Annotated in this window: 50 protein-coding genes and 6 pseudogenes (1 of these 56 running past the window's edge); 32 read left to right on the top strand and 24 right to left on the bottom strand. The window is 58.6% G+C overall.

Annotated features, from left to right (window positions below; all coding sequences use genetic code 11):
* The 4 genes and pseudogenes from AC0L2P_RS24340 to AC0L2P_RS24325 form a co-directional block, all read left to right on the top strand.
* A pseudogene (locus AC0L2P_RS24340) lies at window positions 1-224 on the top strand (MgtC/SapB family protein) (it extends 312 nt beyond the left edge of the window).
* 492 nt (window positions 225-716) lie between these two features.
* Window positions 717-944, top strand: coding sequence for a hypothetical protein (locus tag AC0L2P_RS24335; RefSeq protein ID WP_473504732.1), 228 nt, complete (start codon window positions 717-719; stop codon window positions 942-944).
* Between the two features lie 426 nt (window positions 945-1,370).
* A complete protein-coding gene (locus AC0L2P_RS24330) occupies window positions 1,371-1,769 on the top strand; it encodes a hypothetical protein (RefSeq protein WP_473504730.1) in 399 nt (132 codons plus the stop codon).
* A gap of 280 nt (window positions 1,770-2,049) precedes the next feature.
* Entirely contained in the window at window positions 2,050-2,346 is a 297-nt protein-coding gene (locus AC0L2P_RS24325) for a PRC-barrel domain containing protein (RefSeq protein ID WP_352479193.1), read from the top strand.
* Window positions 2,347-2,372: 26 nt separating this feature from the next.
* Here AC0L2P_RS24325 and AC0L2P_RS24320 read toward each other — a convergent pair whose 3' ends face one another.
* Entirely contained in the window at window positions 2,373-2,594 is a 222-nt protein-coding gene (locus AC0L2P_RS24320; protein ID WP_473504728.1) for a hypothetical protein, read from the bottom strand.
* Between AC0L2P_RS24320 and AC0L2P_RS24315 the strand changes: the two are divergent.
* A pseudogene (locus AC0L2P_RS24315) lies at window positions 2,581-3,546 on the top strand (YihY/virulence factor BrkB family protein). The gene AC0L2P_RS24320 and the pseudogene AC0L2P_RS24315 sit on opposite strands and share 14 nt — an antisense overlap.
* 271 nt (window positions 3,547-3,817) lie before the next feature.
* On the opposite strand, the gene AC0L2P_RS24310 reads toward AC0L2P_RS24315, so the two are convergent.
* The 6 genes from AC0L2P_RS24310 to AC0L2P_RS24285 form a co-directional block, all read right to left on the bottom strand.
* A complete protein-coding gene (locus AC0L2P_RS24310) occupies window positions 3,818-4,642 on the bottom strand; it encodes a 5'-3' exonuclease (protein WP_473504726.1) in 825 nt (274 codons plus the stop codon).
* Window positions 4,643-5,537: 895 nt separating this feature from the next.
* Complete coding sequence (locus AC0L2P_RS24305) at window positions 5,538-5,795, bottom strand: helicase HerA-like domain-containing protein (protein ID WP_473504833.1); 258 nt, start codon at window positions 5,793-5,795, stop codon at window positions 5,538-5,540.
* Window positions 5,796-5,846: 51 nt separating this feature from the next.
* Window positions 5,847-6,101, bottom strand: a complete 255-nt coding sequence (locus AC0L2P_RS24300; RefSeq protein ID WP_473504724.1) for a hypothetical protein — start codon at window positions 6,099-6,101, stop codon at window positions 5,847-5,849.
* A 265-nt stretch (window positions 6,102-6,366) separates the two neighbouring features.
* The gene (locus AC0L2P_RS24295) at window positions 6,367-6,639 is read right to left on the bottom strand and encodes a hypothetical protein (RefSeq protein ID WP_473504722.1); all 273 of its coding nucleotides are present in this window, start codon (window positions 6,637-6,639) and stop codon (window positions 6,367-6,369) included.
* A 277-nt stretch (window positions 6,640-6,916) separates the two neighbouring features.
* Complete coding sequence (locus AC0L2P_RS24290; protein ID WP_473504720.1) at window positions 6,917-7,183, bottom strand: hypothetical protein; 267 nt, start codon at window positions 7,181-7,183, stop codon at window positions 6,917-6,919.
* A 141-nt stretch (window positions 7,184-7,324) separates the two neighbouring features.
* Complete coding sequence (locus tag AC0L2P_RS24285) at window positions 7,325-7,918, bottom strand: tetratricopeptide repeat protein (protein WP_473504718.1); 594 nt, start codon at window positions 7,916-7,918, stop codon at window positions 7,325-7,327.
* 753 nt (window positions 7,919-8,671) lie between these two features.
* On the opposite strand from AC0L2P_RS24285, the pseudogene AC0L2P_RS24280 reads away from it, so the two are divergent.
* From AC0L2P_RS24280 to phnK, 3 genes and pseudogenes are all read left to right on the top strand, one after another.
* Window positions 8,672-9,205 (top strand): annotated as a pseudogene (locus AC0L2P_RS24280) (TlpA disulfide reductase family protein); the annotation flags it as partial.
* Between the two features lie 242 nt (window positions 9,206-9,447).
* Entirely contained in the window at window positions 9,448-9,819 is a 372-nt protein-coding gene (locus tag AC0L2P_RS24275; protein ID WP_473504831.1) for an alpha-D-ribose 1-methylphosphonate 5-phosphate C-P-lyase PhnJ, read from the top strand.
* Between the two features lie 147 nt (window positions 9,820-9,966).
* Window positions 9,967-10,107: pseudogene (gene phnK / locus AC0L2P_RS24270) on the top strand (phosphonate C-P lyase system protein PhnK); the annotation flags it as partial.
* A gap of 72 nt (window positions 10,108-10,179) precedes the next feature.
* Here phnK and aepY read toward each other — a convergent pair.
* From aepY to phnF, 8 genes are all read right to left on the bottom strand, one after another.
* Complete coding sequence (aepY, locus tag AC0L2P_RS24265; RefSeq protein ID WP_473504716.1) at window positions 10,180-11,331, bottom strand: phosphonopyruvate decarboxylase; 1,152 nt, start codon at window positions 11,329-11,331, stop codon at window positions 10,180-10,182.
* Window positions 11,332-11,400: 69 nt separating this feature from the next.
* Window positions 11,401-12,243, bottom strand: a complete 843-nt coding sequence (locus tag AC0L2P_RS24260) for an EamA family transporter (protein ID WP_473504714.1) — start codon at window positions 12,241-12,243, stop codon at window positions 11,401-11,403.
* Between the two features lie 4 nt (window positions 12,244-12,247).
* The gene (locus AC0L2P_RS24255) at window positions 12,248-12,754 is read right to left on the bottom strand and encodes a ParB N-terminal domain-containing protein (RefSeq protein WP_473504712.1); all 507 of its coding nucleotides are present in this window, start codon (window positions 12,752-12,754) and stop codon (window positions 12,248-12,250) included.
* Window positions 12,754-14,898, bottom strand: a complete 2,145-nt coding sequence (locus AC0L2P_RS24250; RefSeq protein ID WP_473504710.1) for an NADP-dependent isocitrate dehydrogenase — start codon at window positions 14,896-14,898, stop codon at window positions 12,754-12,756. Before AC0L2P_RS24250 ends, AC0L2P_RS24255 begins: the two co-directional genes overlap by 1 nt.
* A 20-nt stretch (window positions 14,899-14,918) precedes the next feature.
* Window positions 14,919-16,310 carry a DUF6002 family protein gene (locus tag AC0L2P_RS24245; RefSeq protein ID WP_473504708.1) on the bottom strand — a complete coding sequence of 464 codons (1,392 nt, stop codon included), beginning with the start codon at window positions 16,308-16,310 and terminating at the stop codon, window positions 14,919-14,921.
* Between the two features lie 309 nt (window positions 16,311-16,619).
* The gene (gene aepX / locus AC0L2P_RS24240) at window positions 16,620-17,540 is read right to left on the bottom strand and encodes a phosphoenolpyruvate mutase (RefSeq protein WP_473504829.1); all 921 of its coding nucleotides are present in this window, start codon (window positions 17,538-17,540) and stop codon (window positions 16,620-16,622) included.
* Window positions 17,541-18,204: 664 nt separating this feature from the next.
* Window positions 18,205-18,714 (bottom strand): Tn3 family transposase, encoded by a 510-nt coding sequence (locus AC0L2P_RS24235; protein WP_473504827.1) that lies wholly within the window; start codon window positions 18,712-18,714, stop codon window positions 18,205-18,207.
* A 319-nt stretch (window positions 18,715-19,033) separates the two neighbouring features.
* Window positions 19,034-19,786 carry a phosphonate metabolism transcriptional regulator PhnF gene (gene phnF, locus AC0L2P_RS24230; protein WP_473504706.1) on the bottom strand — a complete coding sequence of 251 codons (753 nt, stop codon included), beginning with the start codon at window positions 19,784-19,786 and terminating at the stop codon, window positions 19,034-19,036.
* A gap of 309 nt (window positions 19,787-20,095) precedes the next feature.
* Here phnF and AC0L2P_RS24225 point away from each other — a divergent pair, with 309 nt between their 5' ends.
* The 12 genes from AC0L2P_RS24225 to AC0L2P_RS24170 all read left to right on the top strand — a co-directional run bounded on the left by AC0L2P_RS24225 (window position 20,096) and on the right by AC0L2P_RS24170 (window position 31,208).
* Entirely contained in the window at window positions 20,096-21,655 is a 1,560-nt protein-coding gene (locus AC0L2P_RS24225) for an ABC transporter substrate-binding protein (protein ID WP_473504705.1), read from the top strand.
* A gap of 1 nt (window position 21,656) precedes the next feature.
* Complete coding sequence (locus tag AC0L2P_RS24220; RefSeq protein WP_473504703.1) at window positions 21,657-23,312, top strand: ATP-binding cassette domain-containing protein; 1,656 nt, start codon at window positions 21,657-21,659, stop codon at window positions 23,310-23,312.
* Window positions 23,309-24,265, top strand: a complete 957-nt coding sequence (locus AC0L2P_RS24215) for an ABC transporter permease (protein WP_473504701.1) — start codon at window positions 23,309-23,311, stop codon at window positions 24,263-24,265. The genes AC0L2P_RS24220 and AC0L2P_RS24215 overlap by 4 nt, the downstream gene beginning before the upstream one ends.
* A gap of 78 nt (window positions 24,266-24,343) precedes the next feature.
* Window positions 24,344-25,099 carry an ABC transporter permease gene (locus tag AC0L2P_RS24210; RefSeq protein WP_473504699.1) on the top strand — a complete coding sequence of 252 codons (756 nt, stop codon included), beginning with the start codon at window positions 24,344-24,346 and terminating at the stop codon, window positions 25,097-25,099.
* An 89-nt stretch (window positions 25,100-25,188) separates the two neighbouring features.
* Entirely contained in the window at window positions 25,189-26,094 is a 906-nt protein-coding gene (locus AC0L2P_RS24205) for a TIM barrel protein (protein WP_473504697.1), read from the top strand.
* 178 nt (window positions 26,095-26,272) lie between these two features.
* Window positions 26,273-26,464, top strand: a complete 192-nt coding sequence (locus AC0L2P_RS24200) for a DUF1045 domain-containing protein (RefSeq protein ID WP_473504695.1) — start codon at window positions 26,273-26,275, stop codon at window positions 26,462-26,464.
* A 174-nt stretch (window positions 26,465-26,638) separates the two neighbouring features.
* Window positions 26,639-27,097: a phosphonate C-P lyase system protein PhnG gene (gene phnG / locus AC0L2P_RS24195; RefSeq protein ID WP_473504693.1), complete on the top strand. Its 459-nt coding sequence runs from the start codon at window positions 26,639-26,641 to the stop codon at window positions 27,095-27,097.
* On the top strand, window positions 27,097-27,642 hold the full coding sequence (phnH, locus tag AC0L2P_RS24190; protein WP_473504691.1) for a phosphonate C-P lyase system protein PhnH: 546 nt from the start codon (window positions 27,097-27,099) through the stop codon (window positions 27,640-27,642). Before phnG ends, phnH begins: the two co-directional genes overlap by 1 nt.
* Window positions 27,642-28,733, top strand: a complete 1,092-nt coding sequence (locus tag AC0L2P_RS24185) for a carbon-phosphorus lyase complex subunit PhnI (protein ID WP_473504689.1) — start codon at window positions 27,642-27,644, stop codon at window positions 28,731-28,733. Before phnH ends, AC0L2P_RS24185 begins: the two co-directional genes overlap by 1 nt.
* Entirely contained in the window at window positions 28,730-29,641 is a 912-nt protein-coding gene (locus AC0L2P_RS24180; protein WP_473504687.1) for an alpha-D-ribose 1-methylphosphonate 5-phosphate C-P-lyase PhnJ, read from the top strand. Before AC0L2P_RS24185 ends, AC0L2P_RS24180 begins: the two co-directional genes overlap by 4 nt.
* 56 nt (window positions 29,642-29,697) lie before the next feature.
* The gene (locus AC0L2P_RS24175; RefSeq protein WP_473504685.1) at window positions 29,698-30,468 is read left to right on the top strand and encodes an ATP-binding cassette domain-containing protein; all 771 of its coding nucleotides are present in this window, start codon (window positions 29,698-29,700) and stop codon (window positions 30,466-30,468) included.
* Between the two features lie 11 nt (window positions 30,469-30,479).
* Window positions 30,480-31,208: a phosphonate C-P lyase system protein PhnL gene (locus AC0L2P_RS24170; RefSeq protein ID WP_473504683.1), complete on the top strand. Its 729-nt coding sequence runs from the start codon at window positions 30,480-30,482 to the stop codon at window positions 31,206-31,208.
* Here the strand turns inward: AC0L2P_RS24170 and AC0L2P_RS24165 are convergent.
* Entirely contained in the window at window positions 31,179-32,057 is an 879-nt protein-coding gene (locus tag AC0L2P_RS24165) for an adenylate/guanylate cyclase domain-containing protein (protein ID WP_473504681.1), read from the bottom strand. The genes AC0L2P_RS24170 and AC0L2P_RS24165 overlap by 30 nt on opposite strands.
* 420 nt (window positions 32,058-32,477) lie before the next feature.
* On the opposite strand from AC0L2P_RS24165, the gene AC0L2P_RS24160 reads away from it, so the two are divergent.
* The 5 genes and pseudogenes from AC0L2P_RS24160 to AC0L2P_RS24140 all read left to right on the top strand — a co-directional run.
* The gene (locus tag AC0L2P_RS24160; protein WP_473504679.1) at window positions 32,478-33,680 is read left to right on the top strand and encodes an ABC-three component system protein; all 1,203 of its coding nucleotides are present in this window, start codon (window positions 32,478-32,480) and stop codon (window positions 33,678-33,680) included.
* Window positions 33,681-33,682: 2 nt separating this feature from the next.
* Window positions 33,683-34,162, top strand: coding sequence for a three component ABC system middle component (locus AC0L2P_RS24155; protein WP_473504678.1), 480 nt, complete (start codon window positions 33,683-33,685; stop codon window positions 34,160-34,162).
* Window positions 34,159-36,096, top strand: coding sequence for a DUF3732 domain-containing protein (locus tag AC0L2P_RS24150; protein ID WP_473504676.1), 1,938 nt, complete (start codon window positions 34,159-34,161; stop codon window positions 36,094-36,096). Before AC0L2P_RS24155 ends, AC0L2P_RS24150 begins: the two co-directional genes overlap by 4 nt.
* A 637-nt stretch (window positions 36,097-36,733) precedes the next feature.
* Window positions 36,734-36,934: pseudogene (locus AC0L2P_RS24145) on the top strand (IS66 family transposase zinc-finger binding domain-containing protein); the annotation flags it as partial.
* Between the two features lie 24 nt (window positions 36,935-36,958).
* Window positions 36,959-37,333 (top strand): annotated as a pseudogene (locus AC0L2P_RS24140) (IS66 family transposase); the annotation flags it as partial.
* A gap of 34 nt (window positions 37,334-37,367) precedes the next feature.
* Here the strand turns inward: AC0L2P_RS24140 and AC0L2P_RS24135 are convergent.
* The 6 genes from AC0L2P_RS24135 to AC0L2P_RS24110 all read right to left on the bottom strand — a co-directional run bounded on the left by AC0L2P_RS24135 (window position 37,368) and on the right by AC0L2P_RS24110 (window position 42,228).
* Window positions 37,368-37,787 (bottom strand): NUDIX domain-containing protein, encoded by a 420-nt coding sequence (locus AC0L2P_RS24135; protein WP_473504675.1) that lies wholly within the window; start codon window positions 37,785-37,787, stop codon window positions 37,368-37,370.
* Between the two features lie 202 nt (window positions 37,788-37,989).
* A complete protein-coding gene (locus tag AC0L2P_RS24130) occupies window positions 37,990-38,154 on the bottom strand; it encodes a hypothetical protein (RefSeq protein ID WP_473504673.1) in 165 nt (54 codons plus the stop codon).
* Window positions 38,155-38,244: 90 nt separating this feature from the next.
* Complete coding sequence (locus AC0L2P_RS24125) at window positions 38,245-39,219, bottom strand: argonaute/piwi family protein (RefSeq protein WP_473504671.1); 975 nt, start codon at window positions 39,217-39,219, stop codon at window positions 38,245-38,247.
* 272 nt (window positions 39,220-39,491) lie between these two features.
* Window positions 39,492-39,890 (bottom strand): hypothetical protein, encoded by a 399-nt coding sequence (locus AC0L2P_RS24120; RefSeq protein ID WP_473504669.1) that lies wholly within the window; start codon window positions 39,888-39,890, stop codon window positions 39,492-39,494.
* A gap of 257 nt (window positions 39,891-40,147) precedes the next feature.
* Complete coding sequence (locus tag AC0L2P_RS24115) at window positions 40,148-40,867, bottom strand: hypothetical protein (RefSeq protein ID WP_473504668.1); 720 nt, start codon at window positions 40,865-40,867, stop codon at window positions 40,148-40,150.
* Window positions 40,864-42,228: an NAD(P)-binding protein gene (locus AC0L2P_RS24110; protein WP_473504666.1), complete on the bottom strand. Its 1,365-nt coding sequence runs from the start codon at window positions 42,226-42,228 to the stop codon at window positions 40,864-40,866. Before AC0L2P_RS24110 ends, AC0L2P_RS24115 begins: the two co-directional genes overlap by 4 nt.
* Before the next feature lie 376 nt (window positions 42,229-42,604).
* On the opposite strand from AC0L2P_RS24110, the gene AC0L2P_RS24105 reads away from it, so the two are divergent.
* The 7 genes from AC0L2P_RS24105 to AC0L2P_RS24075 all read left to right on the top strand — a co-directional run bounded on the left by AC0L2P_RS24105 (window position 42,605) and on the right by AC0L2P_RS24075 (window position 56,543).
* A complete protein-coding gene (locus tag AC0L2P_RS24105) occupies window positions 42,605-43,813 on the top strand; it encodes a Druantia anti-phage system protein DruA (RefSeq protein ID WP_473504664.1) in 1,209 nt (402 codons plus the stop codon).
* 31 nt (window positions 43,814-43,844) lie between these two features.
* Window positions 43,845-46,589 (top strand): hypothetical protein, encoded by a 2,745-nt coding sequence (locus AC0L2P_RS24100; RefSeq protein ID WP_473504662.1) that lies wholly within the window; start codon window positions 43,845-43,847, stop codon window positions 46,587-46,589.
* The gene (locus AC0L2P_RS24095; RefSeq protein WP_473504660.1) at window positions 46,589-47,659 is read left to right on the top strand and encodes a hypothetical protein; all 1,071 of its coding nucleotides are present in this window, start codon (window positions 46,589-46,591) and stop codon (window positions 47,657-47,659) included. Before AC0L2P_RS24100 ends, AC0L2P_RS24095 begins: the two co-directional genes overlap by 1 nt.
* Window positions 47,656-53,244, top strand: a complete 5,589-nt coding sequence (locus tag AC0L2P_RS24090; protein WP_473504658.1) for a DEAD/DEAH box helicase — start codon at window positions 47,656-47,658, stop codon at window positions 53,242-53,244. The genes AC0L2P_RS24095 and AC0L2P_RS24090 overlap by 4 nt, the downstream gene beginning before the upstream one ends.
* 156 nt (window positions 53,245-53,400) lie before the next feature.
* Entirely contained in the window at window positions 53,401-54,552 is a 1,152-nt protein-coding gene (locus tag AC0L2P_RS24085; RefSeq protein ID WP_473504656.1) for a hypothetical protein, read from the top strand.
* A 266-nt stretch (window positions 54,553-54,818) separates the two neighbouring features.
* A complete protein-coding gene (locus AC0L2P_RS24080) occupies window positions 54,819-55,373 on the top strand; it encodes a recombinase family protein (RefSeq protein WP_473504654.1) in 555 nt (184 codons plus the stop codon).
* 600 nt (window positions 55,374-55,973) lie between these two features.
* Entirely contained in the window at window positions 55,974-56,543 is a 570-nt protein-coding gene (locus AC0L2P_RS24075) for a hypothetical protein (RefSeq protein ID WP_473504652.1), read from the top strand.
* 145 nt (window positions 56,544-56,688) lie between these two features.
* Here AC0L2P_RS24075 and AC0L2P_RS24070 read toward each other — a convergent pair whose 3' ends face one another.
* Window positions 56,689-56,922 (bottom strand): hypothetical protein, encoded by a 234-nt coding sequence (locus tag AC0L2P_RS24070; protein WP_473504650.1) that lies wholly within the window; start codon window positions 56,920-56,922, stop codon window positions 56,689-56,691.
* 2 nt (window positions 56,923-56,924) lie between these two features.
* Window positions 56,925-57,671, bottom strand: a 747-nt coding sequence (tnpC, locus tag AC0L2P_RS24065; protein ID WP_473504649.1) for an IS66 family transposase, incomplete at its 5' end; no start/stop codon positions are given.

Genomic DNA, 57,671 nt, shown 5'->3' with positions numbered 1-57,671 from the left:
GCGAGATCCACGGGCTGACGACCGGTGCGGGCATGTGGCTGTCTGGCGCAATTGGCGTGGCGTGCGGGCTTGGTCTGTGGCAGGTGGCGGCGCTCGGCACGCTTTTGGTGCTCGTCGCTGCAGGCCTTCTTTATAGTTTTGCAGCCAAGTCCGGCGTTGGCGAAAACACCCTGCAACGAAAGCCAATGTCGGGAGAGGATGTGTCCAAGCGGCGCAAAAGCTGAGGACAAAGGCGGATACATAGGTAGCCGCGCCGCCCAAGCTCAGAGCTAATAGTGCAGGTGCCGTGCAAGATGCATTGACCTCGGGGCGCAACGCCGATCCCATTGGGAACCAGCACAACGGCTCCAAAGCTACCCAAAAGGTTGGGTCCGGCCGACGAAACACGCGGCGCTCGGCACATCCGCTCTCGGGCAGCACGCGCAATGGGCGGGCTGGTAAGCCACGTCCCAGCTGTTCTCCCACGGGATGACGGCGTGATACCGCCAAAAGCGATAAGGTAAGGCATCGGAGTTGATGCCGTTGTGGCGGGCGCGAATGCCACCCTCCACAATGGGGGATGGAACAAGTTTATGTTCCGTTCTCACGAGTCAAGTTGTGGATTGTTCGATCCGTACCGAGCGAAATGCATTGTCATTTTTAAATGACTCCTTGGGCCGGCGGAGTCATTGTCCGCTGTCGTTCCATTCACCTGTCGCCAGCTGAGGAGGCCCCAGATGATTGATCGCATGAACATTGACCCAGCCCTTTACCCGACCGACTTGGAAGCCCTGAAATCCGTTTTCATCCAGATATGTGGGGAAGTGCATGTCGAGCCCGGCTCACCGGCAGCTGAGAAACTCGCAGCCGATCTTGTCCGGCTTTTCCAGAATGGCATGACCGATGAGACGATGCTGCTCATCGCGGCTCGGGCGCGTTTTCAGGCGGTCAAGCATGCAGGCTGACCTACTTCGGTGGTTGCACTTGGTGGAGGGCAAACCACGGCCACCGGCCCCCATCGGATCAGCCTTCGCGCCTTGGCCGATGTTGTCGAGGTTCGGCACCATGACCTGCAGCCCGGCGGTGTATTGAGCACAGTTAAACGCAGAGAAAATCGCCAACCAGGAGGCGCACCGGGTGCAGAGCCTGTCTAATCGTAGGAGGTGACCGCCACGGGAGCGAAGGCCGTGCCTGTCCTCTGAACCATGGTACTGAACGATTGGGCCTGTCAGCAATGCGTGAGCGCACAGTCTCGCGATGCTTCACCGGCTTCCGTCCGGCTGGGGGCCTATTGCGCAATATGCCGGCAGAATCCACAGACAGCTTCGCCCGTCGCACTTGCGAAATCCCCTTATCCTGAGCAATGCTCCACCCTAGGCAGGGGCTGGGGAATGACACTACAAGCAGTCGCATTGGTGGTGACATTGGTCGCCGCAACGCTCAACAATGATTTGCCTCCAAACGCCGTTGAAGGTGTGTGGATAAACGCTGACACCATGATCGCCGAAAGCCGGAAGATGAAAGCAAAGGGGATGATGCCGGCGTCTCTTGACTGCCGAATCGATAGCCTCTCCGGAACCGCAGCGGTTTACTCGATGAAAATCGTCTGGGTGCCAAACGAAGCCGGCATTCTATGGCGCTTCGGAGTAGGCACGGCCGAAGAAAACGCCAAGGCAGAAGAAGGAAATCGGGCATCAGGTATTCGCGAAGTGTGGTCGAAACAATTGATTGACAAGGCTTCGGACTGGCACGCCTCGTGTGTGCTTTGGGAAGGTCCGAGTCGTAGATGACGATGCCCGGATGACTTATGCAGGGCGTAGCTATTCGGATCACTTCGGGGCTTACGCGAGGCGTTGAACAGGTCCAGTGAGGCCGGTCCGCGTCAGCGGTCGGAAGTTTAGACGAGCGTAAAGGTCGGACCCAACGCCAGCTCGTCTAGGGGATCGGCGACAGCAAAGCGCCTGCCATATCCCCGCTCGGTGCCCTCGGCGAACGACACTCGTGAATGATGGTTCGGAACGGTTGGCCCCGTCGGAGGTTACCTCAGTCCAACGGAGAGGAGACTCCAAAATGGACCACACCAATCACGTACGGCTTTCGAGTTCTGAATTGCGCGCTGACGTTGTTGAGGGAGCGACTATCTACGGTCGCGACGATGAGGAAATCAGTTCAGTCGACCACATCCATGGAACGGGTGAGCATGCGCAAGTCGTCTTCGATGTTGGTGGTTTCCTCGGCATAGGCTCAAAGCGCGTGGCCTTATATGCAACACAGCTCGATTTTATGCGGGACGAAGACGGCACCGTGCATGCCATCACACAAATGACCACCGAGCAGCTGAAGGCCCTGCCAGAGCATTTTGACTAAAATCAGGCTTCGGCGATTCTCGACCGTCAGATATTGTCAAGCGTGAAGGTCGATCCGAGTGCGAGCTCGTTGAGAGCGTCGACGAAGGCATCAACCTGTTCGTCAAATTGTCCATTCGGCAACGAACAGACTTTCTGCAGCTGGCGGATGATTATTTGCGAGCGCAGGTCTGCACCTGCATCTATTCGCGCGCCTAAACGTTTGCCGTCGAGGAAGATGCGACGGACTGCTGTTATGTCGAAGAACAAAGCCGAGGATTCCGACAAAAACCAAGTGCAACTGGAGCGGCGGGCTGGACAGGAGGGCCGCGGACGCGATGCCGAACGGCCATCGCAGATTTCCGGCCGCGGCTGGAGGGACGTGCTGTGGCGGGTGTCGGCTGAGGTAATGGAGGACCGTGTCACGCTGATTGCGGCCGGAGCCACGTTCTATCTGCTTCTTGCCCTGTTTCCAGCGCTTGCCGCCTTCGTGTCCATCTACGGCTTCGTCGCCGATCCTCACACCATCGCCGAGCACATTTCATTCCTTGGCGGCATACTGCCTTCGGGTGGTTTGGAGCTTATCAGATCGCAACTTAACTCATTGGCTGCTCAGAGCACCGGCGCGCTCAGCTTTGGCTTTATCTTCGGTCTTGCCGTCGCACTGTGGAGCGCCAACAGCGGCATCAAAACGCTGTTCGAAGCGATGAACATCGCCTACGAGGAGACTGAAAAGCGCGGCTTATCGTACCCGCAATGCTTGCGCTGCTGAACCTGGGCGGCTGGACCGAAAGCCTTGTGCGGATCTTGCGGTGGCCGGTTTTGCTGATCATGGTCGGAATCGGAATTACGCTGATCTATCGCTACGGCCCTAGCCGCGAAAAGGCGAAGTGGCGATGGGCCACATGGGGGGCCTTCCTCTCGGCTGTAGTATGGATCGCGGTCTCGGTGGGTTTCTCCTTTTATCTTGAAAACTTCGCGAACTACAACGCGACCTACGGAGCCCTGGGGGCGGTCATCGGCTTGATGATGTGGACCTGGATTTCCATGATTATCCTGATTATAGGTGCGGAGCTAAATGCTGGAGCATCAGACGGTCAAGGACACCACCACAGGTGCGCAGCAGCCGATGGGTGCGCGAGGTGCCACGGTCGCGGACACGCTGGGGAGATCGGCCGATGCCGCCGACAAGCAGTCACGTTTGGACGAGCGCAAACCGTAGCACCTTACTGTACATCTGCCGCAACCTCGCTTGCGCCAATAACGTGTTAGGGGCACGACCCGGACACGTCCATCCTTGTATCTAGGTCGTAGATCTGAAGCCAGAATGCGATGGAACGCCGGATGCTGCGTGAGCGCCTGTCACCCGCCGGAACATTTGGCTGTGTGTTCTTCAAGACTTCAAGACTGTTGCCGCGCGTACGGTACCCCTGTGCGATTGGGGAATCGGCACTGGCCTTCCAAAGTCCGCTTCCAGACCTCGCTTCCCGAAGTCAGTTGCGGCCAGCCTTGAGCGCACGTGCGAGGAGCCGGGTGTCATTTAGCTGGACCACGCACGTCTCGAACGCTTTGGTCGGGCCGCGCCAGCGCAGCTCTTCGACATTCTCAAACAGCCGAGCGTCCGTACGCAGCGTCGCGAGTTTTTTGAACAAAAGCGCGAGCTCTCTACGCTTGCCGAGGGCTTCAAGCGGAAAGCTTTCAAGAGGGCCATACCGGCCAAGCAGCCGGGCGGCCGAGACCAGGCCGATGCCTTCGAGACCCGGATAGCCATCCGCGGCATCACCGACGAGCGCCAGGAAATCTGGAATCAGGGCCGGCTCAACTCCGAACTTCTCGCGTACGCCGGCGGCATCGCGAATCTTCTGCGTCCTGCGGTCTACCTGGACCACATGGTCACCACGCACACACTGTGCGAGATCCTTATCCGGCGTCCAGATGCACACCTTCTGGACGCGCTCATCGGCAGCCGCGCCGTGTGCCGCGGAGGCCAGCGCGTCGTCGGCTTCCAGCTCGATCATCGGCCAGACTGCCAGTCCCATCGCCACCAGGGTTTCCTCGAGGGAATGAAACTGCGCGAGCAATGCCGGCTCGATGCCATCCCCGGTCTTGTAGCCGGGCCAGAGCTGATTTCTGAACGATTCGATTACATGATCGGTAGCCACCCCAATGTGTGTGGCGCCATTCTCGATCATCTCCAGCACTGTGTTCAGCACGCCAACGACTGCGCCAAACGGCTTGTCTTGCCCGTTGTTGAACCGGCGTTGGCCATAGAAGTGGCGAAACAGCTCGTATGTGCCGTCTACTAGATGAACGATCATCTCAATCCTCGAGGAAGCTCTCGGCCGTCCCCCTACGCCGACCGCACGCCATGTCTCCGCCGCAGCAGCCGTCGAGCTTGATCTCGTGAATCCAGTGTTCGCCCTCGGGTGGCTTCGCAACCAGCTAGGACTCCATCGGCGGATGAACTCGAGGCGGCCCTTGCTACTCACTGGCTTACGCACGGGATCGAGTCTAGGCCCGATCGCACTGGCGCTGGTAAATTAGCAATCATGCATGAACGGGCGTATAATCCGCTCCAGCTGGGGGCGAACGCTCTCAGCCGGTACGCCGAGCGGCCAAATCGTCCGCCAAATGCCGTGGCGCTATCAGGTGATGTGGGTAACGACGTGAGACGGGATAAGCACAATCCGCCAACTATGAAGGGCAAAATCCAAGGGTCGCCGGACAACGACGAACCGGGGCACTTGGAGTTCTGCCCAATTTGCGGCCAGACATTCGACAAGCGAAACCTTGTCGAAGTGCTGCATCATCACCTTCCCGAGCATGAGCCGTTCGCAACGGATAGGTGACGGAGGTCGAAGCCGCTCGATTTTCCGCGAGTTGGATAAAAAGTCCCGCCGCACATGCCAGGACGGCGGGACCCGATCAAGTGCACCAGGCCGGGGGGATGCGGGGGCGGTGCACGCGGACCGTCAGGGACTTTAGGCGCGTCAATTGCGATGCGTCCACCAACCGACGGTTGGAGCGAAATTCGGCCGACAAGGTCACATCCGGGTTCACTATCGCGGCCACCAGACGATACCGGAAGTGGTTGCGGATGTGGTCGTTGAAGTAGCGGCCTTTGACGAAGGCGGTTTTTAACGCGGCGAAGGTCTTCGGCGGGACGCATGTTGGGATCGCGGAGGCAGAGCCGCAATTCTGCGATGATCTCCGTTAGTAGCGCGTCTTTGTCATGGCCTTCATGTCGAGCAGATCGCACCTACCGCTGGATATGGTCTTCGCTTCGAGACCATCGTCACCACCGACGCGGGCGATCCCCTCGCCTCCATCATCCGCCGCATGAACGCGCGTCCTGCGGATGGAGAGCAGCCACAGCAGGAACGTCGCGGAAAGCTTCGGCGCCTCGAGCAATTGGTCGGCGTGCAGCAGATTGATCGTGCCCCTGCCCCGGTCTCCAAAGCCATCACGTATTTCCGGCAGAGACAGAGGCGAAAATAGAAGGAGCGCCTGAGCTGGCGGCCGTCACCGTAGGGATACTGAGATCCAGCTGCCGACATGCTCAAAGCCGCCAGCGACAAGCATCCCCACATGAAGCGGCTCTTTGTCAGGTTTGGCCGTCATCGTATTGGAGGGGCGCCCGTTGCGACCTTTCTGGCCAAGGTTTGAACCTTGAAGCCCACCGTAGGCATGTTGATAACGGATGCCGAGGGCGCGAGCGATCTCGGCCGTGGTCATGCCGGATTTAGGCAATTCGCGAATCTTTTCGGATTTGCTCATGCCGCCAAAGATACCAGTGGCCGCTGATTTGGTCGATGATGCTGCGGGATCCTATCGGTCTCTGCGGCATACCAGAGGTCACCGACAAATACGAAGCATACGCAACAGGGCCTACGTCATGCTGATGGACGAAGGCGCCACCGCGAGCGAGATCGCGGGCTATCTATTCACCGTGGCCACCTATACATGGGACTAACCGACTGCGGGCGGCTAGCCGAGAGAAGCGATCAGGTCGCCAAGCTACTCTTCAGTCTCCGACCTGAGTTCAGTACCCACTGATGCAGCAATTCGAGGCTGCCGGAGTGCAGCGCGGCCCCGAAGCAGACCGTGAAACGATCGCACTCGCGAATTGACGCTGCCCGGCGGTTGGCGAAGTTTGCTCACAAGGGCCGTACTTGTTCAACCGATGCTGATCCAGATGTGCGAGCAGCGCATCGATTTGCCGCCCATCCAGCGCCTCGAAGGCTGTGCATATATCGATCCCGCACGTCTCCAGGATTTCGCGGGCGCGCTTCGCATTTTCAATCCGTTCATGCATCAGGGTAGTCTCCGATTATGGCGGCAGTCGCTTTGGTCAGCATAATCGCTACCGCAGAGATTGCCAGACCGAAAAGCCAATCCGGGCGGCCTTGGCCGGATGGCTACGCTGAGCCGCACGAAGTTAGGATACTTCCGATATGAGGCGAGCAGCCTGGCGCTTTGGGCCGGAACCGGGATGGCCACTTTCAGGGATGGACGCTTTCGCAGGCCTCGCTCCGGTGCCGCTCCGTCCGCCACCTCGTGGCGTGTGGTATGACACCGCCGCCGAAATACGACTAGTCCGGCAGGCCCGCCAGACGCCAGCCATCAACAAACGGCTGCGCAGTGCTCATACTCCTAAAGGGTGAGTTCGCCGCCAAATCAGCGGACCTCCAATTTGGATTGCCCGCAAGAAATAGGCGGGCTTCCTCCTGTGCCTCAAGAACTCGGCCGGCGAGGGCAAGCGCGGCAAGCAGGTGCTCCCTCGAACCCGTCCCGTAGGTTCCTTCCCGGCTCAAGGTCACAACAGCGTCATCGCACTGACCGAAGGAAATCTGCGCCATTCCCATGATCCAGAAATACCAACCGGGTGGACGAGGATTTAAACGGAGCGCCTTGGGACAAGCTAATCAGCGCCGCTTACTGCTTGGCTAAATAGATTTGAAGCTCACCAATCCATGCAACCGCATCTGCATTATTGGGATTTAGCCGAACGGCAGCATCAAATTGGAATCTTGCTTCATCCTATTGCGCTCGTAAATCTGAACGCAGCCCAGGATCCTGCGAACGTGGGAATCGCCGGGATCGATTTCCCAGGCTCGTTGCGCATGCATCAGAGCCTTTGCGCGACCGGGTATCTGTGGTTCTCCCCAGATAACCCAGCCAAATAGCAGTGAGACGGCAAGATTGCTGTGCGCTTCGCTGTAGTTTGGATCGAGTTGAACAGCACGCTCCAAATCAGCACACGCCTCACTGTTGTCTGATCTGGAAACGTTGCATTTGCCTCGCGACCTAACACAAAGATCATAGGCTTCGAGATTTGACGGTTGGGAACGGGCAGCGATATTCTCTTCACCAAGCTTGCCAGAAATCGCTTCAACAACGCGTCGCGTGACCTCGTCCTGAACGTCGAAGATGTCGGCGATATCGCGGTCGAACCGCTCAGCCCAGATGTGATTGCCGCCTTGCGATCCATTGATAAGCTGCACATTGACAGGAACGAAAGAGCAGAGCTTCGCATAGACGCGCGGAATGTCTACGGCCGCCGGTTCCGTGGTCAGTGGGTCGGGATGGCGCACTCAGAAGCCGAGCTTGAGGTCGTTGTTCCAGCGGTGCAACAAACTGTTGTAACAATGCGCGAAAAGCTAAACGATTTCCGCCCATTAGACGTTAGCTCGAAAGACGCGTGGTCCGCCAAACCATATGTGTGGGCCTGTTCCACCGGCTAGAACCAGAGGATCTAAAAGATCCAGTATCTAAGGGCTACCAGCGCCTATTTCTCCAGCGTGCCATAATTAGGCGACCAAGAGACGGTGATCGGAATGGAGGAAGGCTGCCAATCGGCCAGTGCTCGTCCGGTGTATAACCTCCGGTGAGATGATGCCGCTCGAGTTCTCGGGTCGAGCTTGCGACGTCTCGGTTTAGGGCAACGATGCATGGGGACGATGTCATGCAGCGTGTGGCACGCGCTCTCATGGCCCCGGCACTTCGGGACCGTGCGGATGGCCACGCTTTTTGTGGCGGCGCAAAGCGCTTGATCCGTGTCCAAAACCCGACAGCGGCACAAAACACGTCAAGTGCATGACAACCGGCCATCTTGGGAATGCGGAGGTTTTTCCGGATATTCACGCGCTTACGCGACGCTGACCGCGCTGGCACGGCCTTTGCTGATTGAGCCGCGGCAACACTGAGTGAGGTGACTGCACACAGACGCGCAAAACGAGCGATGACCTCTTCCGTTGAACCCGTGTGTCCCCTCTCTAACGGATCTAACGGAAAACAAGCTCGCTCATGAAGTCCCGCATCCTTTGGCAATAGCTTTGGAGATCAGCATGGTATTGCAGATGGAGTCCCCGGCTCCTTCGATTCAAGTGGAAACTTGGCTGCGCGGCGAGGCCCTCACGAGCTTTCAGCCCGGCAAAGTTTACATCGTCGAATTTTGGGCAACGTGGTGCGAACCATGTGTGAACGCGATGCACCATCTGATGCAGCTGCAGGAAAAATACCAGGACAGCGGAGTTGAGGTCGTCGGGGTCGCGGCGAATGAACACGCTCCAACGGCCGTTGAGGCCCGAACCAAGTTGGACGCGTGGTTGACCGAAAAGTGCTCGAATCTGAGCTATCGGATCGGCTTCGATCACACAGGCGCAATGAACAAGCTTTGGATGGAGCCCAGCCTTTCTGTCGTGATTCCGACCTCGTTCGTGGTCGACCGAGACGGCCACATTGCCTTTATCGGTTATCCGATGCACCTCGATGAGGTTTTGCCGAAAGTGCTTAACGGCAGTTGGCGCACCAGCGATCAAGCAAAATCCGTCGATCCCGAGCGCATCGCCACAAACCAACCCATAGCGCGCGAACAAGCCTAAGATAGCCGGTCGCAAAGCGACCGCCGTAAGTTCCTGTTATCCGGCGGTCGCCCGGTATTGTCATGAGGGCGGCAACAAGGATCGCGCGATCGAGCTGACGAATTGGCAGTGAAGTCGCTGGACGGCCGGAGCCTATGGCGGACGGACTGAAACCTTAGGCCTTGGCTAACTGCAAGGCTGAGAAGGTCGTTGCGGCGCTCTCTGTAGACCCGACCCAGGCCACGGAATATCCTACACTGGTGAACGGCCCTTTCGCCGATACCGCGCTGGGATGTGCCGAAGCTCCAATGGCGCGACACCTGGCCCCTTTGTCGGCCGAGCGAGAGAAGCGGCCTTATGCCGTTCCACCCTTCAAAGGGTGCAACCGCTCGCCTTTTCGATGTCCGTACAGCGTCGAGGATCACGCCCGCCACACCTGCTTCCGTTCGGACCTGAAAGGGTCCTTCATGAACGAGATCCCTCAGGCCGACGGCAGCTCGCGCTTTGAAGTTTCCGATGCGGCCTCGGAACAAAGGCCGTCCCGCGCGCCGCCGGCGAAGACATTCGCATCGGAGCAACTTGGTACCACGAAGGGGAGAAGCGATGAACGTGACCGACAGTCCCCCGATTAAACGCGAGCTCGACAAGCCTCGCCTTAGACGCACCGAGCCAGTCGTGGCGACGCCCGGCGTATCCCATACCTTCGGGCCGACCAGGGCCTTGATTGGTGTCGATTTCTACGTCTATCTAGGTGAGGTTCTCGGCACGTCGGGGAGTCCGGGTCCGGCAAGTCCACGCTGCTCAAAGTGATGAATTTGGAAGATACTCCGAACGAGGGCAGCTATCGCCTCGCGATAACTGGAGCAGGCGACAACGTCTTCGAGCTCACTCTTGTCTCGCAGAGTCTCGCTAACGCGTGAGGGTGATCGCTTGCAGTCGACAGACGCGCATTCGCAAGGCAAATCGCCTTCGACAGACGATCACTGGTGCAATTAAGGAACCGTGTCCCGGTGATCCCGAACCCCCACGGTTGCAAGGAAGTCGTTCTTGTAATCCGACAGCGGGCGATCGGGCCTTGGCAGTTTTCCGAAGCTCTGGAGACCGCACCGGATCTCGAAAAACGCGGGGACGGTGTGACTAGCGACTTCCTCCAGCGCGGATTTGAGGTATCGTTCGTTCGTGACCCTTTGACACCATGCGTATCCCATTCCCTCCGCGATCTTCGCCAGATCGGCAGAAGCCGAGCAAGTGGGAAAGCCACCGACCGAATTATGGCAACCATTGTTTAGCACGATGTGTTTGAAGCGTCCGCCCTGACCAGGGATGACCGCATTGCTGATACCGTGCATCAGAAATGCTCCGTCGCCATCAATGCAGTACACGTCGCGGCTCCCGTCCGCTCCCGAAGCGCCTGCTGCAAAGCTTGAGGCGAAACCCATGCCGCCGACGCATGGAATGTGGGTAAATCTCCGCTCTCCGCCACGCTCGCTTTCGAACAGCATGACCTCGCGAGCGGTGTAGCCCGTGCTGCTGAAGACGACGCTTCCTTCGCGGATCGATTCCAGTATGGCAGTAACCGCTACCACGCGATCAACGCTTTCCTCGAACTTCGGGATAGAAAGGGCGGTCTCGGCTGCAGTCTCACGCGGAGCGACAAACGCACTGCGCCGTACAAGCAGCGCGGCGTGCCGCCTTTTTTTATGGCTCTCCAGGATGTATCGGCGAACTCGATCTTGTGCCGTTCTGGCGTCCACAATCAGAGGATCTATCCCCAACAGGTCGAGCATGGATTCGGTAATTCTGCCCATGGCCATGTGTTGTGCCTCGTCTTTTGTTCCAGGCTCACCCCGCCATCCCACGATCAAGGTGAGCGGAATATCGTAGACGATTGGCGAGAACATCGACACGAGCGGGTTGAGCGCATTCGGAAGCCCGGAATTCTGCATATAAACTCCGGACGGCTGCTTTGACGCCATCGACCTACCTGCGGCCATCGCCACCGCGCTGCCTTCACACGCGGCAATCTGGTGCACGATGTTGGGGTGGTCGTTCAGCTCAACGATGAATGGTTTGAGGGCGGAATCCGGCACGCCAGAAATGTAATCAATGCCGACCGCTGATAATGCATCCAATAATACCGCCATGTTGAACTCCAAAAACAGAGAAACCGTAACCGCTCGCGGTCCCCTCCGATTACCGTTTGCAGGTCTCGTTTAAGCCCAGACCCGAAGAAGCACGACGCCAACTAGCGTCACTGCAAGAGCCACCCGGCGGGTCCGGTTGAAATGTTCGCCGAGCACCAGAGCGCCGAACAATGCAGCGAACACCATGCTGGTCTCGCGTATCGCTGCGACGAGCGCGATGGGCGCTGCCGTCGAAGCCCAGATCACGATCACATACGCCGACGTAGCGACAGCGCCGGCGACGGCGCCCGTTTTCCAAACTGTTATCATTTCCGTTCCAAGCGCGCGTCCACGTTCACCGATCGCGAGCAAAAGTGTCGGAAGGCCGCCAACAAGCATCAGCCAAACGATGTAGGTCCACGCAGTATCCGAACTCCGAGCGCCAATCCCGTCCATAAGCGTGTAACCGGCGGTACAAATCCCAGTCCCGACGGCAGATTTAAGCGCGTGTCTTTCTATTGCTTTGGCTTTCATCGTCAGCGATAAACTCATTGTTCCCAGCGCGATAAGTCCGACCGAGATCGCCGCAGGAATTGATATCGTTTCACCGATAAGTGTCATCGAACCGAGCGCCACGAGAAGAGGTGATGTTCCCCGGGCAATCGGATAGACGTAGCTGAGTTCACCGAACCGGTATGATCGAATCAAAAACCAGTAATAGCCAGTGTGGATCGCCGTCGACGCGAGCAGATATGGCCACGCTGCGGACGGAAGGACACCTACTAAAGCAACGGCCGCAAGTGCGAATATGATCTGAGCCGTCTTAATCACCGAGACGACCGCCAGCTTATTCCCATTGACTTTCACCAAGGCGTTCCACGTCGCGTGAAATATTGCAGCGCTTAATACGAGGCAGAAAACACCGAGCGACATCTCTTCAGACCTCCCGCCGTCTTTCATCAGTGTAATAGAGGAGACCTTTGTTCAGGCCGGTCAATGCTGTGCGAATTAGTCCAATCTTAAAGCGGTGCCTCGACATCTTGCACTCGAGAAGGCGACCACTGAGCGCTGCGTCGCGGACGCCGGACCGGTCCACAACGATGCCGTCCCGCCAACTGGTGACGGAAATTAGCGAGTCCTTGTCATAATCTAAGAGGATTGCTGGGATGAACCGGGCTCGTATCCGCTCGGAAAGAATCCAATGTCGATTGTGGCCATCCAACAAGATGTGGTTTCGACTGTCGACGAGGATCGGCGTCGTGAAGTGTACGCAAGCGACGATGTCATCGCCCAGTTGGCAGGCGTGCACCGGGTAGATCTGCTCGTGCGGCTTTGTCGTGCCAAGTGGCAGGATATCTGCCAAAAGGCCCGTGCTTGTCAGAATTCCGCCAATGAATGAATGAGCGGCGATGGGGGTGAAATCACAGTAGACATCATCGTGCATTAAGTAAGCTTGCCCTGAGGAACGCATCCCTCTAGAATTTTGTTGAGGTGCCGGCTCGGCCGCATGCACGCTTCTACGAGCTGTTCGTTTGGGTAGTAGTATCCTCCAAGATCTACTGGGCCTTCGGACGTGCGGCGCAATTCGGCCAATATTTCGGCTTCTTCTTCCGAAAGGGCGGAGTGAATTGCATCAACTCCGGCTAACCCGGCTTGGTGCTGCGAGACCCAGCCTGTCCAATGCTTGGCGAGCCAGAAATGCACCTCCCGCGTGTCGACGCACGCGGCAGGTGTGCTATGCCGCACTTGTTCGATGGCAGCCTCTAGCCCCTCTGCGAGCATGCTTATCTGGTCGTCGTGCTGGTAGCGGGCGCAGCAGCGAAAGGCTTCCGCGAAAGCTACCCACTCGTAGACCGGGTCCCACCGCAGTATGCCTGACGCAATGAAACGGTGAAATGTACTGGGCGCAGTGCCGCCTGTGCCAACCTCGAAGACATGCCCGCCGCCGGGAAGCACGGAGTATGACCGAACAAGCCGCTTCCGTTCCCCGGCGAGCGCAAGAATCAGTTCTGAAAGAAAGTCACGCAAAAGGTTTCCGACCGCGAGCACGATGCCGTTTCCGCCCCTGATTTCTTGGAAGGCGAATCTCGCTCCATCGGCGATGTTCATGAATTTCGCTTCCCGCGCTGCCCTTCCTCGACTGACGAGATGGTCTGTCACCGCACGTCTGATCAGCTGATGAAAGGGTCTGTCGAGATCCAGCAAGAAGATCGCCTGAGTTCCTGTTTCGTCGGCCTTTTGCAATGCAGCCTCGCACCAAACCTCAAGTGCCGACGCAGAAACTTTCATCATTCGCCAGATGTCACCAGTGTACGCGCGTTCGATGTAAATCTCGGCCCCGTGGTCAGGTAGCACCCGGACGCAGCCATCAGCCGAGACCCGAAAAGTCGTTGAGTTTGCTCCATATTCTTCGGCGTCGTCCTTTGTTAGCCCGACGATCGTTACGGCGCCTATTTGATCCGGCCGGAGGGCTCCGAAGATTCTGAAGTCGTCGAGTACCGCCTGATAAAGATGGCCGTATGTGCTATCCGGTATCACGAACTTTGCGGGTCCCTCCGAGCCATCCACAAGAGGAACACGGCCGCCGCGCAGTATTGCATCCGCCATGACCCTCGCGGTGCTCGGCTGCACTGAGGGGGCAAATGACGCCATCTTGTTTGGGGGACCCGATTGGGATGCGCTCGAGCGGGCGCCAACGTTCGTCCCTAGGGTGACCTCGACTCGCGACGCCGATCGGGTGGCGGGACTGGTGTCGTCAAGATTGAGCGAAGATGGGTCCAAGGCTCGTTCATCATTGATCTGGCTGGCCTCGACCGAAATGTACTCGTCCGCCTTAAGCACCGTCCGTTTGAGTTGTAGCGAGACAGCCAGTCCGCGCCTCTCAGCGTCGTCAAACTCCTCGCGCAGAAACGATCGAAGGCATTCCTTCCGGATAAAGGAGAACGAGCATATGTCTCCAGCCAGGAGCTCTATATGCGCAGCAAGTACACGACCTTTCCCATCCTGTCCGAACAACTCAATTTTGACGAATTGCTTATCCGAGATCGAAACCGATTGTTCCGTTTCAGCAAAACCGCCCTCGTCCATCGAGACCACAACTGTGTTCCGATCGATGAAAGGTGAGGCACCGCCCATCCCGGATGGCGCGCAACGAGCTGGTTTGTGATTCCGCAACTCGCGAATCATGGCGCCTTGACGCAATTGGCGATTTATCACGCTTCCAAGCACCGGCAAGTTTGGAATGACCTCGCCAATTTCGAGGGCGTTTCGAACGTCGGCGTCCGCAATTGCTCCGGCGCGCAGCAACTCCGCGACAGCCGCGCGCGCCTGATTGGCACTCGCACCAATGCAAGGTGCCTTGATTATGATGGCGTTTGGTTCCGCTATCGCTGCCGCCAAGCAGGTTTGAGGGTGACACGCGCTCCCCGCTGTCGACGGGCCGGCAACCGAGAGGACTAGAGCAGCCAAAGACACATCGAGCTCGTCGATCTCAATGCCAAACTGGCGTGCAATGGTTCTTGCGATCGGCGACCAAGAGTACCAACTTAATCTCGGAGACTCATCTGTTTTGCAGTAGAGCAATCTCATCGCTTGGCTCGCTCGAGCGACTACATCGCCTGCCTCACCTTGGGAATGAAAGGAGCCGTAGACGACTCGAAAATTGCTACCCTCATATCGTCGGGAGAGGCGACTGGCCGCAAGTGGTCAGCGGGGAGACTGGAGAAGTCCTGCTTCGCATAGGACCCAGTCACATGGATCAAAAGCTCGCTCGCCGAGGGCACCAGATCCCGATCGATCGCGCTTAACGCCCCTGTCAACACCATCGTCATCGACCATTCGCGCAAGTCTCGCGGATCATGCGGCAAGTTCAAATCTGTGTTTCTCAGGAGATGTCGCAGCTTTGGGTATTGCTGGAGGCATTCGTACAGCGATACGACGATACCCTCGCCTCCTTGGCCGGACATGATTTCTCGCACCAGCTCGCTGGTTGCAGGGTTTCGGCTATAGAACGTGGGGTCGATCACCTCCTCGACATCATATGTCCGGACTGGGAAGAACGGCTGCTCGTTCTGCACGTAGAGGCCCGTCTCTTCCTGCAAGGTATATGCCGGGAGATTCTCCCTGGAAAACGAGCCGTAGTGGAGATCCAGGACAAGGTCGGGCGTTCCGAGATGCTGAATAAGCAGCCACCGCCGGTTGTCACCCACGTCCACTCCGTTCTTTGAAAGGAACTCGAGACCAAACTGGTGGCCGAGCAAGCCAAACGCACTTGAGACTGCTTGGGCCTGAATACGCGGTATGTCGTGGTGGGCAGGACCCAATTGATCCATCTCGAAGAAGGCGCGAACGGCATCAGCCATCCGATAATTGTTGAGATCGTATGTATGCCATACGTTCAGATTGTACCGGTCTTTCAGATCCTGCGAGGTCTGCCGTACGAACTCCCTAGTCATTGCTTTGACGATCGATCCGTCTTCTGCGTCGCAGATAAAAACCGGGTTCAGTCTGCGGAGCTCCGCGTCCTCCGAGAGTGTGCTCGACCAGAGCTTGGAGATGCTGTCCTTGGGCACAACAATTGCGATACGAAGTTGATCGGGCACCACAAGCCCACATTCGAGCGCGCGCAAGACGGCGTCACGCAGCGCACCGCCCTTGTTACCGGAGGTCGGCGTCACAATCAGAATCGACTCGCCGGTCGCCCGAATATGCTGGATCGCCCGCGCGACCATTACGAGTGAGGCAAACGTCTTTGTCGTACGCGTGCGTGGGTTTCCTACTAAGTTAAGGACATTCACCCGCCGGCCCCGATAGTCACCGAGCCGGTGAAGCGCGATGGTCGCCGGTTCGAAGAATGAAATGAGCTTCTCATCTAGAGGTGGAAGCTCGTACCCCGGTTTGAAGCCTGGCTCCTGGGTTCCCAGTCCCGGATTGGACGAACAGATGGAGCCGACCGTCGCGATCTTATCGTAATATGTTACCAGAGCCGATTGCTTAGACACGTCACCCTCCTCTTTTGTGGAAGCTTTAGCGGGAGAAGCGCATTCAACAGCTCTAGGCCGCTCAACGGATTCGCGAACGGACCGCCTGCAGCTCGACGAGCCGCTGATGAGGGCTTGTCTTCAATGCCGATTGGCCTGTGCGAACACCACCGGCCAGGCGTGATCCAAACCCGGCGCGCGCCGTCGTTCCACGTTGCAGGCGCCAAAGACAGCGATACTGCTATCCGTAGATGCCGCCGCGCAAAGAGAGAACAACAAGAGTGGCGCCAACTGCGCAGGAAGAGCCCAGAGAAACGTTTCTGCATTTATTCAACGGCTTTTAACTGAGATTGCGGCGGGACGCCGACCAACCATCACCTTGTCCTCTGCCTGCGGAAGGTACTTCTCTTTTGCCGCTGAGAGCTCGCCGTAGTTCATTAGTTCGAACAGCTCGTCGAGCGTCGCGACTTCACCTTCGATACCGGCAATGCTCTCTTCCTGGATGATGCGGTCGCACACCTGACGCATCGCCAAGATCGCGGCGCGCATGTTGTGGTTGGCCCAGATGACCGTGGAAATACCGAGCGCCCGATAATCGGCGACGGGCGTGCGGTAGTATTTTGTCGGTACGATCACGACAGGCAGTCGGTTCTGCCAGGCTCGCGCGAAAGCGAAAATCTCCTCCGCGTCGGACTTGCAGGAGTGGACCAGGATCGCATCGGCGCCAGCGTCCGCATAGGCGTGCGCTCGTGCAAGCGCCTCCTGCTGAGTGTGTCCGGCGATCAGCGCCTCGGTTCGAGCGACGAGAACGAACTCCGGATCCGGAACTTGGTCCTTGACGGCCTTCAGGCGACCGCAGAACTCGCCGATGTCCGCCAGTGGATGGCGATCGCCTACGAAGGAGTTCATCTTCGGGAACGCCTTGTCTTCGAGGCAAACGCCACTCGCGCCGTGCTGCCGCAACTTGCGAGCGACCAGACGCGCATTGTTGAAATTGCCGAATCCGCTCTCTCCGTCGACGAGGATTGGAATTTCCGCTGCGTCCGCCATCCGTTCCACCACGTCGACCACCTCGGTCCAAGAGGCCTCGTTCGCGTCACGGTAACCGAGGCTGGAGGAGATCGAGAGGCCGGACGCCCAAAGCGCCTTGAAACCTGACCGCTGCGCGATCGCCGCGGAGAGCGCGTCATGAGCTTCCATAAGGAATGACGGTCTGTCACGGATGCAAATGAGGTCACGAAGCGGAGACATGCGTTCGCTTGCATTGCGACCCGGATTCCGCACGTGACGCCCATTTTCGGACGGTATACGCACCCGACGCAGATCTGCCATGCTGCTTTCCTTCCTTCGTCCTCTCGATCGCGACGTCAACCACGAACATGAAATCGGCCCGCAGTTCGTGCCGCCTTTCTAGAAGGAAGCTTCACACTTCGTGCCAACTGCGCAGGAAAGTCTCAGAAAAAGTGTTCGAGATGCTATTCAATGACTTGAATGGTGATGGGAAGAGGAGCCAAGCCGAACAACCCGTGTCGCTCATTCAACAAACCCGGCAGTAGTGTCGGTTGCCGGCCATCTTCCCACGGATGGCAGTTTCCTAGGTGGGAAGCGGAGTTCACGCGTCATCCGACTGCTATCCGCACTTTCCGATGCCCAACGATGTCGTGGCTTCTGCTAGATTTGTTGCGATCAGTCCGGTTGCAGCGACTGCATCCGCATCGGCTGTTCTCGGGCGCCGGCGCCTGTTGCTGATATCAAAGCACGCGCGGCTAAAGCGGAGAAGAAACTTTTAATCTCTGCACCGGTCCATACCAGCCCGCACCTGATGGCATCAAGTATCATGAGGCGGAAGAAGCTCTCGCCGGGAATCCGAGGAATTGTTCTCGTCTTGCTTTATTTGGGTCAGAACAGGAGCTGCTCAAAATTGTACGCTAAGGTCGAACGGAGCATGAACATCATGCCGCCCGTCGGATTGGTGCTGGCAAGCGTGAGCGGCGAGACGTGTTTGAGCAGGTCGTTCGGGATAATCCGATCCGTCGTGCGCAGGTGCGGGTTGCGCGATCAAGATAGACGGTGTTCCAATGGCGCTGACGACAAGATTGAGACCGGAAGCGCTGAATGCCTGGCTCTCGAATGACCGGTCGCGGATTTCGCCGCGCTCGTGGAAGAACACCGCGCGTTTGAGCTTATGCGCTGCTGATGGAGCCAGCTTGGCAGCACCGGCGCAAGGCTGTGCTCGAATACCATTCGATAATGAACAGTGATCACTCGATCCGGTCGAGTTCCCGCAGCGACTTGGCCAACTGGCTTTCCTCGGACAGGCCGAGAGCTTCTTAATGATCGTCGAAGGGACGACGGCGCGCGTCGTGATCGAGGCGGCCAGATGTAGCACGGCATCCCAATGGTCAAGGATCAACGTGGTGTTGATCGGTGCGCCGATGTGGTTCGTCAGCGCCGCGTACGTTTCGCGCTTATCGACAAACGCTCCGCTGCTGCTCTGAACTTGCGCCGGCCTGTCCGTCGTTGCGGCATCGCCGCAGCGACATGCAGGAGAGGCAACGACCTTCTAGCCTTGCCGGTCGAGCATCTCGAGCGTGCGAGGTCGGCCTGGCCGGGAGCAGGCAGTTCAAGCAGAGTTTCGAACATCGCGCGCAGGACCGGGACGATCTCCGGGTCTCATTCCCGGCTGGGCGCAACAGAACGAAGCGGGTGTGCCCTTGCGTTCTTTCATTGAAGGATTCACGCCCTTACAAACTCTGAGCCAAGGCGTTGAGCAACTGGCTGGTGTTGTCGATCGAGAACTGGACACGCTCTCCTGCCCACACGGACTCCGAAAATGAAACCGGCGTGCCCTTCATATCCACGTCGACCTTTTTCTGAAGCAGGATCGGCTGCGTCTCGGCCTGCATCAACTGACGCGCTTCTTCTTTAGTCGGCAGGCGCACAATAAAGTCAGTACGCAGACGAATGTAGTCGGTAACGCCGTAATCGGCTAGAATGCTGCTGACGGTTTGTCCTTCGCGTCTCGCCTTATCGAAGCCCGGAAAGCGGCGAACTGGAAAAAATGCGTTCGAAAAATTGACGGGCTCCTCATCGGCGTATTCGAGGCGAACGATATGGTAGACCTGCTCGTCGAGCGGAAGCCTTAGCGCCTCGGCGACTCGCCGAGGAGCCTCGATCACACGCTCCTTGATCGCTTTGCCAAACGGCTCACGCCCCTGATCGAGGAGGTTTTGGGAAAAGCGGGTTCGCTCGGAGAGCCGGTAGTTCAGGCGCCCGTCGCGAACAAACGTCCCTTTCCCATGCTCGACTTGGACAAGCCCGCGACTCTGGAGCTGAGCGATCGCACGTCGGACGCTATGTCGCCCGACGCCAAAGCGTCCCACCAGTTCCGCTTCCTTGGGAAGCGGCGCCCCTTTGGCAAACCGCCCCGCAGTGATGTCGGCAGCGAGTTCCTCTTCGACGTCTTGCCACTGGCCGTGCATCAGTTTCTTCGGCATTGTCGCTTCATTCCGTTGCTTGTCACGTGCGGTCGACGATCGACCAACATATTCGAATAAGTATAAGCAGCGACGTCTCCGTTGGCAATGTCCGCGGCTGATCCGCAAGCGCGCTGTGTTAGAAAGGCCAAAGCTCGGACGCGCGCTGAAATCTGGGTCCCCTGATCCGCTGATATTCGAATCTCTTTTTGTCATCCGAATGTCGTGAAACTGAGGCATGTTTCGGCTGCCTCACAACAGGCGGCCCGCAGGAAGCGCGACCTCAAGCACCGTCAGCGCTGCACCGCCACCAAGATCCCGGAGAGCCGAATGAACCAGAGCAGATTGAAAGCCAAGAGCTTGGTACTGATTGTAATACTGAGCGCCGGCGTCGCGGCCTTGTCCGGCAACACGCCAGTCTTTGCGCGTGACCTGACGATCGCCGTTCCGAAGAACCCGGATAACCTCGATCCGGCCACCGAGAACTCCAACCCCAATCTGCGGGTGGTGCTTTCTCTTTATGACACGCTTGTCAGATACGACTACCGCAACGACGGTAAGATCGTGCCGGGGCTGGCGACCGAGTGGAAGGCCCTCGATCCGAAGACCCTTGAGTTCAAGCTGAGGCCGGGGGTCGTGTTTCACAACGGCGACACTTTCGACGCCAACGATGTCATCGCGACGTTCTCGGATGTGAGATTGGGGCGCGATAAAAGGGTGCCCACTGAATCCGAGGAGTTTCTCGGCGGCATCGAGAGGATCGAGGCCCTCGACAACATGACGGTCCGGATTCACATCAAGGCTGTTGATCCGATTGCGCTCGATCGCTTCGCCACCTTCCCTGCCCAGATCATTTCCGAAACGGCTTTGAAGCAAGCTCCAAACTACAATGATTTTACGAAGCTCGATGCGGGCTCCGGGCCCTACACGCTTGTCAGCCACGAGGTCGGCGGCGCGACCGCCCTCAAGAGGTTCGATGCCTATTGGGGCGACGCGAAGGCGGCCGCCGATAAGGTAACGTTCGTCACGGTTCCTGAACTGTCTACCCGCGTTGCGGGCCTCCTCGCCGGCCAGTTCGACATGATCACGGAAATCGGCACGGATGAATTTCCGCAGATCGAGGGCAACCCGAACGGTGCGGTCGCCGGCGGGCCGATCGAGACTATTCGAGGCGTCATCTTTGACAGCATCAATAGCCCGATCGCCGATCCGCGCCTCAGGCACGCGATGAACCTCGCCATCGATCGCGAGGCACTGGTGAAAGCCCTCTATGATGGGCGCACAGAAGTGACGCATGGTTGGCAGCTGAAAACCTTCGGCGACATGTATCTGCAGGGCCGTCCGGTGGACGAATATGATCCGGAAAAGGCAAAGCAGCTTCTCAAGGAAGCGGGCTATCACGGCCAGGAGATCGTCTGGCGCACCCAGCACAACTACTACACCAAGCAGGGGGAGACGGCCCAGATCGTACAGTCGATGTGGAAAGCCGTTGGACTGAACGTCAAGCTGGAGTTCAAGGAAAACTGGACGCAGGTGCTCGCCGATACGCCCGACAGAGCGATCATCGATGCATCCTCCGGCGCCTACTATCCCGATCCGCTTGGCCAGTTCTGGCGCCGCCTCGGGCCCGGCGGCTCGTTTGCGAAACAGAAATTCTTCACCGTCTCTCCTGACATGGCAGCGCTGGGGGAGGAATTGTCGACGTCTATCGATACGCCGCATCGGCGGGTGGTCTTTGCCCAGATGCTCGACAAGTTTGAGGAGGATCCGAATACCGCGAACTTCTATACAGCCGCCCATTTCATCGGGGTGCGCAAGGATCGCCTGACCTATAACGCCCTTCCGACGGAATATCTGGATCTCACGACAACAGGCGTGAGCTTCAGATAACATGGACTTGCATCCCCATAGTCAAAGTCGCGCTCATCCCCTGATCTCGGTTCAGCGGCTGAGCGTGGCCTTCGCCGCCGGGCACAGCGGCTCTGCATTGCGCGACATCAGCTTTGATCTGATGGCCGGAGAAATTCTCGGCATCGTCGGAGAAAGCGGATCCGGCAAGAGCGTCATGTGCCGGGCCATTGCAGGCCTGCTGCCGCCGAGCGCCAAAATCAAAGGACAGATGAATTTCGAAGGGCGGCCGTACCCCCTGTCGGACCGGCGATTGCTGGCTGGCCTCAGGGGACATGGCATTGCCATGATATTCCAGGATCCGATGAGTGCACTCGATCCCCTGATGACGGTTAGGCGGCACCTTGCGCTACGGACCCTTGGTGATCCGGGCCCACTGCTGACGACGGCCGGTTTTGTCGACCCCGGAAAGATTCTCGATTCCTACCCGCATCAAATGTCTGGTGGACAATGCCAGCGGGTGGCGATCGCCTGCGCTCTCGCGCGTGAACCCCGGTTGCTCATCGCCGATGAACCGACCACGGCGCTTGATGTCACCGTCCAGGCCGGCGTCCTCAAGCACCTGAAGGCGATTGCCGCAGAACGCGGCATGTCGATCATATTCGTCACGCACGACCTGGCGGTGGCCTATCAGCTGTGCAACCAGATCATTGTCCTGAGAAACGGAGTAATCGTGGAGACTGGCTCTGCGGCCGCCGTTCTCGTGGCTCCCCGCGCCGATTACACTAAGCAACTGATTGCATCCATGCCGCGGCCGCGGCCGCACGCCTCAGCGACCATGCCGCAAGTCCCGCCGCCGGCCGCCTTGCGCCCGATCGGCGTGCCTACCGCCAGCCATCCGGCATTGCGTCTCGACAATATCTCGGTGAGCTACAAAACGGCTGACGGACGCCGCTTCGACGCCCTCCGGAACGTCAGCGTTGATGTCGGCGAAGGCGAGATCGTCGGACTGGTCGGCGAAAGCGGTTCGGGCAAGAGCACATTGGCGAAAGCTGCCGTCGGCCTGGTGACACCCGCGGGCGGCCGTATCTCGCTGAATGGACGCACCCTCGACTGGAGCAGGCCGGATCCGTCTTGGCGGCGGCAAATACAGTACATTTTCCAGGACCCCCGCGGCGCGCTCGATCCTCTCGGCAGGATCATTCATCAGGTGCGCCAGCCGCTCGATATTCATCGACTGGGGGACAAAAGCGAACGGGAAGGTGTGGCCCGCTCCCGGCTCCTCGAAACCCACCTCGACGAGACGCTGTTTAAGCGCAAACCCGGCAACCTCTCCGGCGGCCAGCGGCAGAGGGCGACGATCGCACGCGCACTGACGGTTCGACCGCGCGTCCTGATCTGCGATGAAAGCGTTTCTGCACTCGACGTGTCGATCCAGTCCAGGATTCTGGACCTGCTGCTCGACCTGCGCGCGAGATACGCGCTCGCGATCCTCTTCATTAGCCATGACCTTTCCGTCATCCAGCATATTTGCGACCGGGTGGTGGTCATGCGGCATGGCAAGCTGATCGAGGAAGGCCAGACGTTCGAATTGTTTCGCAACCCGACTGAGAGCTACACCCGGGACCTGATTGCGGCCCTCCCAAGGCTCCCCGATGCTCCGCTGAGCCACCTACCCGAGGAGGAGGCCGCGGTATGAACTGGTATCTCTTGCGCCTGGGGCGGGCTTGCATAACGATCCTTCTGCTTTTGACTTTTGCGTTCTTCGCACTCGCTGCGAGTGGCGATCCCGCGCAAATATTGCTGGGTCCAGACACCAGCCAGGCCGCCATTGATGCCTTCCGCGAGAAATGGGGTCTTAATCTTCCCTTGTGGCAGCAGTTCCTGATTTATCTCAACGGACTGCTGCACATGAATTTCGGTCTCTCCTATCGAACCGGAGAGTCGGCTCTTGCGCTGGTTCTGGATCGAATTCCCGTGACACTGTCCCTGGTGCTCCCGACTATCCTGCTGTCGATCGCTCTGGGCGTGCCGCTTGGGATTCTCTCGGCGATGCATCGGGGGCGCTTCATCGACAAGTTGGCCATCACGCTGTCGGTTGTCGGCCTTTCGGTTCCCTCGTTCCTGTTGGGCGTGCTGGCGATGTATCTGTTCTCGGTGAAACTCGGCTGGCTTTCGCCCAGCGGCTATGTAGACTGGACCTCCTACATTATGCCGGTCGCGACGCTGTCGACCGTGGGGATAGGGACCTATGCGCGTTTCACGCGCTCGGCAATGGTCGAGGTATTGTCGCGCCCGATGGTCGAGACCGCAAGAGCAAGCGGTCTATCCGAGGGGATCATCCATCGCGTTCACACGCTGCCAAATGCGCTGACGCCGCTGATCACCATCACGGCCTTGGAGTTCGGGCAATTCGTCACTTACGCCGCCGTGGTCGAGAATGTGTTCGGCTGGCAAGGCACAGGATCTTTGTTGATAGAAAGTGTGAGCGCTCGTGACTTCGCCGTCGTACAGGCGATCATGATCATCACCGGCGTGACGATGATCCTCGCCAACCTCCTGGCGGACCTGTCCTACGGCTTCATCGATCCGAGAATAGCCGATCTGCGCCACCGGTCCGCACGCCGCCTTCGCACAATCTGCGAGAGTTAAGAAATGATTTTACGACAAAATTTTTCCCCCGCCATCGTCGGCTGCTTCTGCGTTCTTTCGTTTTTGGCAGTGGTTGTCATGGCAGCTCCGTGGCTATCGCCAAGCGATCTCTCAGAGGTTAACCTGCTGGACCGCTTCAGGGCGCCGGTCTTCATGGGCGGAACATGGCAGTATCCGCTCGGTACCGATGCGTTGGGTCGAGACATGCTCTCGCTCATTCTGCGCGGCATCCAGGTCTCCTTGACCATCGCGGTAGTCGGCACGATCGGAGGAGCAATCGTCGGAACAGCGCTTGGTCTTGTGGCTGCCTGGATAGGCGGCATTCTCGATGCCATCGTTGGCACGCTCGTTGATTTTCAGGCGACGATACCGACCCTGATCCTCATCCTCGCCCTGATCACCGTGCTTCCGAGTGCAGACTTCACGGTGTTCGTCGCCATCATGATCTTTCATGGCTGGGATCGCTACGCTCGCCTCGCCCGGGCAATCGCGCTTTCGGCCAAAAGCCAGCCCTATGTTCAGGCTCAGCAGATCATGGGCGCCTCAACCTTCCGGATCATAACCAGATCAGTTTTGCCAAATGCGATGGCAGTGCTTCTGGTCAACATGTCGATCAACTTCCCGCAGACGATCCTGGCGGAGACGACCCTCAGTTTTCTGGGGGTCGGAATTCGGCCTCCTGATGTCTCGCTGGGGCTTCTGATCGGGATCGGCCGCGACCAGCTGTTCAATGCTCCGTGGGTCGCGCTGACGCCCGGCTTCCTGATCTTGATCACGACGATCTCCATTTCGGTCTTGGGGGACTGGGCGCGCGATCTCGTCGAGGCGGACTGACCCACGCCAGAAACGCTTATCGCCCCAGTACGAAAATCGCCTCTCGGAACGAGAGGATTTTCTTCTAAGTCGAGTTAGAAAGGCCAACAATGACCGGCAATATCAGTGCAATCGGGTTCTATAACCGCCCAAGCTTAGGCGACCTGGAACTGTTCAATGCCTCGCTTCGAAAGGTTGCCGAGACCGGCGCGGACGCCTGCGAAATCCCGATCTACGCCGAGGAAGTCGTGTCGCGGGGCCGGATCATGAAGGATCGGGCAGCCCGCATCACGACGATCGTCCGTAGCTATGGGTTCAAGAGGCTCTCCCTGCATGGGCCGTTGATTTCGAATTTCATGGACCCCGAGCATCTCGATCTTCACAAGCATGTCATGCAGGCCAATCTCGAATTGTGCGACCGCCTCGGTGCCGGATTGCTGGTCCAACACGGCGGTCATGCTTATCCGGCTCCAGGCGAAGACTGCGCGGACTATGACGCCATGGAGCGGGAGGCGCTGGCCGAAATGGCGATCGTCGCAGCCGGCTACGGCGCTCGCATTGGCCTTGAAAACATCTTCGCGTCGGCCGACGGTGAGTATGTGCAGAGCCCGAGTGACGTGGCAGCAACCGTGCGCGCGATCGGCTCGGACCAGGTCGTTGCCGTTCTCGATCTGTCCCACGCCTATATCGCATCGACCGCACGACGACTGAACTTCCGAGAAGAGCTGCGCGCCTTGGCGCCGGTGACCGGTCATCTTCACGTTCACGACAGCTACGGCTTGCCCAACACCATGCGCAAGTTCCACCGTCCGGTCGAAGCCACCAGCTATGGCTTCGGGGATCTGCATCTTCCGATTGGCTGGGGCGACATCCCGTGGGAGCCGATCTTCTCGGAACTGCAATTCCTGCCGGACACGATGCTGATCATGGAGATCGAAAGTGACCGGTTCGCCGATGAACAGCCGGCTTCGCTCGAGCGCGCAAGGCGGCTTGTCCAGCTGAACCCTGCCCGCTGACCCTTCTTCACCAATTTTAAGGCTTGGGCGGGACGCTTTTCTGAAGGCAGAGAATGAGCCGACGGTTCCATCGCCAACGATCTCGTGACAGAGCCCGCGCCACTACGGATTTCACCCCACCCTCAAAGCGCCGTTTCGGCTGGCCGGCGGTCAATCGGTCGAGGTCCTGGAACAGGCGATGCGCGATTTCGCAGACGGCGCCTGCCCGATCGGCCGTCTGCGGATCGGCATGATCGGCGGCTTCTTCGCCCTCGTTCCTGTCGGTCCCATGGCATTCCTGCGCGGCTTCGCCTCACGGGTCGTGCGCGAGTTCGATGGCTTCAGAGCGCCGATGAATCAGCGGAGCTCCAACGACGCATGCGTCGATTAACGCCGGTTGCGGCAGCGAGGCTGCGGTCGCGGAATTCGAAAAGGAGCAAATCCCAGGCTGCGACCGGAATGGTGCTAGACACAATATTCGGATAACACTAAAGATATTCGAATATCTGGAAAGAGGGGCTACTCTGCGTTCGATAACCTCAATGCTGGAAGAAAAGAGACCACAATGGATGAAGTGAGAACCGGTGACGCGGTCATCGGACAATACGACCACGGCCAAGCGCTTGGCATCCTCGCATCCGCTCGGCCAGCTGCGATCAAGGCTCTGGCGGAGCGGGTTCTGGATGGCTTCGGTGACGTTACGGTCATCAGCAACCGGACGGGACTTGCGATGCTTCCCTATCAGGACACGGTGAAAGGCACCGCATTCCACCTGGGGGAAGTCCTCGTTGCCGAGGCGCAGATCGAAGTGCCTGCCCGCGACCTCGAAGGATATGGGGCTGTCGTTGGGCGCGACCTCGAACACGCCATGGCGATGGCCGTCATCGACGCAGCCATTGCCGCCCGACACCAGGCCAGCGTCATACTCGAGCTCCTCGATGCCGAGCGCCGGCACCAGGAAGAGAGCGATCGGCAGCGGCTGAGACAAGTCGAGGCCACCCGCGTACAGATGGAGACTTTCTGATGCCTCTCACCCTTGCTCCAACCGCGGACGAGAGCCGCACGAACGCCGCCTTCGAGGAACTGATGTGGGCGCTCAGCCGCCCGGGGGTCATTCGCACGCTCCCTGCCAGCGGGTTGGCGGCGGTCGCCGGAAGCCTGCTTGATCGCGAATGCTCCTATTGTGTGCTGGACAATCCGGATACCCAGCAGGCCGTAAGTCGCACCGGTGCACGCGCCCTATCGCAGCGCGCAGCCGAATACATCTTCTCGCGGATCGACACGGCTGAAACAGTCGCCGCATTGTCAGGCATGCGGGTCGGCACGCTGGCTTATCCCGACGAGGCCGCCACTTTGTTTGCTCCCGCTCGCCTCGGCAGTGGCTCGAGATTGCGTATGACCGGGCCCGGCATCAAGACCAGCATGACGATTGCGGTCGATGACGTGGAGCCATCCTTCTGGGAGTTGCGCCAGCGGGCCATCCGCTACCCGCTTGGCTTCGATGTCTACCTTGTCGATGACGACCGTGTGATCGGCATCCCCCGTTCCACAACAGTCGAGGTGCTCTGATGGCCTATGTAGCAACCCGCGGTGGCGAACAGGCCATCGAACATGCCGAGCGGCTGTTTCGATGCGATCTCGGAACGATCAACCGCGACCGGGTCGACGCCGTGCGCAAGAACCTGCCCTATCTCGTCGACCGCTTGATGGGAGAAGCTTCGCTTTACGAACCTGATCTGGCGGCATTGGCGCTCTCCCAGGCCGGTGGCGATCTTTACGAAGCCGTGCTGCTGCTACGCGCCTATCGCACGACGCAGCCGCGCATCGCCTTCGCCCGCCCTATAACACAGCCGGACCTGTTCACGGTCCGTCGCATCTCGGCGGCTTTCAAGGATATTCCGGGCGGCCAGATCCTTGGCCCCACGCTCGACTATTCCCATCGCCTGCTGCAGGTCGGTGTCTTGATGGGCGAGGATTTCACGCCCCAACCCGTGCCGCCTGCTCTGCATCCGGCGCCGGCCACGCAGCCATCGCTGATCGACTGGCAGAAAGCTCAAGGAATAGTCCCCGCTCTTCCGGCGGAAGAAGTCGCCCCGGAAGACATCCCGGACCTGACGCGCGAGCCACTGCTCTTCCCAGTTCCGCGCGCACACAAGCTGCAAAGTCTGGCGAGAGCCGACACCGGCGGCGCGCTGGCGCTCGGCTATGCCACGATGCGCGGTTACGGCGACGTCCACCCCACCGTCAACGAATTGCGGCTTGCCGAAGCACCTGTCCGTCTCCGCCATCCACGCGGCACGATCTTCAGCGCCGGCCGCGTTCGTGTGAGCCAGGCCGAGATCATCTCCAAATCGAAGAATCTGGAGCTCGGCTTTTCGGCCACGTTCGGCTGGAACGAGGTAAAAGTGATCGCCGCCGCGACCCTCGACATTGCTTCCAGCCAGCCAAATCCAGCTTCCGCCGCAACGGAGGAGTTCATCCTCTATCATACCGAGCCGGTCGAAAGCTCCGGCTTTTGTATTCACTTTAAACTCCCCCACTACGTAACCTTCCAGTCTGCTCTCGATGCCTTTCGAAGGGTCAAGGCTGACCGCGAGGCATCAGTCTCGACGGTCGCCAAGAAAGAGCTGACACAAGCACTGCTGGATGATGCGCTATGAAATTGCAGGAACTGACCAGGCCCTGGGCGGCATTCAACTATGGATTCCTCGACGAGTCGGCCAAACGGGAACTTCGCCGGCGCATTTTGAAAGCGATTGCGGTACCCGGCTATCAAGTACCCTACGCCAGTCGCGAAGTGCCGATGGCGCGCGGCTGGGGCACCGGCGGATTGCAGGTAACGCTCACCCTCCTGAAGCCAACCGCGGTCGTCAAGGTCATCGATCAGGGGGCTGACGATTCCGTCAACGCCTGCAGCATCCGCAAGTTCTTTGGCCGCGTCGGCGACGTGATGGAGACACAGGATACCCAGAAGGCAACCATCATTCAGTCTCGTCACCGCATTCCTGAAGAGAAACTGCGTGACGACCAGGTTCTGGTGTTGCAGGTACCCGATCCCGAACCGTTGCGGACCGTCCAGTCAGATATGTCGGTCGCACGGGAAATGCACGGTGATGCCGACTACGGGCACCTTTGGCTCATTTTGTACGAACAACTCGTCAAGTCAGGGCGGATTATGCAGTATACGGAGTACCCCAGCCTCGTGAACGGCCGCCACGTCATCTCCCCCTCACCGATCCCGCGCTGGGACGTGCTGAAGCTCAATGAAGCCGACCACCTGACCATTCTCTCGGCCGGACGCGAGAAGCGAATTTACGCCGTACCGCCCCATACACGCGTGGAACCGCTGGTGTTCGACGATATCCCCTATCGGGTCGAGGATCATCAGGACAAGACCTGCTACCGCACCAATGTCACCGGCTTCTTCATGAACGAATTGCCGCAAGATGACGGCTCCGCGAAGTTCGAGCTTTCCGACAGCCATTTCGGCGTGAAGCACATGCGCAAGGCTCAAGGCGAGCCGGTCGAGATCGGCGATACCTGGTACAAGAACGGGAAGATGAACTGATGAGGGCTCTCAATCTCGCTGCAACGACGGAGATCACCCGCCAGCCACCGCGTCTGATGCTCGCCGAGCCGATGCTTACCATGCGCGGCATCTCCAAGAATTTCGGTGACGTCAAAGCTCTCAGCGATGTCAATGTCAGCGTCTACCCTGGCGAGGTTCTGGGCATCGTCGGCGAATCCGGTTCCGGCAAGTCGACTTTGCTCAGAATGATGAATCTCGAAGATACTCCGGAAGCCGGCAGTTATCATTTGGCCCTGCCAGGCCGCGAGGACCGAAATCTCTTCACGCTCGACCGCTTCGAGCGGCGCTCGCTGAGAGCACAGCATATCGGTATCGTCTACCAGAACCCTCATCTTGGCCTCCTGATGGGTCACACCAGCAGTGGCAACGTTGCCGAGCGGCTGCTAATTGCCGGCAAGCGCAACTTCGCGGAACTCCGTGAACGGGCGCGGCAGTCGCTTGACGCATCCGAGTTTCCGGTCGAGCGGATGGATGCGACGCCACGCGAACTCTCTGGCGGAATGCAACAGCGTGTGCAACTCGCGAAGGCAATCGCGCTCGAACCGGTGGTGCTGCTTCTCGACGAACCGACCACCGGTCTGGACGTTAGTGTTCAGGCACTTGTGCTCGATACGCTGAAGCGGTTGCAGCGGGACCGCGCCATCACCATGGTTCTCGTCTCCCACGATCTCGGTGTGATCCGGACCATGGCCGATCGCGTCATGGTTATGCGTCGCGGCAAGGTCGTGGAACAGGGGTTGGCGGATCAGATCTTCCAAGACCCCCAGCACGCCTACACCCAGCAGCTCGTCCACGCCAAGCTTTGAGAGTGTCCGACATGAATATCGAGGTTTCTATCCCCAAGAAGGCGGCGCCTGTGTTGCGCGTCGAGGGCCTTAGCAAGCAGTTTGAAATGCACCACCTCAAGCGCACGCTATTTGCCTTCGACAACATTGATTTTGAACTTCGTGAGGGCGAGTTCATTCTGCTCAGGGGGGAGAACGGCGCCGGCAAATCAACGCTGCTGCGCACCCTCTACCGCTCGTACCTGCCACGAGGGGGTCATGCTTACTATCACACGCGGGAGGGCGTGATCGACCTCGCCTCGGCCGCCGATGTCGATATTGCCGTCCTTCGCCGCCGCGAGATCGGGTTCGTCACCCAGTTTCTCAATGCCAGGCCTCGCGTTGCCGCTGAGGAGGTTGTTGCAGAACCCCTGCGGCTCGCCGGCACTTACCATGCCGAGGCTCTCGTCGAGGCCCGCCGCTCGCTCGGCGCGTTCGGGGTGAAGAAACAGCTCTGGGCGGCCTATCCATCGACCTTCTCCGGCGGCGAGCAGCAGAAGGTCAATCTGGCGCGGGCTCTTATTCTGCCGCAGCGGCTTCTGTTTCTCGATGAGCCGACGGCTTCGCTCGACCGCGACGCCCGCAACGCTTTGGTCGAACGCCTGACGCAGCTTAAGGCATCTGGTGTCGCAATGATCGGGGTGTTCCATCATCCGGAAGATGTGGCCGGTCTTATCGACCAGGAGATCGCCCTAAAGGCGGTCAAGATCGAGGACCAATGACAACCGCGAAGTGGTCGATCTGGCGGACATCGGTTGGCTTGTCTTGTAGACAAAGGTAGAGCTACGCGAGAGCACCTTAAGTTCGGTGACGCCTGCCAGCATCGAGATCAAATTGTCTATCATGCCGTCGCTGAAATACTCCAGCTTCGGGTCGCCGCTCATGTTCTTGAACGGCAAGACCGCCACGGTCGGGATGCCACCCTGGCCCATCTTGCGATTTATTCCATAGAACGGCCACCACACCACGACCGCAGCGACTGCTAAGACCAGCACCAGGAAGCTCGCCACGACTGGCAGCCGCGACCGGCTGCGGCTCGCGCGCCTGGGCTTGGCCTTGCCGTCGATCGTGACACGATATGCCTCCACCGGCTCCGCGATATTCTTGACCTTCTGCAGGCCCATCGACTGAAAGCCGAAAGCCAGCTTCTTCTCAACCTCGCGCGCGACCTTTGCAGACACCCAGATGCCGCCAGGCTCGGCAAGTTGTTCCAGCCGCGCCGCGATATTTACGCCCTCGCCAAACCGATCGTCACCCTCGACAATCACCTCGCCAAGATTGACGCCGATCCGCACATCGATACGCTGGTCTTTCGGCAACGAGGCGTTTCGCTCGGCCAACCCGCGTTGCAGCGAAACCGCGCACTCCATCGCCTCGACGACAGAAGAAAACTCCGCCAGCAGGCCGTCGCCCATCAGCTTGAAGATAGTGCCATGATGACGCGCTACTGTCGGTTCGAAAAGTTCCTTATGACCGGCGCGCACCCGTTCATGCGTACCCGCCTCGTCGCGCTCCATGGCAGAATATCCGACAACGTCAGCAGCAAGGATGGCGGCGAGCTTGCGGTCCATTTCGGAGCACTCTGTCGGCGGCCAACCTCGGAGGCGAGGTGGCAACCCTCCCGGTTCCAATCAGTTTCGCCTATCAGGACCTTACCCGCAAGCGGCTGCCGGTTTCAAAACGACTTGATTGGGTCCGTTAGCGGACTGGCAGGTTACCGGTCATCGAATGACCAAAGCGGCCAATACTGAATGAGACGAACCGCTCTTTAACTGGCCGCTATCCGACACTCCATCCAGACCTTCCCCAAGGGATGAATCTTCCTATAGATGTTGGGCACCGATTGGTTTTTTAGAGTGACAGCTGGCTGTCCAATTGTCCTCACCTCGGAGAGGGCAGAGGATTAGAATATTGGTGACTTGATTCGGAAACGTGGTTCGTGTGAGTCACCGTTAGACAGTTTGCCTTCTCGATATCGAAAATGATCAAAAATGAACGCTCACAGTGCCGATGCCTCAGCCTTAGGTTTTCTTTACCAGGCCCAATATGCGCTTTTGAGGCTTTGGAGTGAGACAAGTCTCGAAGCCGTGATCTATCTCGAGACGCTCGACGATGTTGTACTCGAAACTAGCGGACAGACGATCCTCGAGCAGCTCAAACATTCGCTGTCGAAAAAACCGGACGCGATCAGCTTGGCGAGCGTGAACCTTTGGAAGACATTGAAGGTGTGGATCGACGTCCTTCCAGATCTCGACCTTTCCACGACATCGCTTCACCTCGTCACCGTCGCAGATATCCCCCCAAGCTCTTCGCTTACAGTCCTTCTCGACGACGCAAAAAGCCGTGCCGAGCTTCTGATCGCGCTCCGAGAGGAAGCAAAGCGTGTCGTGCAGGAAAGGGCAGACGCAGTGGCGAAAGGGGTAACGCCGCTTCCTCATGCGAAACGCGCTCCGGGCTGCGAGGCATTTCTACAGCTCTCCGACGAGAAACAGGCCGAGATCCTCTCCAGGGTCAAATTGATGCCCGGCCAACGGAACATCAAGTACATTGAGGACGAACTCGCGAAAAGACTGACATCCGTGCTCGCGAAAGATCAGGCCGATGTAGCGTCACGCATGGTGGAGTGGTGGAATCGCCAGATCGTTCATGCGCACTGTGGGAAGCGGGATAAGGCCATCCACCGCTTCGAGCTCGTGAAGCGACATATGGAGATCGTTGCCGATATCGAACACGACAACCTCGTGGACTATTATGCGACGGAGCTTCCCCCAGATACCTACCGATCGCATCCGATGGTCGAGAGCCAGATCAAGCTGGTGGAATCAACTGCATCCTGGCTTCAAAGGGCTATCACCCATGAATGGCGTGCTCGTGCATCTCGGTCGCGATGGTCCACCGATAACCCGACCTGGCAAGAGAAGATTTCCAAGTATGACGATCGGCTGACCGAGGAGTGGTCATACATGCACGCTGACATGTGCGAAAAGTGCGACGGCAAATCCAACGACGAAAAAAAGACCCAAGGGCGCGAGCTACTGAACTGGAGCTTCTTTGAAGCACCGAACAAAATCGAATACCTCACACCGACCGTTACTTCGCCAAGTTACGTCAGAGGGACATATCACGTACTGTCGATCGACGGCCGAGTCGGCTGGCATCCTGACTATGTTGCCCTTCTGGGGTTTAAGAAATGAGCTTGGCTTACGATCTCTTCGCGGAAAGCAATCCTGCTTTCGGTACATTCGGCCTCGTTGGATTCTGCCAAACATACCATGCGGTTTCGAAAAGATCGCCGGAGTTCGCGCTTGCGTACCTCGCCTTGCCGCTCGCTCTTTCCGACGACCTGGAAACGTCCTTCCAGCAGACGGCGGCTACAACAGGTCTCCTGTCTTGGCTCAACCGATATCCAGATGTTCGTCTAGACTTGGCTGCCCGGTTAGATGCCTCGAAGGATATCGTATCAGCGGCGGTACGGTTCGGACTTAGTACAAAGGCCCTATCGTTCAATTCCGATGGGACCATCGGCCTCGGCACTCGGAAAGCGCCGAAGGTATCAATTGCCGCCTTACCAGAGAAACCGAAGCGCGCCATGAAACGGGCGGAGCGGCTCGGCACTTGGATGGGCAAGGCAGGATCAGCTGGGACAATCTTTTCCGCGTTCGGAGTGATGCCGTGAGTCGTTGGAACATTCGTGAGATTGCATTCTTTGGTGTCGGTGGAAGGCGCAGGACACTCGAATTTGATGTCGGCAAGGTCAATGTAATCACCGGCGCATCGGGGACAGGCAAGTCCGCGATCATAGACGCGATCGATTACTGCCTTGGGTCGAAGGACTGCAATCTACCATTCTTCGTGCGTAACCACGCCGAAGCCGTGGCTGTTCACTGGGCGCTGGGTGAAACTGACCTTATCGTTGGCAGAAAGATTCCAAAAGCCGGAAGCGGCACCAGCTTGATGTACGTTCGGTCAGGCCGAAACCTTATGCTTCCGGACACGTCCGAAGAACTTGAGGGCCCAACCAATCGAGAGACTGCGCGCGAATTGATCGAAAAGGCGTTCGGCATTCAAGGCACCGACGACCCGGCCATCGCCGCCAAGTCTGACAAGGGGCGCGCGACCATCCGTGACGTACCTCCCTACATCTTCTTGTCTGGAGACGTCATCATTAGCAGGACGACACTGCTGCACGACCTGAACCGACCGGAAAAAGCAAAGGACATCAAGGCGACTATTCCCTACTTCCTCGGCGCTATCGATCAGGAGAGTGTCCTCGCCGCGCGGACGCTTCGACAACTTGAAGCCGCGCTGGCGAGGATCGAGCGGGAGGCGAAAGCACAGGAGAGGAGCCAAAGCCTCTTGACGCAGCGCTCGATGGCGCTTTTGACGCAGGCGCAAAGTGTCGGCCTGCTGGCCGAATTGCCTTCCACAGATGCGTCCGACCAAAGCCTCCTTGACCAGCTCGCCGAAGTCGCGGGCAGTGGGGTCGATTCATCAGACACCAGAGATTCGGAGGCTCGGACACTCCTTGAGGAAGAGCGGCGAGAACTGGTTTCAGAATTGCAGGCGCTGAGAGGTAAGCGTCAGATGCTCAGGCAGACTATCCGCGAGGCGGTCGGCTATGAATCGGCAGTGTCTGGGCAGTCTCACAAGTTGCGTCTGGTCGAGCACCTAAGGCTCGACGACGGGCGGTGTCCCGTATGCGACGCTGAGAATGCCGCAGGCCAGGCAATGGCAGAGCAAATACGCAATTCTTTGAAGATCGTTTCAAACGAGGTTCTCGCGGTCGACGGGATGCGTCCTCGTCTAGACGCCCATTCAGGACATATCGAAAACTTGATCGGCTCTAAATCCGGCCGCCTGAGGGAAGTCGAAGAGCAAATCAGCGGGCTCGTCCGGGTAGAGGAAGAGGCGGTGAAGACAGGGTCTCTTCTACAGGAGAGGGCTCGTGTCGTGGGTCGTATCGACCAATTCCTCGATACAACGGCGAAAGATTTCCAGGCGACTTCGACGAATTCCGAATCGCTCATGGCCCGGATCGAGGAGCTGAGGGATCAGGTCGATCCGCAGGCTCGCAAGGACCGTCTTCGCGACGCGGAGAACATGGTCAGCGGCTTCGCGACCGAGATGCTCGACGACCTTCCCACTGTGGTGCCAGCTACGGGCTCGCGAGTGGTGTTCTCTTCAACCCCGAACATTTCGGTGATCGAGCCATCTCGTCGAGCGGTTCTCACAATGGCCGAGATAGGTTCTGACCAAAACTACCTGGCTATCCATCTCGCTCTGTCCTTCTCACTGCACAAGCTCTTCGAAACCATCGTGGCGCCCGTCCCGGGCGTTCTGGTCATCGATCAGATTAGCCGCCCCTACTACCCCAAGGGTGGGGACGAAAAGCGGCTCCAGGAAATGGAGAAGGATGACGATCAGGTCGCGATGCAGCAGATCGTCCGTTTTCTGTTTGACGAAACGGCACGCCAGGCGGGCCTGCAGATCATCCTCATCGAACACGCCTATATCGAGGAAGACCCGGAATATGTCGCAGCCGTAAAAGGCAGATGGACAAAGGCATCCGGAATTAAGCTCATTCCCTCTGACTGGCCTCTAAGATCCTGATCGGATAAGCACCCCAGCAACTGGGAGATGCTGATGTTTAGAGCTTAGGCCGCCCCATTTCTCCGCTTTGCTGGGGCGACTGCTTTCAGGCTAGAATCGCGAACCGGCCAACGACCGAGATCAGGCGCAAAGCGGCCGTCCTCGGCGGATGTCTCGCATCCGTAAGCAACGGCTCTCCTGCTCCATGTGTGGATCGGGTCACCGTCTGACCCACGCCTCAACCTACACGTGCGGAGTGTCTACGGGGCCACCGGCTTCGCTAAGTCGTTGGGCGGGCGCACTCAGAGGCGAAGCCTTGGAGGTCATCGTTCCAGCGGTGTAACAAACTGTGTAACAATGCGACCGAAAACGATAACAATTTCAGCCATCAGATCGAAAGCGCTCTCTCCGCCACTTTGACTGCTAGCCCGTTGAAAAAGCTATAACTTTATTGATCGCCTACATCGAAGCCCTCATTTTACCCCACATTTTGAACAGGATAAGATCGGACCGCTACGGATGTCGTCGGACGATCAGTAAGGCAGTTGTCGAAGCGACGACTGGCGCCACGCATAGGGCACAACATGAACGCCAACATGCTGTTCAATTGGCGTCGTGAGGCTAGGCAGGGCCGACTGCCCGCCGTCGCACGCCAGCGGTGACCCGACCAGACCGGATACTGCCGAAGCGCCGGCCTTTGCCGGACCACTTGCCGCGCGAGGAGATCGTCCACGATCTCGATGGCAATGAAGCCTGCGTCTGCTGGGCCTGCGGATCCCATATGACCCGGCTCGGCGAAGATGTGACCGAGGTGCTGGAGTACGTCCCCGGCCACTTCAAGGTAATACGGCATGTCCGGCCAAAGTTGGCGATCCGCGTCGCCGCAAAGCCGCTGCTCGCCGGCCTCTTCGCCTGGATGGAGGCAACGGCTCGCATGCTTTCTGCCAGGTCGGCGCTCGCCGAGGCGTTCCGCTACAGCTCAAGCGCCGCGTTGCGCTCTCCCGCTTCCTCGACGACGGCCGGCTGGAGGCCGACAACAACATCGCCGAGAACGCCCTGCGCGGCATCGCCCTTGGCCGCAAGAACTATCTCTTCGCCGGTTCACGCCGGCGGCGAGCGGGCCGCGGCGATCTACACTTTGGTCGGCACGGCCAAGCTCAACGGCGTTAACCCGGAAGCTTGGCTCACAGACGTCCTTGCCCGCATTGCCGACGGTCACCCGATCAACCGGATCGAAGAGCTGCTGCCGTGGCGCTGATCCGGCGACGTCGCCATCTCCCCGATGTCATTCACTATTCGGTGCGTGCGGTCACCCTGCCTTCCAGTGACCTGAAGATCGAACGGTATTGCGGCAAAGCGAGGTCAGGCAAAGCGCAGGCCGTCTCAACATCGAACCACCGGAGCTCGGTATGCTCATCACCCCGCATCTCCGGATCGCCGCCGGCCCACTCCATGATAACAAAGAAATGAAGCCGGCCGGGTCCAACTTCGGGTGAAGACTCGACGAACCCCCCGATTGGCATGAAGCCCGTCGGCGTTACGCCAACTTCCTCTCGAACTTCCCGAACGAGCGCATCCTCTGGCCTCTCCGCGCCCTCAAGATGTCCCCCAATCACATCCCAGCAGCTTGCATACGACCGACGATGCGGAGACCTCCGCCCAAGCAACAAGGTGCCATCGCGAACCAGGATGGCACAGGCTACTTCGCGCATCTCTTGAACACCTTCGTCGTCGTGGTTAGGCCAAACGGTCTCACCCTACGATCACAACAAATTGTCGACAACCACAGCTCGCGCGACGCCTCAGGCCGGACGCTTACGATTTGAGCGGATGTGTTGAGTTAGCTACCCTCCGCGTGACGGGGACGGGCTGATCCCATCAGGCGAACCCAGCGGCGGTGAGGGCGAACGAAGCTCACATGAACAAGCGATAGGGATAGACGTTCCGCGGCAAGTCCGGGACATTCGCTATCGTGCGTGCTAGTTTCTGCGAATAGCGGATGCTAACCGGCACCGGGTCGTAGAGCGCGTCGTTGTTCCAATCCATCTTGGTCAGTGCTAGCGCCTCGTGAGCGGTCAATTCGAGCGGTCCGCTGCCGGCATGACGGATCAGTTGCAGCGGCCGCGGGATGCTCTTCTGCCTTGATAATAATCGCCCTTGGTCGACACGTCAGGCGCATTGCCAGCGACCCAGACCAGCGCGGAATTGCCGGACCGCACCACCATCGTTCCCCGCGGCACCGCGTGGCCTGACGGTTTGGTTTGGGGGGCTGGGCAAGCCCGACTCGATCAGCCAGACGCCGCGCCAACAGGATGCCGAACTGACCTCGATACACTCGATTTCCGGGACGCCAGCCAGCGCATCAAACGCCCCTTCGATCTCGCCGTCCTTGAAGGGAGTGGTCTTGTGGATGACCATTCGCCTGGGCACGTTGCCGCCATTGCGGCCCTGGTAGAGTTCTAGGCTACGGGCGAGAACGGCGCGCATGTCGTCGCGGCTCAGGAACGGATTTCTTCGCGCCTCGGCAACGTCGGCCACGGGGTCTTGGGCTTCGAAGGCCACGAACTGCATGCCGCCGCCGTCCATATCGAACACCTGCGAACAGCATGTCACATAATGCGCATCCCGCTGGTCACCGCGCAGCGCATAGGCCAGACCGATATATGCGGTATCGGCCGGCACGCCCTTTAGCGGCGCCAGCTTCCACGGCGTGCCTGCTGCCTTCACATATAGGGCCGTGGCCAGCCGCCATGCAAGCGACCCCTTATGGGTGAAGGTAAAAGCCCGGTCGTTCAGCACCTGGATTGGGATATTGTATCTGGCGCCCAGTGCTTTGAGTGCATCGTGAGCGTCGAAGAATTTGCCGCGAGTGGCCGGGTTCCAATTGTCTGGGAAGTGAACCAAAACGACATCAAACGCGTTGCGAAGCATATCGAGCCGCCGGAGTGCCGCCTCGATCGCGAGGTAGAGCCGGGTTTGCGGATCACCCTCGCCGGGCAGTCCGTGCAGGTGCTCGGGCCATTTGATGTGAGCGTCGCGTGGGGCCGACTCTAGCGCTACATTGAAGAGCCGCTCAAACCCCGGATATTGCGGAACATATTCGGACCTGTCAGTCGGACGATGCACGTTGCGCAGCAACAGCATCAAGTCGCCGCGTCGCTTAAAGGCGCTCTCTGGGCCCACGGTCGCGATCCTTATCCGGGAGGTGAAGCCGCCGAACGACCCCTTCGAATAGGGTCCGAAATCGCAAGCCCCGGAGCGGGTGAACGTCGACCTGGGTAGAATCCGAAGGCGAGAAGGACAGGTACGGCTCGTCTAGCAGCGTGAACGGCGGAAGTTTTGTCAACGAGGCAGGGGAGCTCATTACGTGGTCCTGTCAAAATAGACGTGGTGATGGCCCGGCCGGCTCCAGCCGGTCACCGGGGACACCTGGAACACGGCATCAATCCCGGCGCCCTCCTCCAGCCCGAACGCCCGTTTCGTCCCGCCGCTGGCGTAAGAAGCTGGGCCCAGCCAGCGATGATGCTCGCCCAGTTCTTGTTGTAGCGCTGCGCCCACCGTTCACGCCGCCAGTCGCCCGCAGGGTCACCGCTGCGGTCAGGACGCGCGCCCATGGGATCCGCATTGGAGAATTCCTCACGCCCCGGATTCCCATTCTGGGTCTCCTCGGCCCGCGGGATATTCACGAAGGTGTACGGCTCGAAGCCGCACCACCAGCGCCCGTCGACCATGTCCAGCTTCAGAAACACACCTTCCTGAAATGGAAATCCGGTGCCCGGAACGGTTGAATGCCCGCTCTTGCGGAGCGCCATCATGTGCAACTTTCGGCCCGTTAGCGGCAAGAAAGGTTAGCAAAGCTGCCACTGCCTTAAGCCGATGAACTACTTAGGCGCGGAGCCGCATTGTCAGTTCGAGGCCCCGGCTCCAGGCATTGTGGTCACTCGATGCCGGCCCAAATGTTGCGTGGTGGAGCGCGGGCTGAGTGACGCGGCAGGGTCCGGCGATGATGTTCAAAGCTGACACAAAGACGCTCTGCATTGAGACGCCCCAAACTGAGTCGACACCGGAGGCGCTAGCTCCCGGCTTCAAAATTGAGCGATGTAAGCTGAGCAAATTTTGGCGTCACATGGTCTTCAAGTACCTGCTGAAGTCTTGGATAGACGGTTGATGAATCTTCAACAGGCTTCCCTCGCGTCAGTTCGTAATTTCTAATTCCTGGAAGCGACTGCTCGGTTAGATTGTCAAGTAGCAGGCAAAATTCATCGCACATACCAACTAGGCAATTAAGTCGGTCGTCATCGGCAAAAGCGTTGAACGAAAAACTATCGGCATAGAGTATCGCAGCCACAGATTCGTCTGGAGACCTCATCGGAATTGCTACATAGGACAGAGCTACCGTTTTGATATCGCGATTATCGCCAATGTCCTTCATATCCTCCTTCAAGTCGCTCAGTAAAGCATCGGACGTCGGGTAAGCTCGCGTTCTCACTATCCTTTGGAGGGCAAAGGCTTTTCCCATGATGCCCGTTGTGACAGCGTTCATCCTACCGGCGGCATTTGAGTTGTACGGAATTCCTGAGTAGGCGCTCAGTTGCTGCAGATATTCTCCCCCCTCACGATTGACGGCACGATGGAGCACAACCCGAGTTCTGTCAGCGATACCCAAACTGCGCAGATATCCTGCTATGGCCGCGGTGAACGGCAGCGCCACCAGTTGCGATGCGCCCGGGACTGGCTCGGGGTGTTCTATTTTGCTTTGCTTAGGCTCGAATGGATGAACAGCAGGTGTCATGGCGCTAATCCTCTTGGATCAGGAGAAAAGATGCCCGGCAGCCAAAGCTCCTCGGACGATTGATCGTCACTTTTCTTCAATTTCGTCAATCTCGCCTCCACCTTGGTATGGTCCGAAAAGAGACTGAGAATATGTGCATATGAGCCAGTCCCGTGACGCTGCACGATATGACTTTTCGGGATCCCCTGCCGCTTCGCAAAATGAGCAATCGGCTCCAAGGTTATTGCAAATGCACCTGCATCATAAAGCAAGTACAGCAGAAACCTATTCAAAAAAGAACTCTTATTCTCGAAGAGACGATCGACACTCCAGTCCTCGCCCTCCTCGGGCTTCACGTGTAAAACCGCGCGCACGTCTTTGCGCAGCCGAGATCGCAACCTTTCTGTTGCGGTCTCAAGGTGTCTGGCCAGCGATTTTGGTGCGTTGTCCAGCATTTTCTTGACGTTGCCGGGCAAGCGACCACCGGCCGGTCCAATCAGTGTTCGCAATTCCTTTTCAACATCGTCAAGATCGCCTAAAAGTAGCTCCGCAAGTATGGTGTCTTGACGGAAACGCTCGATCGTCAAGCGGCAGAGATCCACCAAACCTCCGTCGCCATGGCCTGATACGACAAACACCGGCCTTGCTCCAGTTAGAACCGGCTGCCCCAAAGTGTCATTTCGCCAGTAAGAAGCCGAGGCAACAGCCCCTTGGGTTAGCTGCCCGGCTTCCAAGCCAAACCCTGCAGCAACTACGATGGTGTCGTAACTTTGACGGTTACCGGCGGGTTCACCGGCGCGAAAGTGTCGTCCGGCCCGGTTAGCGGCCAAACCCAACCACTCCACTTCGCCCCGATGGGCGTCTACTCTGAGGTGACCCAAGCCGAGAAATACTTTAGGAACAAGCCCACCGCCGCCCTCATTCTCCGTGCAGCGGTCACCGAACGTGTCAAGCATTTTGGCGGCAACGTCTGAAGCCTTACCTGCGTTCCAGTTTAATACCGGTAGGCTGGCACTCGGCCTGCGACTTCCCGCAGCCGGCCAGTTATATATGAAGGGATGCAACCACCGCGTGTCGGAGCCTTGCTGGAGCGGGCACAAATCCCACCTCTGCTCAAATAACGTCACGTGCACCCCGGTGAAGGACGACATCGCCGCAGCGAATGTTAAGCCTGCTGCGCCGCCGCCGATGACCGCGACATTGGTTAGGGCTCGTCGCCCCTGAACGTTAAGTTCCTGCAGCGCCCAGGCTAGGTTCAAAGCTCGAACTTGTTGTTGATAAACCGTCACGCCCTTTGACAAACTGCCGAGGACAAACACCTTCGTCGTGACCTCATACGTAGAGGCAACCTCGGAGGGGGCAATAGTGACACCGCGCATCATGACGATGAGATGTGCGTCAACAGGGACGCGGGATCAAGGCGAAAATTTCGCTATTAGCAAGGACCAGCTTTACTCCTGACATTGGCGGGCTACTCAACATGGCTTTGGCCCGGCCGACTCGGCTTCGCGTAACCCCAAACCGATGCTGTTACACGTGGTGGCTGGACTTCAACTCAGATCACGCTGGCGACTACCTCGGCAAGGTTCTTGCGAAGCCTCATTTCGTCTAGCGGACATTCTCTTTTTTGCCCATCCCGAGTGAATCCGTTCCCTTTGCTTTATCCGTCCACAGCGCAAGAAATAAGTTTAGCGACGACAATCACGGCTTGTAGTTGCGTCTATAGAATGTTCAAAATCCATGTGGCCGGAGGGGACTATGATTTTTAAGCAGGCGCGTGTAGCGCAGCCATTTAGTGCTGAGGCGAAGTTAAAGCGCGCTCTCCGCAATCATTTGCGCACGCTCGGTTTTACGAAGGACGACAATGGCGACCTCGTACTTCCTGACGGTGGAAAGGAAGTCGTGCGCAACCTCCATCGCAGCCAGTGGCGCGAGAAGATGACCGCTGCTCTGCCCCTCATTGCACGAGCACTTCCAAAGGCGTTGCCGCACTTTGCCAATGGCGCGGAGATCGATCCCACGAAGATCAAATTCCGCCTGATCCTGGTGCGCAGCGGCACGGCCGAAGCCGACCTGTTTCGCATCGCCACACTGACTTGGTCGGTCCCGGTATCCCCGGGGTTTGGCCGGCGCATGCGGTACCTCGTTTGGGATGATGGCCACAGCCGCCTAGCAGGCGTTATCGCCCTTGGTGATCCAGTTTACAATCTCTCCGTCCGTGACAACGAGATCGGCTGGGACGTTCACGATCGCGCCAGGCGCCTTGTTGGCCTTCTCGATGCCTACGTGCTAGGCGCGGTTCCCCCGTACAGCTTCCTGCTGGGTGGCAAGGCAGTGGCGTGCCTCATTCGCTCGAAGGAGGTTTTGAAGGACTTCAACCGTGCCTACGGCGAAACGATTGGGGTGATCTCAAAGTCGGCCAAGCACGCCAAACTTCTCGCCGTCACGACCACCTCTTCTATGGGTCGCTCATCCGTCTATAATCGTCTTAGACTCGACGACCTCACCTACCTGAAGCCCCTCGGCTTCACGAAAGGCTTCGGGCACTTCCACATCACCGACAGCCTCTTCGAAAAGATGCGGGCGTACCTTCGAGAACGGGATCACGACTACGCCGACAAACACGTCTTCGGCGAAGGCCCGAATTGGAGGCTGCGTGCGATTCGGGCCGCACTGGTCGGTTTGAACGTCAACGAAAACATCCTGAAACACGGCATCCAGCGCGAAGTTTTTATCTCGACGCTGGCTGAGAACGCCTACGAGGTGCTTAAGGATGGCAAGGCGAAGCCCGACTTCTCGACATTGCGGAGCGTTTCGCAGATTTCCGACCTAGCACGTGAACGGTGGATCCTGCCGCGGGCTGAACGCGGAGAGATCGACTACCGCTCCTGGACGCGTGAGCAGATTCCCAATCTGATCAAGCGCAAGGTCGAGTTGCCCACCGCTGCCAAGCGCGGTACCGGATAGCGGTATGCTCGGGGGAGTTCAGCACAGGCTCATGGAGACCTTTTCCGCGATCGCCAAGCGGCGCCGCGAGGCTCGGTATCCTGTCTATGCCCTCGAACACGGCCTGACGTCGGACCAAGTCGAAGAAGTTTGGAACTCGGCTAGCGCCTCGATTCGCTATCTGCCGCCATCGGCCTCGCACTGGCTTGTATGGTGCGCAATCGGCGCAGAAGCCGGCTACCGGTATTCTGGAGACGAATTTTGGCCCGCACTCGAACGGCATCCGGACGAGTGGCGGACAAACGACTATCGGCAGCGACTACGCAATTTTTATCGGCGTTTCAGCGTGGAGTTCGGCGGGCCAGAACCGAAGGGACGCTGGGCCGGTCACTTTAATATCATTGCGTGGCCTATCAGCGGAGCAATCCTTCCACTCTACCTTCAGACGCCGTTCGCCCATCATCTCTTCGACCAGCGATTTGCATTACCCCGAGCCGTTCAGGCTGGCGGTGATGCAGTCGGCCAACTCCTCCTTGATCGCTACAGCGGAACCTCGTCACGCTTTCGCGACTTCCTCCAACAAACGGAATTGACAAGCCAGATCTTGCTCGCACTGCGTGACGAAGGGCGTGCGCCTGAAGTCACGCGTATCGAGCCGTCCGTCCTGAGCAAGATCGTCTCCGACTTGGAACGCAGACGGGATGCACGCTCCTACTTGCGCGACGCGCGTCGCGTGATTGAGAGCACTACCTTCAAGATCGGTGCCGAGCTTCGACCCAAACCTTCAGGCCGCGATCTCGCCAAGCAAAAGGAAGCTTTCGCAGGCTGCTTCACGCTCCTCGCCCGCAAGTCCCCAGACGGACATGTCGGACTTGGTCTCAGGCTTCCAGATTTTCGCAGCGCTGGGCTCAACCGCGACAACCTCGCAGGGCAGCGCATTCGATTTGCCGGGAAGGATGAACCCTCCCAGCCGGCATCAGTCCTGCTCGCTTTGAGCGGCGGTGAACGTCGGCTCGATGTCTTCCCGGCACCGAATGCTGATCTTGTGACCGCGGAGGACTCAAGCGATGAGATGGCAGCCTTGCTTGGCAGCGTCGCTCGCATCGACGAGAGACCAGCCTGGGTTCTGCGTCGGCAACTCGATGGCGCATATAGAGAGGTGCTGGGCGGCCATGTGCGATCAGGTCAAGACTACGTTTTGCTCGTTCGAGGAAACTTGCGAAACGATGTGATCGAGAGTGCTGGTCTACGGCGGGCCGTGGTGCTCGCGAAGGACGTCGAAGCCTACGCCACTAGAACACCGTCCATACTCACCGAGGCCCATCGTAAAGCCTTTAAGGCACTCGGGATTAGCGTGCGCACAGGCATCAGTGTGGCTCCGGTCGGGCTTAGCCCGAGGCCCGGCGATCTACCAGCTTGGCTGGTCACCGAGCCTGTCCTTGTCGCCGCGTCCGCAGATACCGAAGTCGCCCGACTGATGGTCTCGCTTGACGAGGCCGAACCCCAAATCATAGCGTGTTCCAACTCTAGAGCGTTGATCGCTATTGAGCATCTTGAGCCAGGGAGGCATTCGCTCGCCTTCAAGCCGCTTCTGACAGCGAACGGCGAGTGGGCCACCCCCTCCGACATGTTCGAGTTTGAAATCTTGGCCCCCCAGGCCTGGCCGGAGGCCATGCGCGGCAAATCGGGATTTCGCCTGATCATTGAGCCGCCGGACGCGACCTTCGAAATGGTAGTGAGCGGGGGCGCCACGTTACAAGCCTTCGGACCACCGCGTCGGGGGGTTCAATGGTCCCTCGTCGCCTACGGCGCAGCAGGACATCCTGAGTGCACTATGCAGCTCGGTGCAACGCGTGTAGGCGAGCCGTCAAACCTACTGTCCGCGGCCCTTGAAAAGGCATGTCGCCGGTACTCGGACCAAATCGACGAAGCGTATCAGATCGACATCGTCGCAAGCCTCGACGAACTTGGCAGACAGGCGGAACGCTTCCCACGCACCGTCGAACCACTTCGCTGGAAGTTCAATCCCACCAATGGGGCGGTGCGGTTGATTGACGAAACAGATCACGAGGAATTGCCGAAGCTCAGTTGCTACTCGCTCGGCAATCCGATGGAGAAGTCTCCACTCCCCCTAGAAACCGCGCTCGTTGGCATAAGACCCGACGGCGAAGGAGCGCTATACGTCGCGCGGTATAAGAACCTGACGCAGTCGATCTTCGTAAGCGCTCCTTCCAACTCGAAGTTCAAGGACTTCTCGTCGCTCGGAACGAAGCAGAACCTTTCGCTCCCACCGCACCGGGGGCTTGCGGTCATCCGGCTGATCGATGGCATGCGTCGGTGGGAGAAAGCGAAACCTGTCGGTCATTGGGCATTGGTTCGTCGCGACCTGACGGTGAGACGTTTGCGTGAGGAACTCACTGCCCTCTGCTGCGGGCGCGACTTCGCTGGCCTTGTGCTGAGTAACCCACCGTCGCTCGACCAAGCCCAGGCGAAGGTCGGTGGTTCGCAGGGCTTTGGCTATCGAATGAGGCGGAGCGACTGGCCCACTGACTACGTGTCGGCCGTCCCAGCGTTCGTCCACTACGCCAGGCACTACCAGGTGGAGTCGGACGAATGGTTGGCGCGGCTCGCTCTCACCTTAGCCTATCGTCCGCTCAAGCTTCGCCTCGACGCCATCGATGACAAGACGGAGTTTCTCGCCCATCTTCTCGACCAAGGGCATTTACAGCGCGGTGCGTTCCTTGCTCACGCTGTTTCACGAATGCCCGCAACCGCGATCTTAAAGGAGACCGCGTGATGCGTGCGATCGAACCTGCCGAACTTGTAGCTCTGACATCAGTCGCTTTGGGACTTCCACCGTCTGGCGCCATACACGACGTACTGAAGCCTGCGTTGCGGCGTGGGAGCTACTTGCTGGCGCCATGTTCGTCAGCGGACCTGATCAGGTTTGTCGGCGATCCTCTTGGTGGCACCCAGAACATTCGCGACGCTGTCGAACTAGCGTTGGAAGATCTCATCGCCTACGGGGACATTCTCGAGATGCGTAAGATTGTTGGTGACGAGTGGGATGTCCCCGCTGTCACCTTACGTCCGGCCTCTCCCGCGTTCGTGCTCCGCTCACCGCATGAAGCAATCATCCTCGGCGTCGCCGGCGACTTCCCATCGGCGCTGCCCGACGACCTCGCAAAATTGGTCAATGACGATGGTCCAGTTCGCACCTTGAACCGTCCTGATGATCAAGAGCTGGGCACACATTTGCGAAGCCTCGGTCTTTCGGAACTCAAAGAAGGCGCGTGGCTGCGGCTGCCTGCGGTAGCAAGCGCGAAAGATTACGTTGATACCTTGAGAGCGCGGCTGACGGTCGCCCCTTTTTGTGCGCCGATTATCGACGGACTTGAAATTCTTGGGCCCGAAAAATCGTCGAGGTTTTACAGAGGGCGATGGCGGTCCCCTCTCGCCACTGACAGCGGAATGTTCGTTGCTCGTCGGCCGCAAGCCTACGGGTTCAAGCTGTGGTCTGTTGTCGATCTAGAGATGGGCAAAGCACGTCGCTTGATCGACCTGTCGCCTACTGACTCATTCGAACGGGGCTGTGATTCGGCTTGGCGGCTTCAGGCAGCCATCGACGCCACACGAGATTCGCCGCAGGAGTTCGATGTGCTCGATGAGGGCGCTCTTACGCACTTCGATTTTCATTGCCCGCTGCCGTCGTTCGCTGAGCGGCGACTCGCGTTGGTCGGCTCTAAGTCGCCGGCCTATAACTGTCTTTTCCGATATTCGATGCCAACGGCCATGCAAAAGGCGGAGATCGCTTTGCTTCAATCAACACTGTGGATGCAGCCAAATCGCGAAGGAGCACGGCGATGACGCTCACCATCCAAGAGACGATTGTGAGCCTACAATCCTCCCTGATCGGCTACATCGAAGCGACCTACCACATCGCCGACCCGAAGGTGGTCGCACAACGCCACACGCTGTTGGAACAAGCCGGTGGCATCTTTCAGCTGCCCTATCTGGAATCGACTCCACGCTACCAAACCGGGGCCAAATACGCCGAGATGGAGGGAGTTCCTTCGGCTGCGCTTGAGGCCTATGTGCGGCTATCGAACGAGCAATATGGCAAGCCGCTATTGTTCGATCCTCCCTACACGCACCAGGCAGATGCGATCCGCACGGTCCTGAAAGACCAATCGAATCTCATGATCATGACGGGGACTGGCTCGGGTAAGACCGAGTCCTTCCTACTTCCCATCCTCGGCAAGCTCGCCATAGAAGCGCGGGAGAAAAGCGAACAGTTTCTCGACTACTCTGCTGTCAGAGCGATGGTGCTATATCCAATGAACGCGCTGGTCAACGATCAGCTTGGACGTCTGCGCCTGTTGTTCGGGCATGAGCGCGTGCGCTCGATGTTTATCGAGTGGTCCGGGCGCACTGCGAAGTTCGCGCGCTATACCAGTCGCACGCCTTACGCTGGCGTGCGTTCACGAAAGAAGGATGGCCAACGGCTCAGGTCAATCGGGGAATTCTTTGTAGAGATCGACAGGGCGGCTGAGCGTCACCTAACCGGCAAACCAATCATCGCGGACGAGGACAAACGCGCCTTCGAACTTCGTGGCTCACTCATGAAGCGAGGTAAGTGGCCTGCGAAAGAAGACATCACGGAATGGTTTGGATCAGGCGAATGGAAGAAAGGTGGCGAGTTTTGCCGCGCTGTCACCCTCAATGACGATGCCGAACTCCTAACGCGTTACGAAGCGCAGAAGACGGCACCCGACCTCCTGATCACCAACTACTCCATGCTGGAGTACATGATGCTCCGCCCCATCGAGCGGACTATCTTCGATCAAACCCGCGAATGGCTAACGGCCTGTCCCAATGAGAAGTTCCTGATCGTTCTCGACGAGGCCCATCTATATCGAGGCGCGCAGGGCGCGGAAGTCGGCCTGCTGCTTCGCCGTCTGCGCGATCGGCTGGGGATTCCGCCAGAACGCTTTCAGGTCATCTGCGCGACAGCCAGCTTTAGCGAGGAGGGCAAGAAGAAGGCGGGAACCTTCGGCAACCAGCTTAGCGGCGTTCCCGCCGCCTCCTTCGTTCCTGTGCTGGGTGATTTGAAGCTCAGGAAGGCCGAAGCACCAGGCGTCGAAGCCGACGTCCAAGCGCTCAACACTGTCGATCTGAACAAGTTCTTTTCCGACGACGCGAACAAGCAGGCTGCGGCCGTCTCAGATTTTCTGAACGCTCGCGGGGTTGTGGCGGACGGCAACAACATCGGCTCACGACTCTACGACGCCTTGAGCGAGTACGGCCCCTTCAGCCTCCTCGTGAACTCGACGATGAGGGCAGCGCAGTCGTTCGATGAATTGCGCGACCTCTTGTTTCCGAGGGCCGACCCGACTGCCGCAGATCGCGCCGTGAATTCTCTGATCGCCATGGGGAGCAGGGCACGCCGAACGGACGACGATGCGAGCCTGCTGCCCTGCCGTGTCCATGCATTCTTCCGAGGCTTGCCTGGACTGTGGGCATGCCTCGATCCCGATTGTACTGAGCTTAAACCCGCTGAGCGTGGCGGTCCTATCGGACGGCTTTACACCCAGCCTGTCGGCCGCTGCGGCTGTGCGGCGCCAGTCCTGCCATACTTCACCTGTCGCTACTGCGGCACCTCTTATGCGCGAGCCTACACGCGCGACGTTTCGAAGCCCGACATTCTCTTTCCAGAAGCGGGACACCGCCTCTTCACCGCCGAAGGTGTTGTCCAGGAATTCGAAGCTCTCGACATCATGCTGCAGCCGCCGACTCAGGATCACATGGGCCTGGAGGCGACTTATGATCTCGGAACTGGACGTCTTAACCAGCACGCGCCCGGCGCCAAGACGCGCTCTGTTTTTCTACCCCCGTCCACGCAGGGCCTTGTCACCGTCTCAACAGAAAAGCCGAGCACGGATGAGGGGGACGACGAGGACGAAGTGGAAGATGCAACCGCATCGGCGAGCCTGGGGCTCTTCATCCCATGTGGCTGCTGCGGCAATAAGGTTCGTGGCGGAAAAACCAGCGTCCAAGACCATCAGACGAAGGGCGATCAACCTTTCCAGGCGTTGGTGCCCTCACAGATCAGCGTGCAGCCGCCAAGCCCCGCAAAAGCCACTGACTTTGCTCCTCTTCGAGGTCGGAAGGTGCTGGCATTCTCCGACTCTCGGCAAGTCGCAGCACGTCTCGCGCCTTCGCTCCAAAATCTTTCTTTGAGAGACACGCTGCGCGCGCTGGTGCCGGCAGGCTTCAACATGGTCGCAACTGATCCTAGCTTTAGCCCAATATTGCGGCTGAACCACGCTTGGATCGCAGCCGTCGTTGCGGCCAACAAGTTCGGCATTCGCCTTAGGCCGAAATTGGCCAATGCGTCAGAGACCTTACCGCGCTTGAAAAACACCAAGTCGGGCGAACTCCCGACGACAGCAGCCCTTTTCGGGCTCATGAACACGACGCCTCCGCAGAATCTCACGGACGCGATCCACGAACTGATCCGTCACAATATTCTTGGGCTTGAACCGCTCGCGGTCGCGTCGGTCGTCGAGGCGCCAGACGTCGCATCCAAAATCGAGGCGCTCCCAGCGATCGAAGGTCTCGCTATCGCACCAGCCGACAAGGTCGCGCTTGCCCGGCTGTGGGTTCGAGCGTGGATCAGAAAGAATGGCGTTTGGTTCAAAGACATGCCCGACGATTGGTGGGGTACGGGCAAAAAAGTGCGCGCCCACAAGGGGGACTTCCGCGCCCTCAAGCATGTCTGGGCGACCCCAGATCAGAAGAGGTTTTTCCTAAAGCACTGGGTGCCGCTTCTCAAGATGCAGCTGTGTCAGCAGACGAGCGCAGGCGACCGCCTGCTGGCATCCAACCTTTCACTCCTTATCGGTGGCGACTGGCGTCGATGCAACACCTGCACCTCCGTGCACCGGCCGCTTCCGACACTACATCGATGTATCGAATGCGGCTCTACCGACGTGCACCTGTTCGACCCGGACAACGATCCCGTCTTCGAGGCCCGCAAGGGCTTCTATCGTGATCCCGTGATCGAGGCATTGAGCGCCACCAAGCCCAACCTCCTGTCCATCATCGCGGCCGAACACACTGCGCAGTTGGGAACTGCCGCGCCCGATGAAGCCTTTTCCCAGGCCGAGCAGCACGAAATGGAGTTTCAAGACATTGACATCGGCTGGCGCGAGATCGACCAGTTCGAAAAGACCAGCATCGATGTGCTCAGCAGCACCACGACGATGGAAGTCGGCATCGATATCGGCGAGCTGTCAGGAGTCGCGCTTCGCAACATGCCGCCTAGTCGCGCGAACTATCAGCAGCGCGCCGGGCGCGCAGGCCGTAGGGGCAACGCGGTCGCGACAGTCGTCGCATTCGGAAGCGCCGACAGCCACGACGAGCACTATTTTTCAGACCCAAAGGCGATGATCCGTGGACAAGTCGTCGACCCGCGTCTGACTCTCGAAAACCCAGACATTGCTCGGCGGCACATTCGCGCCTTCCTCCTTCAGCGCTACCACGAAGATCGGCTGCCGCAGCTCGATGAGAAAAGCGAGGGCCTCTCGAACCTCTTCTCGGTGCTCGGGACGGTGCAGGACTTCCGCGAAGGCATCGGCACAATCCATCGAAAGGATTTCGCCAACTGGCTGAAGACGAACGAGACGAAGCTGCGTGCCGGAATCGACAACTGGCTTCCAGATCAGCTTCTCCCGGCTACACGCCAAGCTTTACTCAACGGATTCGTCGCCGACGTGACGAAGGCGTTTGACCAGGCGATCTTCGGAAATCAGGAACCACCGTCAGCCCCAAATGACGAGGATTCTGAGGACGATGGAGCTACCGCTGATTCGAAAGGTCTGGAGGCCGCTGGAACCGATGCCATCGAAGAACTGGAAGCCGATCCATCGCCGGTGAATGACGAACTCGTTGATTCTTCCAGCGACAATCTCCTCGACCGGCTCCTTTATTGGGGTGCCTTACCGCGGTACGCTTTCCCCACCGACGTGGCGACGTTCACGGTCTTCAGCGAAAAGTCGACTGCCTACCGGGCGGTCCCCAAATTCTCTCCCAGTCAGGGCTTGAACGTCGCTCTCTCTCAGTATGCGCCCAACAAACAAGTTTGGATCAAGGACCACCAGTACACCTCGAAGGCGATCTACTCGCCATTCAAGGGGGAGAGGAAGCGATCCTGGGGCCGGCGCCGTCTCTTCTATGAATGCGAACGCTGCAGTCATGCGAAAACGGTTCCCGAATTCGACTTCAGCAAAATAGGCGAGCGACTGACATGTGAGGCTTGCGCTTCACCCAAGAGCTTCGGCCCAGCCCGCCCTTGGTTCCGCCCACCCGGCTTCGCTCACGCGTGGGGTGATGAAGCACCGACGGTGGCGGATGAGCCGAATGACACTGCATACGCCACGCGCGCCAAGCTCATTATGGCACTTAACGCCGAGGAGGCTGGCGAGGCGGTTGGACCGCGCATCCGCGCTTTGCCGGTGCGGGATCATCTTCTCGTTTCGAATTCGGGCCCGGAGCGTGAGGGCTACACCTATTGTCTGATGTGCGGACGCATCGAATCCGCGACCTCGCCGGAATGGAATCTCAGCCAACCTCACCCTCTGCCTTACCCAAGCAACGGTGACGAACAGTGCCAAGGCCAGTATGTGTCCCGTCACGTCGTCCTAGGCGGTGACTTCCGCACAGACATCGCGCTGTTCTCGCTTAAACTCGACCCTGCGTTCCGTCTTCCCCCAGCGAATTCCGAAACGCAGATGGCGATGCGGACAATTTGCGAAGCGCTATCTGCTGCGGCCTGCCAACTGCTCCAAATCGAAGCAGGAGAAATTCTCGCCGAGTATCGGCCCGCACTCAACGACAATGGAGCGCATGGCGTCCTTGTAGAAGTCTTCCTCTATGACACGTTGGCGGGCGGTGCGGGTTTCTCGCCTCAGATGGTGCCCCGTGCCCAGGAACTATTTGAGAAAGCTCTGAAGATCCTCGAGGATTGCCCCGGCCCCTGTGACGCCTCCTGCTACCGATGCTTGAGGACCTTCCGGAACAAGCTCGATCATGCCGCGCTAGACCGCTTCGTCGGCGCACAGCTCCTGCGTCACGTGATGTTCGATACGGTACCGCAGTTCTCCAAACGACGGGCGGCGGCCTCCCTCGAGTTTCTAGCTAAGGAACTGGAGCGCTTGTTCAACGCGAATTGGACCGTAGAGCGCCACTATGACGTGCCCGCCGCCGAGGCTCCGCTTGTTCTGATCCGGAAAACGGACGGGAAGAAGACGCTCGTGGATGTCCACTCGCCCATCGCAATGAACATTCGCGTCTTTGGTTCCTCGTCATCCGTGGTCGAGGTCATCGACGAGTTGAAGCTAAGACGGCATTTGCCCGAGGCGGTGGAGCAGGTTGTGAGGGCTATGGGCTGACTTTGGGATTGGCCCTCGGCGCGCCCAGCTTCCGTCATTTCGCTACCTGCCGCCGGTTCCTCGCAAAGGCAAGCTCCGCTTGCACCTACGCGTTCGCTATCTGGCAGGGGCTGCAGGCAACCGGCTGAAGATTTGTGAATCAACAAGGAGGGGATTGTGAACAGGACGATCAAAATAGCTCTCAAGGACTTCCCCTCGGCCCCGCCATCACTTTGCGCGCAATCCAGCCCACCGGCCCTGGCTGAAGAGATCGAAATCGACCTGGGACGGCTCTTTCATCACTTCTACCTCGATACCCAAGGCACCCCGCCGCCCGACCCTGACGCTGCACAGTTTCACCACCTGAAACTCCTCGCGGCCACGAAAGATTTCCGCGCTCGCGGCCAGGGATTCGGCAGCCACGCAGCCTACAAGGGCCACGTCTCCAACGAACTTGGCCAAGCCTTCTGTCGCTGGTTCCTCTACGAGCATCTCGACATAACCTATTTCGCCCACATGGAGCACGTGCTTGATCGCAGCGCGCTGGAGGGCCCTGGAAACGCACGTATTGAGCGGGTGCAAAAGGGAGATGTGCCGGACTATTTCTGCGCCGGAAGAAATGGCGAACTTTTCATCGCGGAAGCCAAGGGACGGACCTCCACGGTATCCTTCGGTAACGCCGAGTTCAACCGCTGGAGGAAGCAATTCGGCCGGATCGTTGTTAAAGACGCGTCGGGCGTGGAGCGAGCCGTGAAGGGCTTTATCGTCGCAACGCGGTTCTCCTGCGAAGCCAACCCGAGGGTCCACTCGAAGCTTTTCGCTGAAGACCCCGAGACGCGTGGAGAGGGGCCGCTGCGCGATGACGGTTTGCTGCTCGCGACCGCTAAGACGCTCCACTACGCAGGCATCGCAGCGAAGCTTCGTCAACCGATCCTATCGTCGGCGCTCGCTACCGGGGGGCTCGTGCCTGATGAGATACTCATTCCAGGAACGGTCTGGGAACTCGTCATGCCGCCCTATCAGGGCCGACGTTTTGTCGGGGGCTATTTCCCCGGCCAGGGCGGAGTCCAACCGATCCAAGTCAGCGATGGCAAGATGGTCTTTCTCCCGGAGAACCCGCTTCGGCTTGACTACGCCCCAGGCACATTCTTCGGCGTGGAGGAACACGTTTTCCGCGCCGTCTGCCAAGCGGCTAGGACTGGCAGTGCGCAGGCGGTCCAGCCAATCGAAGAACCCATCTTCTTCTACAGCGCCATCAGCTTCCTTCGTGACGGGTCAATCCTGGGTCCGGTGGACTTCTTCAGGCCTCAGGGACAGATTGCTTTCTGAGCATGATGCGCCTTTAGTCCTCATTGGGATCCTTCAAAGGCTGCACATGCGCTGTCGGCCTAGAGCCGGTAGGGCCGCTTCCGGCCCCACACGAGCCATTCACTGGGCGCTACTGTTGGCTTGTAGATGCTGAGGTGCAACGTGCGCACATCAGGGTATACCCCGACGTGACGTAACGAGTGAGCGCTCGTCAACCGTAACATCAGAGTTGACATCGACTATTTGTGACAAGGTAGCCTCGGGCCTAAACCTTGAGGTGACACGTCATGACCCGGATTGGCTACGCCCGCGTCAGCACCGTTGACCAAGATCTCGACACGCAGGTCGCCAAGCTGAAGGCCGAGGGTTGTAGCATCATTCGATCTGAAAAGGTTTCTGGTGCAAGCCGCGACGGCCGGGCCGAGCTTGCAACCATCATCGACTTCCTGCGGCCCGGGGATGAACTGGTCGTCACCCGACTCGATCGGCTCGGCCGAGACACTCGCGACGTTCTAAATTTGATCCATGAGTGCGAGCAGCGAGGAGCCTTTGTCACTGTCTTAGACCCTCATGTCTCAACGCGTGGGGAGATGGGCCATGTAGTGCTGACTGTCCTAGGCATGGTCGCTCAAATGGAGCGCCGGTTTATTAGAGAGCGACAAAGGGAAGGGATTGAGCGCGGCAAGTCCTCCGGTTCTTATACGGGGGGCAAGGCCCGAATTGATCGTAAGCGCGTTGGAGAGATGCACAGCGCCAAGATGGGCATCTCCGATATTGCGAAGGCAGTTGGATGCTCACGAATGCAGGTTTACCGGATACTCCGAACCATCGATCGAAGCTGAAATAGCATCTGGTTCGACTCATCTGCCAGAACGAGCAGGTCACGCCTACTGCAGCCATTGATCTGAACTTTGCGGAGTTTGCGATGCCGAACCTTTGGCCGTTCGCTCAAATGGCAATCGGCCGCCAAGCCAACCTAGGGCCAGAAGTTTGACGGTGACGTCTACTTGGCAGTTCCCCGAAAAACGCCGATACTATCTGACTGCCAGACGCCTCCGGCGAGCGCGTCCACCTTGCGCTTATGCTCGGGAAAGTGCTACCTAAGACTAATTTTAATGTACGTGAATGGCGCTTCGATAAACATTAATACCAGAACCTTTGAGGTGTCGCATGTAAACTCTGACAATTTGAACTACATTCATACGGGAGGCAATTGGTTGAATTCCCTATTCCCGTGGACATATTGTGTGCGGCACCGACGACGTGGTGGAAGAGAAGTCACGATGACTACGCACCGCGTTTTGTACCTAGTGATTTGATATGGAGATAGGACCGAACCACAGTGAGAGGCATCAATGGGAGACAGAGGCCTGCCCAAGACTGTCGAAACTCAGCCGCCATCGCCTTGGGCCAGACGGATTCGGCGATCGTCTGGAATCATCTTGGGCAGCTTTCTTGGAGCTACGATTGGTTCCAGCATCCAGATAATGGACGCGGGTGTAGGCCTCGCCCAAAAACTTGGTATGCTCCAGTCGCAAGAAATGGTGTTGGCTCGCGGCACTGATCAATCGGCGTTCTCTGACGCACTCACACGTCGAGCGTGGAAGCGAGTATTTCTCGCGGACCTTTTTGTTCGCCGCGTGCAGCTAGGTGCATCAGCAGTCGAAGTCGATTCGGCGTGGCGGGATTATCTTCAATCCCTTGAGGATTGGAATACTGAGTTGATGATAATGATTATGGGTCTCGAGCAGTACTATAGCACAGAAAGAAGCCACGAATTTGAGACTGTTATCCAGCCGATGTTCAGCCTGTCGGACCAGCTGGTGGGAGAGGTATTTCGATCTCCCTATGTAGTTCGTCTGAGGAGTGGCGCTAACCCGGTGTCTGACTCAACAGACAAAGGCCCAGTTTTGGAGGCTCTTGATCAGAGCAATCAGCTCCGAAGCGAGCTCTATTTCTTTGTGAGGAAGACGCGAATGCCAGCTCCTCCCAAGGACGTAGATTCCAATTGAGACTCAGTCTCAGAGGACGGCAATAAGTCGAGCCTCCCGGATCAACATAATAATCCATGCTCACGGCCATAGTGTACGCATCCGGTGAAGACCGCAGACTGGCCTATCCGGCGGCCATGAGGACCTTAGCACTGCGGTGCTGGCGTCAAGCTTTCGATGGGGAGACGCGATGATATTCTTCGAGGAGGAGTTTGACCTCCTCGATGCCTTCATCGGTGAAGGCCAAGATCCCGTCGTCATCGTTGGCGCCGTACACCCAGATGACGCCGTCCTCCGGCTCGAGACCAGGGGTCAGTTCGTGGATGAGCGCTTCGCTGACGCCGAGGTCCCTGGCGACACGTTCGACGGTGTAGACGTGATGCACCTTATTGCGCTGCATGATCAGGCCGCAGCTGGTTGGGTCCGCAGTTTTGCGGATCTCCAATTCCACGGCAGCAAATCATCGATCCGATGGACCGGATAGGGCAGTCGCGCGAGGACGTCGGCGAGCCAGGCCTGCGGGTCGATATCGTTCATCTTGGCGCTGACGATCAGGCTGTAGAGAATGGCCGCGCGCTGTCCGCCGCGATCGGAACCGCAGAACAGCCAGGACTTTCTTCCGAGAGCGATGCCGCGCAGGGCTCGCTCGGCTGCATTGTTGGATAGGCAGATCCGCCCATCGTCGAGGAACCGGGTGAAAGATGACCAGCGGCGCAGCATGTAGTTGAAGGCCTTGGTCAGGTCGTGCCCGCGCGAGAGCTTGTCGCGCGTCTCGATCATCCAGCGCTCGAGCTCGGTGACCAGCGGCGCGCTCCGCTCCTGGCGCACGGCGTGGCGTTGGGCCGGCAACAGGCCGTTGATCGCGCGCTCGATATCGAACAGGGCATCGATGCGCTTCACGGCTTCAATCGCTAGCGGATAGACCAGGTTGGGTTTCTCGCCGCGCGCCTTCTTGCGCGCCGCCGCTTCGATATCGGCCAGCTCGAACACTTTGCGCCGACTGTGGGCCCAGCAGCTGGCTTCCAGAATAGGCGCCGGCTGACGGCCCGTCGCATAGAGATCGCCGTAACCGCCAAAGGCATCGGCCTGCAGAATGCCGCTCCAGCCGGCGAGATGCGCCGCGGGATGTTCGCCTCGGCGATCGCGGGA

The organism is Mesorhizobium sp. WSM4836 (assembly GCF_055811815.1).
This window is presented reverse-complemented; position numbering and strand designations above follow the sequence as displayed.

Excerpts from the sequence above, each read along its gene's own strand:
- AC0L2P_RS24220 (WP_473504703.1), top strand. The coding sequence starts at position 21,657 with ATGGACTTGCATCCCCATAGTCAAAGTCGCGCTCATCCCCTGATCTCG.
- aepY (WP_473504716.1), bottom strand. The coding sequence starts at position 11,331 with ATGGCGGTATTATTGGATGCATTATCAGCGGTCGGCATTGATTACATT.
- AC0L2P_RS24125 (WP_473504671.1), bottom strand. The coding sequence starts at position 39,219 with ATGCTGTTGCTGCGCAACGTGCATCGTCCGACTGACAGGTCCGAATAT.
- AC0L2P_RS24165 (WP_473504681.1), bottom strand. The coding sequence starts at position 32,057 with ATGGACCGCAAGCTCGCCGCCATCCTTGCTGCTGACGTTGTCGGATAT.
- AC0L2P_RS24290 (WP_473504720.1), bottom strand. The coding sequence starts at position 7,183 with ATGGCGCAGATTTCCTTCGGTCAGTGCGATGACGCTGTTGTGACCTTG.
- AC0L2P_RS24300 (WP_473504724.1), bottom strand. The coding sequence starts at position 6,101 with ATGAGCAAATCCGAAAAGATTCGCGAATTGCCTAAATCCGGCATGACC.
- AC0L2P_RS24325 (WP_352479193.1), top strand. The coding sequence starts at position 2,050 with ATGGACCACACCAATCACGTACGGCTTTCGAGTTCTGAATTGCGCGCT.
- AC0L2P_RS24175 (WP_473504685.1), top strand. The coding sequence starts at position 29,698 with ATGCTCGCCGAGCCGATGCTTACCATGCGCGGCATCTCCAAGAATTTC.
- AC0L2P_RS24105 (WP_473504664.1), top strand. The coding sequence starts at position 42,605 with ATGATTTTTAAGCAGGCGCGTGTAGCGCAGCCATTTAGTGCTGAGGCG.
- AC0L2P_RS24080 (WP_473504654.1), top strand. The coding sequence starts at position 54,819 with ATGACCCGGATTGGCTACGCCCGCGTCAGCACCGTTGACCAAGATCTC.
- AC0L2P_RS24135 (WP_473504675.1), bottom strand. The coding sequence starts at position 37,787 with ATGCGCGAAGTAGCCTGTGCCATCCTGGTTCGCGATGGCACCTTGTTG.
- phnH (WP_473504691.1), top strand. The coding sequence starts at position 27,097 with ATGCCTCTCACCCTTGCTCCAACCGCGGACGAGAGCCGCACGAACGCC.
- AC0L2P_RS24200 (WP_473504695.1), top strand. The coding sequence starts at position 26,273 with ATGCGCGATTTCGCAGACGGCGCCTGCCCGATCGGCCGTCTGCGGATC.
- AC0L2P_RS24070 (WP_473504650.1), bottom strand. The coding sequence starts at position 56,922 with ATGCAGCGCAATAAGGTGCATCACGTCTACACCGTCGAACGTGTCGCC.
- AC0L2P_RS24330 (WP_473504730.1), top strand. The coding sequence starts at position 1,371 with ATGACACTACAAGCAGTCGCATTGGTGGTGACATTGGTCGCCGCAACG.
- phnG (WP_473504693.1), top strand. The coding sequence starts at position 26,639 with ATGGATGAAGTGAGAACCGGTGACGCGGTCATCGGACAATACGACCAC.
- aepX (WP_473504829.1), bottom strand. The coding sequence starts at position 17,540 with ATGTCTCCGCTTCGTGACCTCATTTGCATCCGTGACAGACCGTCATTC.
- AC0L2P_RS24210 (WP_473504699.1), top strand. The coding sequence starts at position 24,344 with ATGGCAGCTCCGTGGCTATCGCCAAGCGATCTCTCAGAGGTTAACCTG.
- AC0L2P_RS24115 (WP_473504668.1), bottom strand. The coding sequence starts at position 40,867 with ATGACACCTGCTGTTCATCCATTCGAGCCTAAGCAAAGCAAAATAGAA.
- AC0L2P_RS24215 (WP_473504701.1), top strand. The coding sequence starts at position 23,309 with ATGAACTGGTATCTCTTGCGCCTGGGGCGGGCTTGCATAACGATCCTT.
- AC0L2P_RS24100 (WP_473504662.1), top strand. The coding sequence starts at position 43,845 with ATGGAGACCTTTTCCGCGATCGCCAAGCGGCGCCGCGAGGCTCGGTAT.
- AC0L2P_RS24260 (WP_473504714.1), bottom strand. The coding sequence starts at position 12,243 with ATGTCGCTCGGTGTTTTCTGCCTCGTATTAAGCGCTGCAATATTTCAC.
- AC0L2P_RS24170 (WP_473504683.1), top strand. The coding sequence starts at position 30,480 with ATGAATATCGAGGTTTCTATCCCCAAGAAGGCGGCGCCTGTGTTGCGC.
- AC0L2P_RS24095 (WP_473504660.1), top strand. The coding sequence starts at position 46,589 with ATGCGTGCGATCGAACCTGCCGAACTTGTAGCTCTGACATCAGTCGCT.
- AC0L2P_RS24250 (WP_473504710.1), bottom strand. The coding sequence starts at position 14,898 with ATGAGATTGCTCTACTGCAAAACAGATGAGTCTCCGAGATTAAGTTGG.
- AC0L2P_RS24225 (WP_473504705.1), top strand. The coding sequence starts at position 20,096 with ATGAACCAGAGCAGATTGAAAGCCAAGAGCTTGGTACTGATTGTAATA.
- AC0L2P_RS24120 (WP_473504669.1), bottom strand. The coding sequence starts at position 39,890 with ATGATGGCGCTCCGCAAGAGCGGGCATTCAACCGTTCCGGGCACCGGA.
- AC0L2P_RS24090 (WP_473504658.1), top strand. The coding sequence starts at position 47,656 with ATGACGCTCACCATCCAAGAGACGATTGTGAGCCTACAATCCTCCCTG.
- AC0L2P_RS24205 (WP_473504697.1), top strand. The coding sequence starts at position 25,189 with ATGACCGGCAATATCAGTGCAATCGGGTTCTATAACCGCCCAAGCTTA.
- AC0L2P_RS24310 (WP_473504726.1), bottom strand. The coding sequence starts at position 4,642 with ATGATCGTTCATCTAGTAGACGGCACATACGAGCTGTTTCGCCACTTC.
- AC0L2P_RS24180 (WP_473504687.1), top strand. The coding sequence starts at position 28,730 with ATGAAATTGCAGGAACTGACCAGGCCCTGGGCGGCATTCAACTATGGA.
- AC0L2P_RS24295 (WP_473504722.1), bottom strand. The coding sequence starts at position 6,639 with ATGCATGAACGGATTGAAAATGCGAAGCGCGCCCGCGAAATCCTGGAG.
- AC0L2P_RS24255 (WP_473504712.1), bottom strand. The coding sequence starts at position 12,754 with ATGCACGATGATGTCTACTGTGATTTCACCCCCATCGCCGCTCATTCA.
- AC0L2P_RS24185 (WP_473504689.1), top strand. The coding sequence starts at position 27,642 with ATGGCCTATGTAGCAACCCGCGGTGGCGAACAGGCCATCGAACATGCC.
- AC0L2P_RS24335 (WP_473504732.1), top strand. The coding sequence starts at position 717 with ATGATTGATCGCATGAACATTGACCCAGCCCTTTACCCGACCGACTTG.
- AC0L2P_RS24110 (WP_473504666.1), bottom strand. The coding sequence starts at position 42,228 with ATGATGCGCGGTGTCACTATTGCCCCCTCCGAGGTTGCCTCTACGTAT.
- phnF (WP_473504706.1), bottom strand. The coding sequence starts at position 19,786 with ATGCCGAAGAAACTGATGCACGGCCAGTGGCAAGACGTCGAAGAGGAA.
- AC0L2P_RS24160 (WP_473504679.1), top strand. The coding sequence starts at position 32,478 with ATGAACGCTCACAGTGCCGATGCCTCAGCCTTAGGTTTTCTTTACCAG.